The sequence below is a fragment of the Mycobacterium sp. JS623 genome (assembly GCF_000328565.1).
Classification (GTDB): Bacteria; Actinomycetota; Actinomycetes; order Mycobacteriales; family Mycobacteriaceae; genus Mycobacterium.
This window is the reverse complement of the sequence record NC_019966.1, coordinates 5,843,479-5,899,727: the sequence shown is the minus strand read 5'-3', so window position 1 is coordinate 5,899,727 and position 56,249 is coordinate 5,843,479. Positions and strand designations below refer to the sequence as shown.

Here is a 56,249-nt window from a genome sequence, read left to right as displayed (position 1 = left end):
GCGCCCTTACCGGCCGGATCACTGACGCGATCACCGGGGCGCAGCTTTGGGCGCAGGGCGCCGACGTGCCGATGCAGCCCGCGTCGGTGAACAAGACGCTCACCACGGCCGCGGCGTTGTTCGCCCTCGACCGCGACGCCCGGCTGACCACGCGTGTGTTGTCGACCGGGCAGCCCGGTGTCGTCGTGCTCAAGGGCGGCGGCGACCCGACGCTCTCTGCGGCGCCGGCCGGCCAGGACACCTGGTACAAGGGCGCGGCGCGGATCAGCGACCTGGCTGACCAGGTGCGCAACAGCGGCACCGATGTGACGACTGTGCAGGTCGACATCAGCGCATATAGCGGACCGACCATGGCGCCGGGCTGGGATCCGGCCGACATCGACGGCGGCGACATCGCGCCGATGGAAGCAGTGATGCTCGACGCTGGTCGCACCCAGCCGGTGAGCGTCGAGTCGCGGCGGTCGACCACGCCCGCTCTTGACGCCGGCCGCGCGCTGGCCGTCGCGCTGAAAGTCGACCCCGCCAAAGTGACGGTGCTGCCCTCCGGCAGGAGCGGCGGCAAGGAGATCGCGTCTGTGCAGTCGCCGCCGCTGATCGAGCGGCTGCGGCAGATGATGAACGACTCCGACAACGTGATGGCCGAGTCGATCGGCCGCGAGGTCGCCGCCGAACAGAACAAACCGCAGAGTTTCGAGGGCGGCGTGCAGGCGGTGCTCGGTCAGCTGGACAAGGCGAAGATCGACACCGGCAATGCGCATCTGCTGGACTCCAGCGGGCTTTCCGTCGACGACCGGCTGACGGCCGAAACCCTGGACGGGGTGGTGAACGCCGCCGCCGGTAGCGATCAGCCCAAGCTGAGGCCGCTGGTTGATCTGCTGCCGATCGCCGGCGGCAGCGGCACGCTGTCCAACCGCTACCTCGACACTGACGCCGGCCGCGCCGCGGCCGGATACCTGCGGGCCAAGACCGGGTCGCTGACCGGAACGAATTCGTTGGTCGGCATCGTCACCGATGCCAGCGGGCGGGTGCTGACGTTCGCGTTCCTCTCGAACAACGCGGGGCCGACGGGGCGCACCGCGATCGACGCGCTGGCCGCTGCCTTGCGGTCGTGCGGGTGCCGCGCATGAGCCCGTCAACGAGGCCCAAGCTCACCGTCGGCCGCGCCGTCGACTGGCAGTTCGCCGCGACCGTCGGCGCCAAACTGGTCCGGCCCGGGCCCGCCGCCACCGATTACACCCACCGACAGGTCGTCGATCAGCTGGCCGAGGCGTCACGCACGGCCGAGTTGCCGGTGCGCGAGGTGACCGGGCTGATCGAGGGCGGCGAGATTCCCGAGGCTCGCGTCGTTGATCGTGTCGAATGGATCCGCGCCGCAACGCAATCCATGCGGGTGATGACGGGCGGCTTGGAAGATGACGGTGCGTCGCCGCGCCTCATGATGGGCCGCATCACTGGCGCGCAGACCGGTGCGGTGCTGGCGTTCATCTCGTCGGGGATCCTCGGCCAATACGACCCGTTCGGCCTGAACGGCGGTGAGCTGCTGCTGGTGTATCCGAACGTGATCGCCGTCGAGCGTCAACTGCGGGTATTGCCAGCCGATTTCAGGCTGTGGGTGTGTTTGCACGAGGTCACCCACCGGGTTCAGTTCCGGGCCAATCCCTGGCTGGCCAACCACATGTCGCAGTCGCTTGCTGTGCTGACGGAGGACGGCGGTGAGGACATCTCCGAGGTGGTTGGTCGACTGACCGAGATCGTTCGCAACAAGCGCGATGGCGTTGCACCGGAACCGAATTCGGCTGGGGTGCTCGGCTTGCTTCGCGCAGTGCAGTCCGAGCCGCAACGCCAAGCGCTCGATCAGTTGCTGGTGCTCGGCACGCTGCTGGAAGGGCACGCCGATCACGTGATGGACGCGGTGGGCCCCGCGGTGGTGCCGACGGTCAGCACGATTCGGCGTCGGTTCGACGAGCGACGCAAACGCAAGCAGCCGCCGCTGCAGCGCATCGTGCGGGCGCTGCTCGGGTTCGACGCCAAGCTCAGCCAGTACACCCGCGGCAAGGCGTTCGTCGACCATGTCGTCGGCCGGGTCGGGATGGCCGCGTTCAACACCGTCTGGACCAGTCCCGAAACTCTGCCGCTGCCAACCGAAATCGATGTGCCACAGCGATGGATCGACAGGGTGCTGTAGCGACGCTGACCGCGGCCTTGGCCGCGTTCGTCAGCGAGCATGCCGGAGGTGACGAACGCTGGTGTGTGGCCTTGTCCGGCGGTGCGGATTCGCTGGCGCTCACGGCCGTGGCGGCCGCGGCCAAGCCGACCGTCGCGCTGATCGTCGACCACCGGTTGCAGTCCGAGTCCGGTCGGGTGGCCGCGACGGCCCGCGACCAGGCGCTGTCGCTGGGGTGCGTTGATGCACAAGTGCTTTGCGTTGACGTCGGCACTCAAGGTGGACCGGAGGCGGCCGCGCGCACGGCTCGCTATCAAGCGCTCCGGGATGCCCGCGGTGACGCGCCGGTGCTGCTCGCACATACTCTCGACGACCAGGCCGAGACGGTGCTACTCGGGTTGGGCCGTGGTTCGGGCGCGCGGTCCATCGCGGGTATGCGGGCGTGTGATCCGACGTGGTACCGCCCGCTGCTAGGCGTTCGTCGCGCAGTCACGCATGCCGCCTGCGAGGAGCTGGGCCTCACGCCGTGGCAGGACCCGCACAACGCTGATCGCCGGTACACCCGCACGCGGCTGCGCACCGAGGTGCTGCCACTGCTCGAGGAGGTGCTCGGCGGCGGGGTGGCCGAGGCGCTGGCACGGACCGCGACCGCGCTGCGCGAAGATACCGAGACGCTCGATTCTCTGGCCGCCCAAGCGCTGGCCGAGGTCGGCGGGGGCGGGGTTCTCGATACCGCACGGTTGGCGTCGTTGCCGGAGGCGGTCCGACGCAGGGTGATTCGGGGCTGGCTTCTCGCCGGCGGCGCCAGCGGGCTTACGGACAAACAGATCCGCGGGGTGGACACCCTCGTCACCGCGTGGCGCGGTCAGGGCGGCGTTGCCGTCGGTTCGCCGCTGCGAAGCCAGCGTCTGATCGCGGGGCGCCGCGACGGGATGCTGACGCTGCACACCGAGCCGGTGTGAAGATATGGCACGCTGTGGACGTGGCTGAGCAACCTGCCGAGCTGTACCCAGGCGACATCAAGTCGGTGTTGCTCTCATCACAGGCGATCCAGGACAAGGTCGCCGAACTCGGCGCACAGCTGGGCGCGGACTACCGCGACGCGATCGCCGAGAACTCCCAGGATCTGCTCCTCATCACCGTGCTCAAGGGCGCGGTGTTCTTCGTCACCGACCTGGCGCGGGCGATACCCGTGCCAACGCAGCTGGAGTTCATGGCGGTCAGCTCCTACGGCTCGTCGACATCGTCGTCGGGTGTGGTGCGCATCCTCAAGGACCTCGACCGCGACATCAACGACCGCGACGTGCTGATCGTCGAGGATGTCGTCGACTCCGGGCTGACGTTGTCGTGGCTGCTGCGCAACCTGGCGACGCGGCGCCCGCGGTCGCTTCGGGTTTGCACGCTGCTGCGCAAGCCCGACGCGGTGCGCGCCGATGTCGACATCGCGTATGTCGGCTTCGACATTCCCAACGAGTTCGTGGTGGGCTACGGCCTGGACTACGCCGAGCGCTACCGCGACCTGCCGTATATCGGCACGCTCGACCCCAAGGTGTACGAGCAGGAGTAACTCCCTGGCGCCCAAACTCACGTTGGGGCGTGAAAGTGCGAGACGCGTCAACTACCTACCCCGTAATGGCGCGACCGGTGGACCCCGGCGCAAGATGAGGGACATGACCCAGACAGCCCTGCGGATCTGCCCCTTGTGCGAGGCCACTTGCGGCCTGACGCTCACCATCGACGACGGCCGGGTCACCGGCGCCCGCGGCGACCGCGAGGACATCTTCAGCCACGGGTTCATCTGCCCGAAGGGCGCCAGCTTCGCTGAACTCGACAACGACCCCGATCGGCTCACGGGGCCGCTGGTCCGTCGTGACGGCGAACTGACCGAAGCCACCTGGGACGAGGCGTACGCAGTCGTCGCCGAGCGGCTGGGCGGGGTCATCAACGATCACGGCGCAGCGTCGGTCGGCGTGTACCTCGGCAATCCGAACGCCCACACCATCGCGGGCGCCCTGTATGGACCGTTGATCATCCGGGCGCTGAAAACCCGCCACGCGTACAGCGCCAGCACGCTGGACCAGATGCCCAAACATGTCGCTTTGGGCTACATGTTCGGCAGCCCCGTCGCATTCACTGTGCCGGACCTTGACCGCACGGACTATCTGGTGATCATCGGCGCGAATCCCCTTGTGTCCAACGGTAGTTTGGCCACCGCGGCGGACTTCCCGGGCAAGCTGCGGGCGTTGCGCAAGCGCGGCGGCAAGCTCACCGTCATCGATCCGGCCCGCACCCGCACCGCCGCGCTCGCGGATCGTCATATCGCACCGCGGCCTGGCACCGATGCCGCGCTGCTGTTCGGGGTCGTGCACACCTTGTTCGAAGAAGGCCTTTTCGCACCGGATCTCGGCGGAGTCGCCGAGCACGTCAACGGCCTCGAACAACTCCGGGAGCTCGCGGGCGGGTTCTCGCCGGAGAGCGTTGCCGCGCACTGCGGTGTACCGGCTGACGAAATCCGGGCCCTGGCGCGTGAGATCGCTGCTGCGCCTTCGGCGGCGGTGTATGGCCGAATCGGCACGTCCACAGTCGAATTCGGCACCATCGGCAGCTGGCTCGTCGACGTCATCAATATCTTGACCGGGAATCTCGACCGCCCGGGCGGCGCGATGTTCCCGCTTGGCGCGGCGATGCCCGCGCCGCGACCCGCCGGCCCCGGCAAGGGCTTTGTCACGGGCCGCTGGCACAGCCGGGTGTCCGGCTATCCCGAAGTGCTCGCGGAGCTGCCTGCCGCCGCGCTCGCCGAGGAGATCGACACTCCCGGCGAAGGACAGATCAAGGCGATGATCACGATCGCCGGCAACCCCGTGCTGTCGGCGCCCGACGGTGATCGACTCGACCGGGCGCTCGACAGCGTCGATTTCATGGTCAGCATCGACCCGTATCTCAACGAGACGACTCGGCACGCCGACGTGATCCTGCCGCCGCCGCCTCCGTCGCAGGCCGGCCATTTCGACTTCGCGCTGAATAACCTTGCGGTGCGCAACAATGCGCGGTATTCGCCGCCCGCGCTGCCGTCAGACGGCCGACCCGACGAGCCCGAGATCTTGTCGCGTCTCGCGCTGATCCTCTACGGCATCGGCTATCAGGCCGACCCTGCGTTGGTGGACGATCAGGTCATCGCGACGACGCTCCAAAAGGAAACCGCCGACCAGAATTCACCGGTTGCCGGGCGTGCGGTCGACGAACTGACGGCGATGCTGATCGATGGTCCCGGATATGAACGCCGTCTCGACATGATGCTTCGGCTCGGCCCGTACGGAGATGCGTTCGGCACCAACCCCGATGGCCTGACGCTGGAGCAGTTGAAGGCAGCGCCCCACGGCATCGACTTCGGCCCACTGCAACCCAGGATTCCCGAGGTGCTCAAAACACGTTCGGGCCGAATCGAACTCGCGCCCGAGCCGCTGATCGCCGACGCCGCGAGGCTGCAGGATTCGCTCGGCCGCGCCGACGACGGCTTCGTGTTGATCGGTCGCAGACACCTGCGGTCAAACAACAGCTGGATGCACAACGTGCCTGCGCTCGCGGGCGGCACGAACCGCTGCACGCTGCAGATCCATCCCGACGATGCCGCAGCGCTTGGGCTGACGGACAACGCCTCGATCAAGGGTCCTGGCGGTGATCTGGTCGCGCCGATCGAACTGGACCCTGGCATGCGTCGCGGCGTCGTTTCGCTGCCGCACGGCTGGGGCCACGACCGTGGCGGAACCCGGCAGGGTGTGGCCGCCGACCAGCCGGGCGTCAACGTCAACCAGCTCAACGATGGCGGTCAGCTCGACCCGCTGTCGGGCACCGCAGTGCTCAACGGCATCCCGGTCGTCCTCGCACCGGCCTGACCCAACTACCGCGACCGTGCGCGTCTGCACGCCGACACGCCACCGTTAGCGGACATTTTGCGCACGCTCGACGCGGCGCGACGGTGCGCAATGTGCCGACTTTTCCCGGCGTGTCGTATGCAGGCAATGCACGCTCGGCGAAATCTAGGTGAGCTCGAAGATCACCGTCACCGAGAACCCGACCGTCTGCTGGCCGGGCTCCAGCGGCACGGCGGCCATCTCGGCACCCTTGAAGTTGGGCACCGGCGCCGGTGGTGTCGATCCGCCCGACTCCGTGATCGAGAGAACCTTGCCAAGCTTCAGCCCGGACAGCTCCGCGTACTGCTGGGCGCGGTCCTTGGCGTCGTTGAACGCCCGCGCCCGGGCGTCCTTCACAAGCTGCGAGTCGTCCTCGATCGAATAGTTCACCGAGTTGATCCGCGTGGCGTCACCGCCGGTGCTGACGACCAACGACACCGCCTGCGACGCGCTGTCGAGCTTGCGGATCTTCACGTCAATCGAATTGGTCGCGCGGTAGCCGATAATCGTCGTGCTGTCACCGCCCGCGAACTGCGGCTGAAGGCTCACCTGCGAGGTGCTGATGTCCTTGCGGTCGATGCCGGCGCCAACCAACGCATCGATGACGGCCCGCTGGCGGTCACTGGTCTGGTTCATCGCGCCGCTGACGTCGGGTGCGACGAACTCGATCGACGCGTTGACCGTCAGCCTGTCCGGTGTGCCCTGCACCTGACCCGCGCCGACGACCGTAACCTGACGGGTGTCCTTGTCGCCGGTGGCCGTCGGGCCCGACGAAGAGTCGCAGGCCGAGAGACCAACGGCGGCAAGCCCCGCCGCGGCGAGAAGAAGGAAACGGGTGAGCATGCCACGCACCCTACCTTCAGGGAGTCACCAGGATCTTGCAGTGCGCATCGGGGTGGGCCAGCTCTTCAAATGCGGTGCCCACGCCGCTCAGATCAACCTCTCCGGTGATGATCGCTGCCACGTCGATGTCGCCCTCGGCGATCGCCCGCAGGCAATCCGTGAACTCTGTCGGGTCATAGGCCAACACGAACTGCACGTTGATCTGCTTCGCGATCGCGAAATACGGATGGATGGTGTCGGATTGCATGCACACGCCCGCCACCACCACACGAGCGCCGACCGGCGCGCGGCGCAGGATGTCGTTGATGATGCCCGGCACGCCGACCGCTTCGAACACCACCGCAGGGCGGCTGCTGTCGAACGGTGACCCCTCAGCGGGGTCGACTGTCGAAGTCGCCCCCATCGCCAATGCCAGCTCACGACGACGGGCCGAATAGTCGGCCGCCACAATGTTTTCCAGGCCGCGGTGGCGCAACGCTGCGATGATCGCGATACCGATCGGCCCGCAGCCGAGCACCAACGCGGCCTCGGCGCGCTCGATCGCGGACTTGTTCACCGCGTGCAGCCCGACGGCCATCGGCTCGGTCAGCGCGGCGTGCCGCGGGTCCAGCCCATTGGGGATGGGCGTCAGCAGCGGCGCGGACAACAGCATCCTTTCGGCATAGCCGCCAATCGTCTTGTTGGAGTAAACGATCGGTTCGATCCCCGTGGACGACACCAGCACCGGCAGCGACGTGACGAGTGTGCCCGGCGCCAGGGTTTCGGTTTCGGGTCCGGCTTCGAGCACCTCGGCGCTGAATTCGTGACCCATGAACACATCACGGTTCAGATCGATGTTCATCCCGCCGTCGCCGAAGCCCTCGATCTGGTTGTTCAGTTCGAGGACTTCCGCGCCGTGTTTGGCGAAATGCAAGTCGGAGCCGCAGATTCCGCACGCCTTCACGCCGACGAGCACCTGACCGGGGCCGGGCACCGGCTCCGTGACGTCGTCACGCAGCACCATGCGACCCTCGCGAAGTACCGAGGCGCGCATCAGTTCTGTTCCTGCTCTTTGAGTTCGTCGGTGTGCTCGTTGATGGCCTTGACGATGGCCTCGCCGGCGCGGCCAAGGAGCTTGTCGCGCATGCCTTTCGCCCAGTCATGCGACGCGCGCGGCGCAGCGAGCTGACCCCTGAAGTGCGGCATGACCTCGCGCGCGAACAGCTCGTAGGAGTGGTAGGTGGCCGCGGGTGCCGCCCAGTCGTGGCCGAGCAGCAGCAACGTGCCGAAGCCGCCGGACCGGTCGAGCAGATCCTGGATGTAGGTCACTGCATCGCCTGGCGTGCCGATGCAGCAGTTGCCCATGCCCGCATACTCGGCGACGAATTCGCGCGGCGACTGCGTTCCCTCAACGGAATTCGACAGCGGCACAAAGCCGGCTGCGCCGAAATAGTTCGCGAAGTCCTGCAACCCGTAGGTGCAGTCGTCGATGGCCTGATCCCTGGTGTCGGCCAGATGCATGATCGACAGCACCCGCCAGTCGGCACGGTCGGGCGCTTCGCGACCGGACTTCTCGGCCTGGTCGGTGACGACCTCCCAGGTGTTCTCCAGCGCAGCGTATCCTCCTGGCACCGACATCGACAATGACAACAGTGAGGTGCCCAGCGCGCCGGCCAGCCGCGGGCCGGATGGGGAAATCATTGCCGCCGTTGAGATTTCGGGGTATGGCCAGGTGTAGGGGCGGATGTGCAGTTGGGCGTCGCGCAGTGTGAACCAGTCGGAGTGCCTGCTGATCCGCTCCTCGGGCGCCGCGCGGAACAGCGCGAGGATCGCCTCCAGTGACTCCTGCATCATCCGACGCTGCTCGACCGGGTCGATCCCCATCATGTACGCGTCCGACGGCAGTGCCCCCGGTCCGGTACCGAAGATCACGCGTCCGCGGGTGAGGTGATCGAGCAACACCCATCGGTCGGCCACCATCAGCGGATGGTGATACGGCAGCGACACCACACCGGTGCCCAGCCTGATGTGCTTGGTTCGCTCGGCGGCTGCGGCGATGAACACTTCCGGGCACGCGATGAGTTCGTATCCGCCGGAGTGGTGCTCGCCGAACCACACCTCGTCGAACCCGAGTTTGTCGAGTGCCACCGTGCGGTCGAGGTCGTATTCCAGTGCGACCGTGGGGGATTGGCCGACCGGATGGAACGGTGTGATGAAGACGCCGAAGTTCATCGGTTTACCCGTCATGGCTTCTCCACTTCGGTCAGGAATGCCAGCAGGATTCGGTTGACGTCGTCGGCGCGTTCCTGCTGCACCCAATGCCCCGCACCTTCGATCCACTTTTCGGCATAGGGCCCCGTGGCCAGTTCACGTGCGCGAGCGGGATTCATCGTCGGGCCGACGGGGTCGGCAGTGCCGGCGACGAACAGGGCGGGCACCGTGATCTTCGCGTCGGCGAGCTGCGGCGTCGACTCCCAGTTACGGTCGTAGTTGCGGTACCAGTTCAGCGCCCCGGTGAACCCGGTCCTGCTGAACTCGGTGACGTAGTGGTCGAACTCGTCGGCGCTGATCCAGTTCGGCAGCGGGGCGCGTCCCGTCAACACCCCGGCGAACATTCCGCTCATCGTCGCAGCCACGTCGGCTTCCATCTCGGCCTCCGCGACGCCGGGCTCCTGGAACCGCAGCATGTAGAAGTCGTCACCGAACTTCTGCCGCCAGCGTTCGGTGGGACGGGACCGGGCGCGAGGAATGGGCGGAACGGACAGGCCCGCGACCGCCCGCACGCGGTCGGGGTGCAATACCGCGGTGTGCCACACCACCATGGCGCCCCAGTCGTGGCCGATGAATATCGCTCGCTCTGCGCCGACATCGTCGAGCAGGCCGACAAGGTCGCCCGTGAGCGCGTGGATGTCGTAGTCCTCGATAGCCTCCGGCCGGTCCGAGCCGCCGTAGCCGCGCTGATCCGGGGCCAGCACGAGGTAGCCCGCGTCTGCGATCGCCGGTATCTGATGTCGCCACGAGTAGGCCAGTTCGGGGAACCCGTGGGCCAACACCACGACGGGGGAGCCGCGCTCGCCGGCCTCGTACACCCGAAGTGAAACGCCATTTGTCTCAACTAACCGCTCAGTCGAGGTCAGCACGACCAACAGCCAAGCACAGGGCGGTGGTTGCCGGAAGAGTCCGCGAGACAACCGTCGGGAACTGTCGTTCGTTGGTCTAGCGGTAGCCTTGAGGTTTCCAGCTGCGCGTATGGAAGGACACCGGCCGCCGAGCGGTCGCCAACAGATGAACTCGACGGACAATCAATGAACCGCAAAAATGTGATCCGCACGCTCACGGTCATCGCCGTGATCCTGCTGCTGGGCTATTTGTTCTATTACTTCAGCAACGACACGCACGACTTCAAGCGGGTCGACACGTCGGTGGCGATGGCCCAGATCAACAGCGACAACGTCAAGAACGCGCAGATCGACGACCGTGAGCAACAGCTGCGGCTGGAGCTGAAGAACGGCAACGGCGACACCGACAACAACAACAAGGTCATCACGCAGTTCCCGACGGGGTACGGCGTCGACCTGTTCAACGCGTTGACCGCCAAGAACGTCCAGACCAACACCGTCGTCACCCAGAGCAGCTTCTTCACACAGTTATTGATCTATCTGCTGCCGCTGTTGCTGCTCGTCGGGCTGTTCGTGATGTTCTCCCGCATGCAGACCGGTGGCCGGATGGGGTTCGGCTTCGGTAAGTCGCGGGCCAAGCAGCTGTCCAAGGACATGCCGAAGACCACGTTCGCCGACGTCGCGGGTGTCGACGAGGCGGTCGAGGAGCTCTACGAGATCAAGGACTTCCTGCAGAACCCGTCGCGGTATCAGGCGCTCGGCGCCAAGATCCCCAAGGGCGTGCTGCTCTACGGCCCGCCGGGCACCGGCAAGACGCTGTTGGCCCGCGCGGTCGCAGGCGAGGCCGGTGTGCCGTTCTTCACGATCTCGGGCTCGGACTTCGTCGAGATGTTCGTCGGCGTCGGCGCCTCCCGCGTGCGCGATTTGTTCGAGCAGGCCAAGCAGAATGCGCCGTGCATCATCTTTGTCGACGAGATCGACGCGGTCGGACGCCAGCGCGGTGCCGGCCTCGGCGGTGGCCACGACGAGCGTGAGCAGACGTTGAACCAGCTGCTCGTCGAGATGGACGGCTTCGGTGATCGCCAGGGTGTGATCCTGATCGCCGCCACCAACCGGCCCGACATCCTCGATCCCGCACTGCTGCGGCCAGGCCGCTTCGACCGCCAGATCCCGGTGTCCAACCCCGACATCGCCGGTCGGCGCGCGGTGCTGCGGGTGCACTCGCAGGGCAAGCCGATCGCCCCCGACGCCGACCTCGACGGGTTGGCCAAGCGCACGGTCGGCATGTCGGGCGCCGATCTGGCCAACGTCATCAATGAAGCGGCGCTGTTGACCGCGCGCGAGAACGGCACGGTGATCACCGGGGCGGCGCTCGAGGAGGCCGTCGACCGCGTCGTCGGCGGACCGCGTCGCAAGGGCCGGATCATCAGCGAGCTCGAGAAGAAGATCACCGCCTACCACGAAGGCGGCCACACGCTTGCGGCTTGGGCAATGCCCGACATCGAGCCGATCTACAAGGTGACGATCCTGGCGCGCGGGCGCACCGGCGGCCATGCCGTCGCGGTGCCCGAGGACGACAAGGGACTGATGACCCGTTCGGAGATGATCGCCCGGCTGGTGTTCGCGATGGGCGGACGCGCAGCCGAGGAACTGGTGTTCCGCGAGCCGACCACCGGCGCAGTGTCCGATATCGAACAGGCCACCAAAATCGCGCGTGCGATGGTCACCGAGTACGGCATGAGCTCGAAGCTGGGTGCAGTGCGGTACGGCACCGAGCACGGCGACCCGTTCCTCGGCAGGACCATGGGCACGCAGGCCGACTACAGCCATGAGGTCGCGCAGGCCATCGACGACGAGGTGCGCAAGCTCATCGAGGCCGCGCACACCGAGGCATGGGAGATCCTCACCGAATACCGCGACGTGCTCGACACGCTCGCCGGCGAGCTCTTGGAGAAGGAGACGCTGCACCGCGCCGAGCTCGAGGCGATCTTCGGTGACGTCAAGAAGCGGCCCCGGCTCACCATGTTCGACGACTTCGGTGGCCGTGTGCCGTCCGACAAGCCGCCGATCAAGACGCCGGGCGAGCTGGCCATCGAACGCGGCGAGCCGTGGCCCAAGCCGGTTCCCGAGCCGGCATTCAAGGCTGCCATCGCGCAGGCAAGCCAGGAGGCGGCCGCGCGCCAGGCCCACCAAAACGGCACAAATGGCAACGGTGCCAACGGAATTCCCGCGAGTGCGCCGACGCAGCCCGACTACGGCGCCCCCGTGGGATGGCACGCGCCTGGCTGGCCGCCGCAGGGCCAGCCGCAGGGACAGCAGCACCACCCCCAACATCAGGGGTACTGGTACCCGCCACCGCACTGGCAGCAACCGTATCCGTATCAGCCATATCCGCAGCCCGTACAGGATGCACCGCCCTCGCCGGTACAGGATGCTCCGCCCACGCCGGGACCCAATGAGGATCCCGGCCAGGACACCGGCCGGCCCAACGGCTGACAGATAAACGGAGGCTCGATGACCATGACGCGGCCGCACAACAACTCGGCCACGTTCACCAGCCCGGTGTTCGACCAACCGCGTGCCGAGGCCGCGGTTCGCGAACTGCTGATCGCGATCGGGGAGAACCCCGACCGGCACGGGCTGGAGGACACTCCCGCTCGCGTGGCGCGGGCATACAAGGAGCTGTTCGCCGGTCTCTACACCGATCCGGATACCGTGCTGGACACCACCTTTGACGAGCAGCACGACGAATTGGTGTTGGTCAAGCAGATCCCGATGTACTCGACCTGCGAGCACCATCTGGTGTCGTTCCACGGCCTCGCGCACGTCGGCTACATTCCCGGCAAGGACGGCCGCGTCACCGGGCTCTCGAAGATCGCCCGGCTCGTCGACTTGTACGCCAAACGCCCGCAGGTGCAAGAGCGGCTCACTGCACAGATCGCCGATGCGCTGATGCGCAAACTCGATCCGCGCGGTGTGATCGTCGTCATCGAGGCCGAACACCTTTGCATGGCAATGCGCGGCGTGCGTAAACCCGGCGCCATCACCACCACGTCGGCGGTGCGTGGCCAGTTCAAATGCGATGCGGCATCGCGTGCCGAGGCGCTGGATCTGATCCTGCGAAAGTGAGCACGACGCGCGTGCAGGTAATGGGAGTCGTGAACGTCACCGACGATTCCTTCTCCGACGGGGGATTGTTCCTCGACCGTGACCGCGCCGTCGAACACGGGTTGATGTTGGCCGCCGAGGGCGCCGCGATCGTCGACGTCGGCGGCGAATCGACCCGGCCAGGCGCCACCCGCGTCGAGTCGCGAGTCGAGTCCGCACGCGTGCTTCCGGTCATCAAAGAGCTTGCCGGACAAGGCATTACGGTCAGCATAGACACCATGCATGCCGAGGTGGCACAGGCGGCGTTAGAAAACGGCGCTCAGATCGTCAACGACGTTTCTGGTGGACGTGCCGACCCCAACATGGCCCCGCTGCTTGCCGACGCGAAAGTGCCGTGGGTGCTGATGCATTGGCGCTCGGTCGGCGCCGAAGCGCCCCACGAGGTGCCTGATTATCGCGACGTGGTCGCTACGGTGCGTGACGAACTGCTGGCAAGCGTCGACGCGGCCGTGCACGCAGGTGTCGATCCGTCCAGGCTGATCATCGATCCCGGTCTGGGTTTCGCCAAGACCGCAGAACACAATTGGGCGTTGTTGCGCGCGCTGCCAGAGTTCGTCGGCACCGGCATCCCTGTGCTCGTCGGGGCGTCGCGTAAACGTTTCCTCGGAACATTGCTGGCCGACCCAAAGGGTGAACCGCGGCCGCCGGACGGCAGGGAGACCGCGACCGCGGTGATCTCCGCGCTGGCAGCACTGCACGGGGCGTGGGGAGTGCGCGTGCACGACGTGCGGGCCACGGTGGACGCTTTGAAGGTTGTCGAGGTCTGGCATGGCTGATCGAATCGAGTTGCGTGGCTTGACCGTTCGCGGTCGCCACGGCGTGTTGGATCACGAGCGGCGCGACGGCCAGGACTTCGTCGTCGACATCACGGTATGGATCGACCTGGCGACCGCGGCCGCGAGTGACGACCTCGCCGACACTCTCGACTACGGCGTGCTCGCCCAGCGCGCCGCCGACATCGTCGCCGGGCCGCCGCGCGACCTCATCGAGTCGGTGGCCGGCGCGATCGCCGACGATATGATGACCGACGAACGCGTGCACGCCGTCGAGGTCGTCGTGCACAAACCCTCGGCACCCATCCCACTGACCTTCTCCGATGTTGCTGTCACAGCGCGGCGTTCGCGTCGCGGCGGGCGTGGCGGTGCAGCGTGACTCAAATCGTGTTGTCCATCGGATCGAACCTCGGCGATCGGCTGGCTCGGCTGCAGTCGGTGGTCGACGGGCTCGGCGGGGCGGTGCGCGCGGTGTCGCCGGTTTATGAGACGCCCCCGTGGGGGGGTGTGGAGCAGGGCCCGTTTCTCAATGCAGTGCTGATCGCTGATGACCCAGCTATGGACTCCCATGGCTGGCTTCGTCGCGCACACGAACTGGAAGCCGCGGCCGACCGGGTACGCGAAGAGCGGTGGGGCCCGCGCACTCTCGATGTGGATCTCGTCACCTGCCATGACGGCGACCGCGAAGTCACCTCCCGTGACGCCGAGCTCACGCTGCCACACCCGCTGGCTCACATAAGGGCGTTCGTGCTGATCCCGTGGCTGGCGGTCGACCCCGATGCCACGTTGACGGTGGCCGGCGAACCGCGTCGCGTTGCGGGGCTGCTCTCCGAACTGGAAGCTGCCGACCGCGACGGCGTGCGCCTCACCGAGCTGGCGTTGAGCTGATGGGACCAACCCGCAAGCGTGACCTGACGGCCGCGACGGTGCTGGCCGCCGTCGTGGGCTACATGTTCGTCGTGCTGGTGTACCGCTACTTCCCGCCGATCACCGTCTGGACTGGAGTGTCTCTGCTCGCCGTCGCGATCGCTGAGGCCGGTTGGGCGTTCTTCGTACGGGCCAAGATCAACAACAATGAGATCGGTGACGCCCGCGGTTGGCTGCATCCGCTGGCGGTCGCGCGGTCGGTCATGATCGCGAAGGCGTCGGCGTGGGTGGGCGCGCTGGTGTTCGGTTGGTGGATCGCTGTGGTCGTTTATGTTTTGCCGCGCCGCGGCGCACTGCGGGTGGCGGGGGAAGATACCGCCGGAGCGGTCGTGGCGGCGGTCTGCGCGCTCGCGCTGGTGATTGCTGCGCTATGGCTACAGCATTGCTGCAAGTCGCCGGAGGAGCCGCCCGACAGCGCCGACGGGGCGACCGAGTAGCTGACCTGCAGCACCTTCGGCCGAATCGCCGAATGGGTCGACACGCGAGATGACCTGTGGCGGGTACAGTCGCCCCATGGCCGATCTGTCCCGCGGTAGGCGTTCCCGGCGCGCTGCCCGCAGGCCGGGTTGGGTGCTGCTGACGGTGTTGCTGGTGCTCGCCATTGGGGCGAGTTCGGCGCTGGTGTTCACCAACAAGGTGGAGTTGCTGAAGCTGGCCGTCATCCTGGCGTTGTGGGCCGCCGTAGTGGCCGCATTCGTGTCGGTGATCTATCGCAGACAAAGCGATATCGACCAGGCCAAGGTGCGGGACCTGAAGTTGGTCTACGACTTGCAGTTGGACCGCGAGATCTCGGCGCGCCGCGAATACGAGCTGACGGTGGAAACGCAGCTGCGTCGCGAGTTGACCTCGGAAATCCGCGCCCAAGCCGCCGACGAGGTCGCCGGTCTGCGGGCCGAATTGGCAGCGCTGCGTGCCAATCTGGAAATTCTGTTCGACGCCGACCTGTCGCATCGGCCTGCGATCGAAACGGATCGCAGCCGTGAATACGGCGACTGGCCGCGGGTTCCAGAATCCGCAGGCCGGGTCACCGCCAGCCGAATCGACGCCGAAGACCGCGACGACCTCGATGCGAACACCGAGGAAAGCCCGATCATCGATGTGTCCGCCGAACCTCACACCCCCGAGGCGGACTGGGCGCCGATGGCCGGGGGTGCGCACCGCCGACCGTCGGAAACCGAGCAGGAGCGGGCCCGACGCCATCGCGTTGAGGAGCAGCCGCGTGCGTGGTCACCACCGCCATCGGCGACGGAGACCACCACCCAATTCACTTGGGAGCCAACGCAACAGGAACGGCCACCCGCCCCGCCGCCGGAGGCACCCGCCCCGCCGCCGGAACCACCGCCACCGCCGCGCTCCGAGCCAGAGCCGCCCCCGGAGCCCGAGCCGACTCCCGAGCCGCACCCCGTCGCGCAGGAAGAACCGGTCGCAGAGGACCCCAATTGGCAGCCCGCGCCTGCCGACGGTCAGTGGATACCCGCCGGCGCACCGGGCAGCAACTGGGTTGCGCCCGCGGCGACCGATGCACCAGCGGAGAACGGGTCGGCCGCCGAGTATGTCGGCAGGCGGCGGGCACCCGAACCGGCCCCTGCCTATGGGCCTGCTCAGCCCGCCATGCAATCCCCACCCGCCGAGCCTCGCCGCGGCCGCCACTCCGCGCCGCCGGAAACCGGCGATCCCGGGCGCCCGCCCGCGCCGCCGTCCTTGCACGCGGAATCCGCCGGCCCGCCGCCGCACTCAGAGCCCGAGCCAGCGCCGGCGACCGAGCCGCCACCTGCTGAGCCCGAGGGACGGCGTCACCGCAGCGCAGAGGACACCGGCGGGCAGTCGGTTGCCGAGCTGCTGGCGCGGCTACAGGCCACCCCGACCGGGGGCGGCCGTCGCAGGCGCCGCGACGAGTGAGTTAGGCTCGTGGCGACCGTCCGGTACCCGCAACGCAGGACCGGAACGAAGAAACCAGATATTTTGCGAGGTCGTCTGCGATGGAGCAGGTGGACGGACTGCGTCCGGCGCGCCTCACGATCGGCATCATCTCCGCTGGTCGGGTAGGGACTGCGCTCGGCGTGGCGCTGGAGCGCGCCGATCATGTAGTGGTGGCATGCAGCGCGATTTCGCGCGCTTCGCGCCAGCGGGCCGAGCGCTGGCTGCCTGACACCGCGGTCCTGCCACCTGACGACGTCGCCGGTCGGGCCGAACTGCTGTTGCTGGCGGTGCCGGACGCCGAGCTCGCGGGGCTGGTGTCGGGTTTGGCGGCGACGTCCTCGGTGCGGCCGGGCACCATCGTCGCGCACACCTCAGGTGCTAACGGCATCGGCGTGCTCGCACCGCTGACCGACCAGGACTGCATTCCGCTGGCCATCCATCCGGCGATGACGTTCACCGGTTCAGACGAGGACATTGCGCGGTTGTCCGAAACGTGTTTCGGCCTCACCGCCGCCGACGAGGTCGGATATGCGATCGCGCAGGCGCTGGTGCTCGAGATCGGCGGCGAACCGTTCCGCGTCCGCGAGGACGCCCGCGCGCTGTATCACTCGGCGCTGGCCCACGCGAGCAACCACGTCGTCACGGTGCTGCTTGACGCCGTCGAAGCGTTGCGTGCGGCGCTGTGGGGTCAGGAATTGTTGGGGCAGGAACTGGTTGGTGACGCGCCAGGGGGCATCGCCGAACGGGTGATCGGCCCGCTGGCGCGGGCATCGTTGGAGAACGCGCTGCAGCGCGGGCAGGCGGCCCTGACCGGGCCGGTCGCCCGCGGCGACGCGGACGCGGTCGCCGGCCACCTACGGGCGCTCGCAGAAGTGGATCCGCAACTGGCGCAGGCATATCGGGCCAACTCGTTGCGCACGGCGCAGCGTGCGCATGCGCCAAAGGAAGTATTCGCGGTGCTTGCCGAAGCGGGACAATCATGACCATGTCGAAGCCGAAGTTCACCGCCGGTGACCTCAACGTCTACGCCAGCCCGCGCGACGTCTCCTCTGTCGCCGGGGCGCTGCGCGCGACTGGCCGCCGGGTGATGTTGGTGCCCACGATGGGCGCGCTGCACGAGGGCCATCTGACGCTGGTCCGGTCCGCCAAGCGGGTGCAGGGCGCCGTGGTCGTGGTGTCGATCTTCGTCAATCCGTTGCAGTTCGGCGCGGGCGAGGACCTCGATGCCTACCCGCGCACCCTCGACGACGATCTCGCGGCGCTGCGCGCAGAAGGCGTCGAGATCGCGTTCACGCCGACGGCCGCCGACATGTATCCGGATGGCATGCGCACTTCCGTGCATCCTGGGCGGCTGGGCACTGAGCTCGAAGGCGCCGCCCGCCCAACGCATTTCGCGGGTGTACTGACTGTCGTGCTCAAGCTGCTGCAGATCGTGCATCCGGATCGGGCGTTCTTCGGCGAGAAGGATTACCAGCAACTGGTGCTGATCCGGCAGATGGTCGACGACCTCAACATCGACACACAGATCGTCGGGGTGCCGATTGTGCGGGAGGCCGACGGGCTGGCCATGTCGTCGCGCAACCGCTATCTCAGCGACGACGAACGCGAGCAGGCCGGTGCGCTGTCGGCTGCACTGCTCGCAGGCATGTACGCCGCGTCGGGGGGCACTGCATCGGCGCTGGACGCCGCACGCGCTGTGCTTGACGAGGTGCCCGCGATCGACGTCGACTACCTCGAGGTGCGAGACGCGATGCTGGGTCCTGCTCCCGCAGAGGGTGTCGCCCGCATGCTCATCGCCGGCCGGCTCGGCGGTACCAGACTTCTCGACAACATCGCCATCGACATCGGAGCAACCACCGCCACCGACGGACACCCACGAGTGGGGTCTGACGACTCAAGCTCTACCGCCGGCTCGGCTGGCAGTCACGAATTACCTTGGAGGAATTGATGTTACGCACAATGCTCAAGTCGAAGATCCACCGCGCCACGGTCACCAAGGCCGACCTACACTATGTCGGGTCGGTGACCATCGACGCAGACCTGATGGACGCGGCGGACCTGCTCGAGGGTGAGCAGGTCACGATCGTCGACATCGACAACGGCGCACGCCTGGTCACCTACGCGATCACCGGTGAGCGCGGCAGCGGTGTGGTCGGCATCAACGGTGCGGCTGCACATCTCGTGCATCCGGGTGATCTGGTGATCCTGATCGCCTACGGCACGATGGAGGACGCCGAGGCCAGGGCGTATCAGCCCCGCGTGGTGTTCGTCGACGCCGACAACAAGCAGATCGACGTGGGGCATGACCCCGCCTATGTGCCGTCCGACGCGGCCGAGCTGATGTCGCCACGGTGAGCAGGAACGAAGTGACTCGAGAAACGACTAGGTAAGCCCGTGCTTCTCGCTATCGACGTCCGCAACACCCACACCGTCGTCGGCCTGGTCTCCGGTTCGGGTGACCACGCGAAAGTGGTGCAGCACTGGCGGATTCGCACCGAATCGGAGGTGACCTCCGATGAGCTGGCGCTCACCATCGACGGCTTGATCGGCGACGACTCCGAACGCCTGACCGGTGCGGCGGGACTGTCGACGGTGCCGTCTGTGCTGCACGAGGTCCGGCTGATGCTCGAGCAGTATTGGCCGTCAGTGCCGCACGTGTTGATCGAGCCCGGCGTTCGCACAGGCATCCCGCTGTTGGTCGACAACCCGAAAGAGGTTGGTGCAGACCGCATCGTCAACTGCCTGGCAGCCTTTCACAAGTACAATTCCGCAGCGATCGTCGTCGACTTCGGTTCGTCTATCTGTGTGGACGTCGTTTCGGCCAAGGGTGAATTCCTCGGCGGGGCGATCGCTCCCGGCGTGCAGGTATCCTCCGATGCTGCAGCCGCGCGGTCGGCGGCGTTGCGTCGCGTCGAGCTGACCAGGCCCCGTTCGGTCGTCGGCAAGAATACCGTCGAGTGCATGCAGGCCGGTGCCGTGTTCGGATTCGCCGGCCTGGTCGACGGACTAGTCAGCCGCATCCGTGAGGACGTCGACGGCTTCGCCGGCGACGACGTCGCCGTGGTCGCCACCGGACATACCGCTCCGCTGGTGTTGCCCGACCTGCATACCGTCGACAAGTACGATCAGCACCTGACGCTCGACGGCCTGCGACTGGTGTTCGAACGTAACCGCGACAGCAACCGCGGCCGGCTGAAGCAGGCCCGCTGAGCGTGATCCTTGTGCGTCCTTTGCGCTCGGCGCTCCTCAGCGCTCCTCAACGCACAGAGGCCGCTGGAAAACGCGCGGGGGTCGGCGAGGGCGGCTAGCGCCGCCGCGCTGCTCGGAGCGGCCCTGCGTTGATTTAAGCTGGCAGGCCGTGACCTCACCTGATCAGCCCGACTCCGAGTCCGACGTTCCCGAGCAGTTCCGGATCCGTCAGGCCAAGCGGGAGCGGCTGCTCGCCGAAGGCCGTGAGCCCTACCCCGTCGAGGTCGCGCGCACGCACACGTTGGCGGAGATCCGCAAGGCCTATCCCGACCTCGAGGCCAACACCGAAACCGGCCAGCTCGTTGGCGTCGCGGGCAGGGTCATGTTCGCCCGTAATTCCGGAAAGCTCTGCTTCGCGACTCTGCAGGAGGGCGACGGCACCCAACTCCAGGTGATGATCAGCCTCGACCGCGTCGGCCAGGAATCGCTCGACGCCTGGAAGTCGGACGTTGACCTAGGCGACCTCGTTTTCGCGCACGGCGAGGTGATCAGTTCCCGGCGCGGAGAACTTTCTGTGCTTGCTGATTCCTGGCAAATTATTTCTAAGGCCCTAAGACCCCTACCCGTTGCACATAAAGAGATGAGCGAAGAGTCCCGTGTCCGGCAGCGCTATGTCGACTTGATCGTTCGTCCGGAGGCCCGCACCATTGCTCGCCAACGGGTGGCAGTCGTGCGCGCCGTCCGGTCGGCGTTGGAGCGGCGCGGTTTTCTCGAAGTCGAGACGCCAATGCTGCAGACCTTGGCAGGCGGTGCCGCCGCCCGTCCCTTCGTGACACACTCCAATGCGCTCGATGCCGACCTCTACCTTCGGATCGCGCCGGAACTTTTCCTAAAGCGTTGCTTGGTAGGCGGATTCGAGCGCGTCTTCGAGTTGAATCGGGTGTTCCGAAACGAAGGCGCGGATTGGACGCATTCGCCCGAATTCGCGATGCTCGAGACATATCAGGCCTACGGCACCTACGACGATTCCGCCGTCATGACGCGCGAGGTTATTCAGGAGGTCGCTGACGAAGCGATAGGCAGCAGAAAGCTGCCATTGCCCGATGGCACCCTCTATGACATCGACGGGGAATGGCAGACGATACAAATGTATCCGTCTCTGTCTGAGGCGCTCGGTGAGGAGATCACGCCGCAGACTCCAGCGGATCGGTTATGGGAGATCGCGGATCGGCTCGAAGTAGAGATTCCGCGCGATCGCGGTTACGGGCACGGGAAATTGGTCGAGGAGCTTTGGGAACATACTGTCGGTAACAAGCTTTGGGCGCCGACCTTCGTGCGTGATTTTCCTGTCGAGACGACGCCGTTGACCCGCTCACATCGCAGCGTCGAAGGGGTCACGGAAAAGTGGGATCTGTACGTCCGAAGGATCGAACTGGCGACCGGCTACTCCGAGCTGATCGACCCCGTTATCCAACGCGAAAGGTTCGAAGCTCAGGCGCGGGCAGCGGCCGCAGGTGACGACGAGGCAATGGCTCTGGATGAGGATTTTTTGTCCGCATTAGAGTATGCGATGCCGCCTTCTACTGGCACCGGAATGGGTATCGACCGGCTGTTGATGGCATTGACGGGACTGTCGATTCGGGAGACTGTTTTGTTCCCGATTGTTCGTCGGCACAGCAACTGAACTGCTTCGTTTCCGATTTTTTCAGAAGCTGTTGAGTGGTATGCGTTCCTATGGCACATTGGTGCGGAGGTTCGAGGACTAAACTACGATCTAGTGCTCACCGCAGAAGGGCAGTGTGGGGAATGGCGAAGAAAGTGACCGTTACGCTCGTCGATGATTTCGACGGCGAAGGCGCAGCCGATGAGACGGTCGAATTCGGGCTCGACGGGGTGAGCTATGAGATCGACCTTTCTTCAAAAAATGCCGCAAAGCTTCGAAACGACTTGAAGCAATGGGTCGACGCCGGCCGTCGGGTCGGTGGTCGTAGGCGGGGACGTTCAGCAGCATCCGGCCGCGGCCGCGCGGCGATCGACCGTGAACAAAGTGCTGCAATCCGCGAATGGGCCCGCCGCAACGGGCACAACGTTTCCACCCGCGGACGTATCCCCGCCGATGTCATCGACGCATTTCACGCGGCAACGTAATCGAAAGTTGCCAGGTCATCTCGCAAGCGGCCACCGCCGCTGAGTGCTTTCGCTAGCGGCGAACCCGGCGCGGCGCAAGGCTGGAAACGATTTCTCCGGCAGAGGCGTTGCTATGTGCGGCGCCGGGTACAGAGCCTATGGCGCCGAGGACCGTCGCTGCACCGCCTTTTCGGACTGTGCCAGCAGGCAGCGCAGCGGTGGCGGCCGCCCACTAGACTTGGGTGACGGGTACAGCGTGCATGCGCAGTACCTATTTGATGGAGAGCAGGTAACCACCGATGTTTGAGAGATTTACCGACCGTGCCCGCAGGGTCGTCGTCCTGGCGCAAGAAGAAGCCCGGATGCTCAACCACAACTACATCGGCACCGAGCACATCCTGTTGGGACTTATTCACGAGGGTGAGGGCGTAGCGGCCAAGTCGCTAGAGTCGCTGGGCATCTCGCTCGAAGGCGTTCGCAGCCAGGTCGAGGAGATCATCGGCCAGGGCCAGCAGGCGCCGTCCGGTCACATCCCGTTCACGCCGCGCGCCAAGAAGGTGCTCGAGCTGTCCCTGCGCGAGGCGCTGCAGCTGGGCCACAACTACATCGGCACCGAGCACATTCTGCTCGGCCTGATTCGCGAGGGTGAGGGCGTCGCCGCCCAGGTGCTGGTGAAGCTGGGCGCCGAACTGACTCGGGTGCGCCAGCAGGTCATCCAGCTGCTGAGCGGATACCAGGGCAAGGAGACCGCGGAGGCCGGCACCGGCGGCCGCGGCGGCGAGGCGGGCAATCCGTCCACCTCGCTGGTGCTCGACCAGTTCGGCCGCAACCTGACCGCGGCTGCAATGGAGGGCAAGCTCGACCCCGTCATCGGCCGCGAGAAGGAAATCGAGCGGGTGATGCAGGTGCTGAGCCGGCGCACCAAGAACAACCCGGTGCTGATCGGCGAGCCCGGCGTCGGCAAGACCGCCGTCGTCGAGGGCCTCGCGCAGGCCATCGTGCACGGCGAGGTGCCCGAGACGCTGAAGGACAAGCAGCTCTACACGCTTGACCTCGGTTCGCTGGTGGCGGGCAGCCGCTACCGCGGTGACTTCGAGGAACGCCTGAAGAAGGTGCTCAAGGAGATCAACACCCGCGGCGACATCATCCTGTTCATCGACGAGCTGCACACGCTCGTCGGCGCGGGTGCCGCCGAGGGCGCGATCGACGCGGCCAGCATCCTCAAGCCGAAGCTGGCCCGTGGCGAGCTGCAGACCATCGGCGCCACCACCCTCGACGAATACCGCAAGTACATCGAGAAGGACGCCGCGCTGGAGCGCCGGTTCCAGCCGGTGCAGGTGGGTGAGCCGACGGTTGAGCACACCATCGAGATCCTCAAGGGGCTGCGCGACCGCTACGAGGCGCATCACCGCGTCTCGATCACCGACGGCGCGATGGTGGCGGCCGCCACCTTGGCCGACCGGTACATCAATGACCGCTTCCTGCCGGACAAGGCGATCGACCTGATCGACGAGGCCGGTGCCCGGATGCGGATCCGCCGGATGACCGCGCCGCCAGATCTGCGCGACTTCGACGAGAAGATCGCCGAGGCGCGCCGCGAGAAGGAGTCCGCGATCGACGCGCAGGACTTCGAGAAGGCCGCAAGCCTGCGCGACAAGGAGAAGCAACTCGTCGCGCAGCGCGCCGAGCGCGAGAAGCAATGGCGCTCAGGCGATCTCGATGTCGTCGCAGAGGTCGACGACGAGCAGATCGCCGAGGTGCTCGGTAACTGGACCGGTATCCCCGTGTTCAAGCTGACCGAGGCCGAGACCACGCGTCTGCTGCGCATGGAGGACGAGCTGCACAAGCGGATCATCGGCCAGGAGGATGCGGTCAAGGCCGTCTCCAAGGCCATCCGGCGCACCCGTGCCGGGCTGAAGGATCCCAAGCGGCCGTCCGGCTCGTTCATCTTCGCCGGCCCGTCCGGTGTCGGTAAGACCGAGCTGTCCAAGGCGCTCGCTGAGTTCCTGTTCGGCGACGACGACGCGCTCATCCAGATCGACATGGGCGAGTTCCACGACCGCTTCACTGCCTCGCGGCTGTTCGGTGCCCCTCCGGGCTACGTCGGCTACGAGGAGGGCGGTCAGCTCACCGAGAAGGTCCGCCGCAAGCCGTTTTCCGTGGTGTTGTTCGACGAGATCGAGAAGGCCCACCAGGAGATCTACAACAGCCTGTTGCAGGTCCTCGAGGATGGCCGCCTGACCGACGGTCAGGGTCGCACGGTCGACTTCAAGAACACCGTGCTTATCTTCACGTCGAACTTGGGCACATCCGATATCTCGAAGGCTGTCGGCCTGGGCTTCACCCAGGGTGGCGGTGAGAACAACTACGAGCGGATGAAGCAGAAGGTCAACGATGAGCTGAAGAAGCACTTCCGGCCGGAGTTCCTCAACCGCATCGACGACATCATCGTCTTCCACCAGCTGACTCGCGACGAGATCATCACGATGGTCGACCTGATGATCGGCAGGGTGTCAAAGCAGCTCAAGGGCAAGGACATGGCCATGGTCCTCACGGACAAGGCCAAGTCGCTGCTGGCCAAGCGCGGCTTCGATCCGGTGCTCGGTGCCCGGCCGCTGCGCCGCACCATTCAGCGCGAGATCGAGGACGCGCTGTCGGAGAAGATCCTCTTCGAGGAGGTCGGACCCGGCCAGCTGGTCACGGTCGACGTCGACAACTGGGACGGCGAAGGCTCCGGCGAGGACGCGGTGTTCACGTTCACCGGAACCAAGAAGCCGGCCGAGCCGACGGAGCCGGAACTGGAGAAGGCAGGAGCCGCTGGCGCGCCGACGGCGGCAGCTTCCGAGTAGACAGCCATAGCGAAAGCGGGCGGTTACCCTCACCGGGGTAGCCGCCCGTTTCGTGTCTAGAAAGGACCGCGCGTGCTGATAGTCACCACCAACGACCTTCCCGGCTGGGAGATCCAGCGAGTGTGCGGCGAAGTTTTCGGGCTGACCGTCCGATCCCGAAACGCGTTCGCGCAGATCGGCGCCGGGTTCAAGTCGATGTTCGGGGGTGAACTGCAGGGCATGACCAAGAACCTCGCCGACAGCCGCAACGAGGCGATGAACCGGCTGATGGCCGAGGCGCGTGGGCGAGGCGGCAACGCGATTGTCTGTATGCGATTCGACACCACCGAACTCGGCGACGTGTGGACGGAGATCTGCGCCTACGGCACCGCCGTGCAGGCCGTACCCGTCACCGAGGCGGCGAAGTACACCGCCCAGCAGTTGGGATATGGCGCCGGAGGGTAGGCGCTGTGTTTAGGATGCTCATGTAATCGACGGGCGAAGGAATGCTGGTGAAAATCCAGAACGGTCGCGCCACTGTGGACAGTCAGACCCGACGTCCGTCGTCACTTCTGTGAGAGGCACGGCTCGCCGTGCGGAAACTGGGACGCGACATCCCGGAAAGGAAATGACATGACCTACCCCGAGGCCCGCAAGTCTGTAGCGCCGGCGATCGATCTCTCGGTGGCAAAGGCTGCCATGTGGCTGTCGTTGACAGCGTTCCTCGCCTTGGTGGTGCTGTATTTCGTCGGTTTGGATCAGGGCGCAACCTCGGTGTTCGGCGACAACATGTATGTGCACGAGTTCATGCACGACGCGCGCCACCTGCTCGGCTATCCCTGCCACTAAGCAGGCAGCCGAGTATGGAAAAACGAATAATCGCGCGCGGTCTACTGGCCGGCGCAATCGGCGGTGTGCTGGCTTTCCTGTTCGCGCGCACTTTCGTCGAGCCAGTCATCACCCGCGCCTTGGCTTATGAAGAATCGCACGAACACGGCCACGAACATGGCATGGAGCTGTTCAGCAGGGGCGTGCAGGCCAACATCGGGATGGGCTTCGGTGTGCTCGCGTTCAGCGTGGCGATGGGCGCCCTGTTCGCAGTCGTGTACTGCGTGCTCTACGGCCGCATCGGCAACCTGTCGCCGCGCTCGCTGTCGGTCGTGCTTGCCGGCGGAATGTTCTTGTCGCTGTACGTGATTCCGTTCCTGAAGTACCCGCCGAATCCGCCTGCAACGAGTCTCGGGGAGACCATCCGGCAGCGCACCCTGCTGTACCTGCTGATGGTCGTGCTGTCCGCCGCCCTGCTGGTGGCGGCGGTGTACCTGGGCCACCGGCTGGTCGCGCAGTTCGGCCGATGGAGCGCGACGCTTGCCGGGACCGGGGCGTACGTTGTGGCGATTGCGGTCGTCATGCTGGTGCTGCCGGCCATCGATGAGACGCCGGGCGACTTCCCGGCCGACGTTCTCTACGCGTTCCGGTTGTACTCGCTTGGCACGCAATTCGTGATGTGGGTGGTGATCGGGCTGGTGTTCGGGTCGATGGCCGACCGGCTGCTGAGGCAACCCAGGCGGGAAACGGTTACTGCGTGAGGCCCGAAGGCGACCGCGAGTGAGGATCGCAGCGAGGGACGAGCGACGACCGGAGCGAGCGGCAGCCGAAGCATGAGTGAGGTCGTCCGGCTGACCCTCGTGTCGCATGCAATGACCGACGCGATGGCGGCCGGACGATTTCCCACCGACGAACCGCTCAACGCACTCGGGCATCGCCAGGTCGACGCGTCGATCGATCTCGGCGTCAACGACAGCGCGTACTGCGGACCGGAGAAGCGGACGAGACAGACCGCCGAACTGCTCGGGCTGCGCGCGACCGTCGACGACCGGTTGGCGGATCTGGACTGTGGCCGCTGGCGCGGCGATGTGGTGGGCGGAGTGCAGTCCGACGATCTCGCGATCTGGCTCACCGACCCGACGCGGGCGCCGCACGGTGGTGAGACGGTCGTCGAGCTGATCGACCGGGTATCCGGGTGGATGGACTCGCTGACCAGCCGTCGTACCCGGCTGGTCGCTGTCACGCACCCCGCGGTGGTCCGTGCCGCGATCCTGGTGGTGCTGAACGCGCCGCCAAAGTCGTTCTGGCGCATCGACATTGCGCCGGTCAGCCGCACGGTATTGCACTTCCGCGGGCACGCCTGGACGCTACGTTCGAGCCTGTAGGTCAGGCGACGGGAATCAGACCGAATGCCTGCTTGGCGATCGACAATAGCCAGCCCGCCGCGGTATTGCTTCGGAAACTTGGCCAGTTCGCCTGGAAGCTGACCACCCAGGGCTGGCCTGTGCGGTCCACCGCATACCAGCTGAATGTCATGTCACCGGGCAGGTTTCCTGCCTTGGCGCCGATGTACGGCCACTTAGACCTGTCCAAGTCGATGCCGGGGACGTGTGACAGGATGTCCTTCACCGGCGCCGCCGCACCGACCGCGGCGGCCTGCAGCGCGGCGTGTACCCGGCAGATGTCGGCGGCGCTGCCGTACCATTCGGCGCCATAGGCTGAAGCGGGCGAACTGGTGCGTGTCGGATCTGGTTCGTAGGGGCGCGAATTCGTCTGCTCCAGCAGTTGAGCGCGAACCTGCGGGGTAGCTTCCTTCCACTGCTCGCGCAGGTCCGGTTTCCCCCAGCCGATCGAGAACAGTTCGTGCATGGTGGGGAACGGTGTCATGCTGGCCGGGTCGTGGTGGCCCGCGGTCACCAGGGCACGTTCGATGGCCCTAGGGGTCAGTCGCTCGATCAACAGATCGGTGGCCATGTTGTCGCTCGCGGAAATCATCTCCTGGGCTGCCTTGCGCACGGAAACCTGGGTGCCCGAGGGCAGTTCGTTCAGAGTGGCGGATCCGACCTTTTTGGCTTCGTCGGTGATCGTGAGTTGGTCGGTCCATTGCAGGGTTCCGGCCTTGACGGCATCGGCAACCGCAAGCAGCACATACAGTTTGAAGATCGACGCCAGGGGAAGCGACAGTTCGGGGTTGGTACCCGCCAGCGGAACACACTTGCCGTCGTTGACTTTTGAGACTTGATACGAATATCGCGCACCCGAATTCGCCAGCACGGCGTCGATGTCGCGCCAGTTCGTGATCTTCGGCGGTTGCAGCGTCACCGCGAACCGATCGACGAAGCCGTCAGCGTTGGTGCGTAATTCGATATCCTGCGCGGCCCCGTAGGACGTCAGCGTGTGCAGCTTCGCCTGGCCCGCGCCGATCTCGATGCCCGAGACGGTGATCGGCCGATCCAGCCAGAGATTGCCCATCGCCGAGGTGACGCCGTTGACCTGGTCTGCGGCGGCCATGGTGGCAACCCCAACGGTTCCGATCGGCCAGTCGGAGTTGAGCATGTCGATGGTCTGCTTGGCCCGCAGACCCTGGGGCGTGTTGATCTCGATCGGCACGCCGTACGTGACATCCGCTACCGGAGCGGGTGCCGCAGCAGTGGTACAGCCGCACGCCAGCGCGACAACGAGCGCACCCGCGACCGAAACCGTGGCCGCGGCGCGCCCGCTACGACTTGGCGCCCGCAACGTCTAGGACTACCTCGAACTCGAGGAGCGACGCCCCCGTGGCCACCGGGTTCGCGGCCTGACCCTTGTGCGCCTCGATGGCGGGGCCGGTCGCCCACGCCTGGAACGCCTCTTCGGATTCCCACTGCGTGACGACGAAGTAGCGGTCTTCGCCCTTGACCGGGCGCAGCAGTTGGAAGCCGAGGAAACCGGGCTGGTTGTCGACCGCGTGTGCACGGTGTGCGAACCGCTTCTCCAGTTCCGGGCCGGCGTCGGGCGGGACCTCGATTGCGTTGATCTTCACCACGGGCATCTCGCTAGGTTACCGTGCGCACCCATGGCCCCCGACCTGCTGACCCCTCGCGGTGGCGAGGGTGATCCGCTGGTCCTGGTGCATGGGCTGATGGGGCGGGGCAGCACGTGGTCGCGCCAGCTGCCGTGGCTGAGGCGGCTCGGGGCGGTCTACACCTACGACGCACCATGGCACCGCGGCCGCGACGTCGCCGACCCGTATCCGATCAGCACCGAGCGGTTCGTCTCCGACCTCGGTGACGCGGTGGCCGGGCTGGGCGGCCCCGCCGTGCTGGTCGGCCATTCGATGGGGGCGCTGCATTCGTGGTGTCTGGCCGGGCAGCGGCCGGACCTTGTCAGCGCACTGGTGATCGAGGACATGGCACCGGACTTTCGCGGCCGCACCACCGGTCCGTGGGAACCGTGGCTGCACGCGCTCCCGGTCGAATTCGCAACGGCGCAACAGGTTTACGACGAGTTCGGGCCGGTTGCCGGTCAGTACTTCCTCGAGGCGTTCGACAGGACCGCGACGGGCTGGCGGCTGCATGGCCACACCAAGACGTGGATCGAAATCGCTGCCGAGTGGGGCACCCGCGACTACTGGTCGCAGTGGGCGGCGGTGCGGGTTCCTGCTTTGCTTTTGGAGGCGGGCAATTCAGTGACTCCGGGTGGGCAGATGCGCAGAATGGCCGAAACCGGCTACCGGGCAACGTATTTGCACGTGCCCGGCGCCGGTCACCTGATCCACGATGACGCGCCTGCGGTCTATCGGGAGGCTGTCGAGACGTTCCTAGCGACGCTCGCCGGTGGCGCCTGAGGCGGGCCAAAACGGTTGCTTCTCAAACCGAGAGCGGATCGCATCGACGTCGTGTGCGACGCGGAAGCCGTCGCGGTCGTCCTCGAACAGCCGGCCGACCATCGGGGCGGACCACCGGAACTGATCGAAGCGGATACGAAGCGAGTCGGTGCGATGGGCGGCCCAGCTGAGCGCCGCTGCCACCGCGAAGGGGGCGATCAGGATGAGGAATGCGAGTGCAGTGGTCATGGCAGTAATGCTCCGCTGATAAAGATCCCGCCAACAGTGGCAGGAAGGACACCTTGCGATAAAATGCTGCCATGGCATTAAAGAGCGTATCTGCGCTGGTGCTGGACGGTCTAGCGATTTTTGAGTTCGGCGTGATCTGTGAGGTCTTCGGTATCGACCGCTCGGCGGACGGTGTACCGAACTTCGATTTCAAGGTCTGCGGGCCGGAGCCGGGCAAGGCGCTCCGGACGTCCGTCGGCGCCGCTATCACCCCTGATCACGGTCTCGACGACCTCGTGGGCGCTGACCTGGTCGCGATCCCCGCGATCAGCAGTCAATACGGCGGATACCTGCCGGAAGCCCTCGAGGCGGTCCGGAAGGCCGCCGATTCCGGCTCGATCATCCTGACGGTGTGCTCGGGCGCCTTCCTCGCCGGTGCCGCGGGCCTGCTCGACGGCAGACCGTGCACCACGCACTGGATGCACGCCGACGAACTGGCCCAGATGTATCCGACCGCCAAGGTCGACCGCAACGTGCTGTTCGTCGACGACGGCAACTTGATCACCAGCGCGGGCACCGCGGCCGGCATCGACGCCTGCCTGCACCTGGTGCGGCGCGAGCTGGGCAGCGAGGTCACCAACACGATCGCGCGCAGGATGGTGGTGCCTCCGCAGCGCGACGGTGGGCAGCGTCAGTACATCGACCAACCCATCCCGGTGCGATGCTCAGAAGGCTTTGCGCCACACCTGGATTGGGTGCTGAGCAACCTCGACAAGCCGCTCACCGTCGCTACGCTGGCCCGCAGGGTGAACATGTCGGCGCGCACTTTTGCCCGTCGGTTCGTCGAGGAGACCGGTCGCACCCCAATGCAATGGGTCACCGATCAGCGGGTGCTGTATGCGCGTCGACTGCTCGAGGAGACCGACCTCGACATCGACAGGATCGCCGACCGATCCGGCTTCGGCACCGCGACGCTGCTGCGCCATCACTTCCGCAGGGTAATCGGCGTGACACCGTCGGATTACCGCCGCCGGTTCGCCTGCGGTGGCCCGTGCGAGGAGGCGGCTACCGCCTGACGGGCGCGTCCTGGCGGACGAGCGCGTGCACCCGCCAGCGCCCCGGCACCCCCTTGAGGTCGTAGTCGCCGCGGTCCTCGAATTTCCGCCTCGAACCGGTGACGATCTCGCGCACCGTCGATGACACGAGCACCTCGCTCGGTCCCGCCAGCGCCGAGACTCGGGCTCCGATATGCACCGCCATGCCCGCGATGTCGTCGCCGCGCACCTCGACTTCACCCGCGTGGATGCCCACGCGCACCTCGATCCCGAGCGGGCGCACGGCGTCGACGATCGAATCGGCACAGTCGAGCGCAAGGCTGGGGCTGGTGAAGATCGCGACGAATCCATCACCGACCGTGTTGACTTCGCGTCCGCGGAACCGCACGAGTTCATGGCGGATCACAGTGTCGTGATTGTCGAGGAGGGCGTGCCATCGGTCGTCGCCGAGCGCCGCGGCGCGTTCGGTTGACCCGACGATGTCGGTGAAAAGGATTGTGGTGAGTACACGTTCGGTGTCGGCACCGCCCCGCACGCCGGTGATGAATTCCTCGATCTCGTCGAGCATCGGTCCGCTGTCGCCAACCCAGTACAGCGAGTCGGCTCCCGGCAGCTCGACGTAGCGTGCGCCCGCGATGTGCTCGGCGAGATATCGACCGTGCCCTGCCGGGATGAAGATCGCGTCTTCGCGATGCACAATCAGCGTTGGCGCGGAGACGCGCGGTAGCTCGTCGCGGACATCGGCGGCTGCGACGAGCCTCGTCAGCGCACGAGCCATGCTCGGCGACGCCGCCCGGTTGCCTGCCAGATCCCACCACGTGCGAAACGCGTCGTCGTCGGCGACCGTCGGGGCGACAAATCTGAGCGTGTCGAAACCTTGCTCGACCGCATCCGGTTCGAGGGCGACGGTCATGAACGGGTTGGCCGCGCCGAGGTCCGCACCCACTGGGTAGTCGGGCGCGCGCACCAAACGCGGCGTGCCATTGATGATCAGAAGACTGCGTACCCGCTCCGGATAATCGGCGGCCAGCACTACCCCTGTCATGGCGGAGAAGCTCGGTGCCAGGACCGCTGCCTTCTCGCAGCCCACGGCATCCATCACGGCGATCGCATCCTCAGCCCAGAACTTGGGTCCGACTACGTCCATCGATGGCACTCGTGAGGAGAGGCCGATTCCGCGGTGATCGAACCGGATCACCCGGTTGAAGGAGGCAAGCCGCCGGTGAAAGCGGTAGAACGACGGATCGCCATCGATCGAATCGACCGGAATGAACGGCCCCGACAGCACGAGGAGGTCACTCGGGCCGTCCCCGACGACCTGGTAGGCGATGTCGATGTCCCCACAGCTCGCGTAGCGGGTACGCAGCACCTGCGCCACAGCCCCAGGCTAATGCCACTGATGACACAATCGAGCGGTGTCGCGCAATTGCGCTGTGGCTTATGCCCGTTCGGCCATAAACAGTGTCCGGGACGATCCGGCGGCCCGGTTGGCGTTGCTGCGCCGGCTGTATGAAGTGCCCCGTGGTGTGGACCGCGGCTATCTTCCGTATCGGCGGGCGGCGTCGGCGTTCATGGGTTGGCAACTGCGCCGTGGGCTGCTGAACCCGCCTGGCGACCCCCGCCCGGGCAGCCCGTGGTGGCGGACGGTGAACGAAGGTCTGCTGCGCGATACGGCCGAAGCCCGCGCGTTCGCATTCGGTTACACCGGTGAGGCCAGCGGGCCCGGCGTGACGGCGCACCTCGACTTCATCCGTTCGCCAACCGCGCGCAATTGGTATCGGGCCCACAACGTGAGCATCGTCGGTGGTTACTTGGCTCACGAGGAACTCGCGAAAGCGGAACGACGGGTCGAGCGGTTCTTCATCAACGTGGTTCTGGTTCGTGTGCTGTTCGCGCACGCCCTGGTGGCTGCGCCACGCCTGGCCCTGGGTTGGCTTGCGCCGCTTGGTCGTCGGGCAGGCGATCCGCGCGTCGGCATGACGGGCATCTTCATGTCGTTGTCACGAGTGCTCCCCGACAGCTATCCACTCGGTGATGACGTCGACACCTACATCAACGCCGAGCATGGCTTCGGTCGCTTGCTCGACGTCGGGGTCATCCAACCGCGGCTCCGCTTGCTCTACGACTGGTCTGCGACTGAGTTGTGCCTGCCCGGCCTTCGCGCGCTGTTGGATGGTGAAACCCCCACGTATGCATGGGATGTCGCGGATGTAGACACCTGGCGGTTCAAGCCATCGCTGCTGGCGAGGGCGGCCCGACGCTGGGTTCCTGTCGACTAGTCACCCTCGCCCGCCAGTGCGAACCGACCATCGGTGGTCTGCTCGACCAACCCGTCGACGAGCAACGAATCCAACGCCCGGTCGCGTTGCGCGGTATCGGCCAACCACGCCACGTCAAGTTCGGCGCGTGTCACCGGAGAGTCGTTGCCGCGCAACACATCCAGCAGCCGGCCTCGGACCTGACGATCCGTGCCCGCGTACTTCTGTACGCGGCGGGCCTCGGTGCCGGCCGGATAGCCGCGCGAACGCCATGCGCACGCGCTCAACGGGCAGACACCACACTTCGGTGAGCGAGCAGTGCACACCGTCGCACCCAGTTCCATCAGCGCCGCCGAAAACTGCGGTGCGCCGGCATTGTTCGGCAACAGCGCGGCGACGTCGTCGAGGTCGCGCGGTGACGAAGAGGCGGCCGCGTCGGCCCTTCCATGCACCGCCCGCGCGACCACCCGGCGCACATTCGTGTCGACGACCGGCACCCGCTGTTGATAAGCGAAACAAGCGACGGCGCGTGCGGTGTAGGCGCCGATCCCCGGCAGCGTCAACAGCGTCTCGACATCGGAGGGCACCCGACCGTCAAACTGCTCGGCAATCACCGTCGCGCATTCGTGGAGCCGCTTGGCCCGTCGCGGGTAACCGAGCTTGCCCCAGGCCCGCAGCACATCGGCCGCACTGGCCGTCGCGGTCGCCGAAGGCGTCGGCCAGCGATCCACCCAGGCCAGCCAGATCGGCTCGACTCGCGAAACCGGCGTCTGCTGCAGCATGAACTCGCTGACCAGGATCTGCCACGGGGTCACGCCTGGTCGACGCCACGGCAGCTCGCGCTGTGCGTGCGCGTACCAGCGTGATAACTCACGCGAATCGATCACAGCCTGATATTCCTGCACAATGTCGGCCATGCCCAACACGAATCCAGTGACCGCGTGGAAAGCACTCAAGGAGGGTAACGAGCGATTCGTCGCCGGCAAGCCCGAACACCCCAGCCAGAGCATCGACCACCGCGCCAGCCTCGCCGAGGGACAAAAGCCAACCGCGGTGGTGTTCGGCTGCGCCGACAGCCGAGTGGCCGCCGAGATCATCTTCGACCAGGGTCTCGGCGACATGTTCGTGGTGCGCACCGCCGGCCACGTCATCGATTCCGCGGTGCTTGGATCCGTGGAGTACGCGGTGACGGTGCTGAATGTGCCGCTGATCGTCGTGCTGGGCCATGACAGCTGCGGCGCGGTGAAGGCGACGTTGTCCGTGCTCGACGACGGCGAGGTGCCTGACGGGTATGTGCGCGACATCGTGGAACGCATCACGCCCACCGTCTTGCAGGGCCGCCACGCCGGCTTGACGCGGGTCGATGAGTTCGAAACACGGCACGTCAACGACACCGTCAGCCAACTGCGGATTCGGTCGGCAGCCATCGCCGAACGGCTCGCGGCGGGGACAGTGGCGATCGTCGGCCTCACCTACCACTTGGCCGACGGCAAGGTGGTGCTGCGCGATCATCTGGGCGACATCGGCGAAGCCTGAACCCGCGGATTTCTGCTCTTCGCGCAAGCGCTCATCGCGGATTTCTGCTCTTCGCGCAAGCGCTCATCGCCGACACGCCGAGTCACCTCGGACGAGGCAGCATGACCTGCCCTTACCGTGAAGTTGTGCTGGATCTAGAACCGCATGGCCCGCTACCGACGCAGATTTACTGGCGCCGCAGGGCACTCGCGCTGGGCATAGCGGTCCTCGTCGTCGGCGTCGTCGCCGCGGTCGTGGTGATGATCGTGATGAACAGCACGACCAGCCCAAGCAAGCCCGCCGAGAAGCCGACGCCCGCTCAGGCGGCCGCGCCGACCCCGCTTCCCGGGGAGAATCCCGAGGTCAAGACCCCGGTGATGCCGCCGGCCCAACAGGCCCCGCCACCGACACCAACACCGACGGCTGCCGTAGTGCCGCCGCCGGTGCTCAAGGAAGGCGACGACTGCCCCGACTCCACGCTCGCAGTCAAGGGCATCACCAACCAGCCGCAGTACGTCGTGGGCGATCAGCCGAAGTTCACCATGGTCGTCACGAACATCGGACTTGTCGCGTGCCGGCGCGACGTTGGTGCCGCGGTGCTGGCCGCCTACGTCTATTCGCTGGACAACCAGCGGCTGTGGTCGAACCTCGACTGTGCGCCGTCAAACGAGACGCTGGTCAAGACGTTCCAACCCGGTGAGCAGGTGACGACCGAGGTGACCTGGACGGGGATGGGCTCAGCTCCGCAGTGCCCCTTGCCGCGTCAGCCGATCGGGCCTGGCACGTACAACCTCGTCGTGCAGCTGGGCAACCTGCGGTCGGCGACCGTGCCGTTCATGCTCGCGCCTGCTGCGGCCGCGCCCCCACCGGGCGAGCAGATGCCGCAAAACCAGCCGGCTCCGGCACCGCCGCAGGGTGGCTAGCCAGCGTTTTCGACGAGTTCTTCGTTCCAGCCGTTGACGTGTGACTCCTCGGGCTCGTCAGCCGTGGTCTCAGGCGCCGGCACGTGCGGTCGCAGGTGCTCGGTTCCGGGCACACCGCCGAGAGCGGCGATCGCCTCGGTGATCCTCTCCGCTTCCTCTTCGGTGGGAGTTGCCCCGGCCTCAAGCTCGTCGAGCAGACCGGTGCGAAGTCCCGCCCCGTTTTCGACTTCGGTGGCAGAGAGCTTGGCGTGGATGCGGGTGGCATACATCTGAAGGCCAAGGCGCGATCCCGGCGCCGCCGCGGCGTGCTCGACCAGAGACTCGTAGCGCCGCCGCACATTGCTCAGCGCGACGATGACCGCGGATGAGGGCCTGGGTGTACTTGCCGCATCGGTCAGCGCCGCCCGCAACTTTCGCAGGCCCTCCAAGACCACCTCGGCGCGTTTGTGGAATTTCCTGTCCTCTTGGAAGGGCAACGCGTCGATGGCTGCCGTGTACATGTGCATCGCCGCCTCGGAGAGGTCGACGATGATCGCCGAATCACCTTCCTGTGAAACGGGTAGTGCCATGGGCCCTCAATTCTCTAGCGGGTCAATCCGATAGCAGTGAGTACGGGTTGACCCTAGCGGTCCCGGGCAGACGGCTCGACCGGTGCGGCCCTAGTCTGAACGGGCATGGCCGCAGGCTCGCGTGAACGGAGGTCGCCAATGACCGGTCTGGTGCAATCCGGTAGGGCCACCGAAGATTCGGCGCTTCAAGGGGTGGACGCACTCGCGGCCCTGACGCCACCTCCTCCCGCGCCGGTTAGCCCTGAACCCCGTCGGCAGGGTTGGCACACCATCGGTTGGTTTGCTTGCGGCGCCGCGAGCTTTCTCGCGATCGCGTGGTTCATCTTCTTCAGCCGCGGCGAACTCGGGGCCAAGGCGGAGTGGTTCTTCGGTGCGGCCGTATTCTGTGTCGCGCTTGTGACCATGTGGCAGACGCTCACCGTTCAGCGCCAGGCCAATCAGCACGCCGCGGCGGCGGCCGAACGACTGCGCATCGAACTGGTAGCCGCCGAGGAGCGGACAGCACGCGAGATCGCGATGACGCAGGCGTTGCACAGGGTCGAGATGGAAGCCCGCGAAAAGGTGTTCCGCGCGGAGGTGGAGGCGCAGCGGGAGCTGGCCCGTGTCGAGCGCATGCATCTGCTCAATCAGCTTCAGAAGCAGGCGATGGTCGAGGTGTCGCGAGCCGTCAACGGGCACACCCAGATGCTCGCCACGCTGTGGAACGAGGGCGCCCGCATCCTGCGCATCGAGGACCGCGACGAGCGCGAGCAGGCGATGAACCCGATCTTCGAGCAGATCAGTCGGGTGGTGAACGACTTTTCCGTCGAGGTCAGCAACGCCAACGTCCTCATCGAAGATGACCGCCTGCATCGTTCGCTGAACCAAGTGAACGAGGCCGCGGTGATGGCGATCCGGGTCGCAGAGGACGTCCACGACGCCGTGGTCGACGGCCGCACGCCGAAGGCGGATTCGATCAGGACCGTGCAGCGGATCATGCAGACCAGGGCCGCCGAAGCTCGCCGCCTCGCGTGGGAGTTGCTCCGAAACGGCCTCGAGTAGAGGTTCGATGATCCCGTCAGTGCTCGATGGGCGGTGACGATCCAGGCTTGTTCTCCGGCTCGTCGAATGTGACTCGGACGTGCTGAAATCCCTTGGCCCGCTCTGCTTTTGCCCGACCGGTGTACGTCCGGCGGTCCGCGCGGGTGAGCTCGACGTTGTCGGTGAACGGGGTCAGCAGCGACCTCGGATAGAGCCGTTTCGCGCGAACCACGTTGACTTGCGCGCACAGCACCAGGCTGATCGAGACCAGATACAGAAACGCCAGCAGACCGAGTACCAGCGCGAAGATGCTGTTGGTGGCGCTGGCGGTCTTCACGGTGTGGGAGACGTAGCCGGCTCCGAACCACTGCAACAGTTGCCAGATGACAGCAGCGATGAGTGCACCGGGCAAGACGTCGCCCCACGTCAGCTCGTGGGCGGTGGTCACCTTGAACAGCACCACGCAGACCGCCGCGTTGATCGCCACGGCCGCCAGCACAAGCCCCGCCTTGCTGAGGATCCCGAACGAGTCGGTGACATGCCCGATCGACGAGATCACCGTGGACGCGATCGCCGCGGAGCCCAGCACGATGAGCATCACCAGACTACGCAGACGCGATCGCAGCGGATCTGGTCGGATGTTGCGCGGCACGGCCCACACGGAGTCCATCGCGTTCTGGATCGCCTGCCCGATTCCCAAACCGCCGTATAAGGCAACGGCAATGCCGACGGCGACCCCGCCCGGCCCACCGCTGAGCCTGCGGGGTTCGCTGAGCTGATCGCCGATCACCGGGAATTGGCGCAGCGTGGACGTCAGCACCTGTTGTTGCAAGTCGGGATGTCCGGCAAGTACGACGCCCAACGTCGTGGTCAGCAGCAAGAGCAGGGGAAACAGCGACAGGAACGCGTAGTAGGTGATCAGCGCTGCCAGGTAGCTGCCTTGATCGTCGACGTACTTGTAGATCACCGCGATGACGAATCCCGCCGCGCGGCTTCGTCGCTGCAGCCGATCAAGCCAGCGCACCATCACGATCACCCCGTTGCCCTACATCCGCGTGGGTGATACCCCGGTGCGGGGACACTGAATCGGCGCTCGACGACCCCGAACATCTCATCGAGCTGGAAGCGACGGCGGTCTTGGACTAAGCCAGCCGATCGGCGATCGTCGACTCGGCAAGCTGCGACAGGCCTTCCCGGATGTGGCGTGCCCACATCGAACCAATGCCTTCCACCGATTGCAGGTCGTCAGACGTTGCGGCCAGCAGTCCTTGTAGCGAGCCAAATGACCGCACCAGCAGGTCGACGTGAGCGAACTGCAATCGCGGGATGCCCGCCATCGCGCGGTAGCCGCGCGAGCTCATCGCGGAGTCCTGCGCTTCTGCCGTCGACGGATAGCCGAAAACCCTTGCCAGCGTGGTGAAGTCGAGAAGTTCGTTGTCCGAAAGCGAGTCGAGCTCCTCGAGCGTGGCACTGACTTGAGCGGCGGTCGGGGGATCGGGGTTGGCGTGGTAGTCGCGCACGATCAGCTCGCGGGCGGTGTCGTTGTCGCCGACGAGTTCCTCCAGCTGCAGCTTGAGCTGACGTCCGTCGGTGCCTAATTCGACCACGTCCGAGTCGATTTCGAGGCTGATGCGGCGCACCATCTCCAGGCGCTGCACGACGGTCATCACGTCGCGCAGGGTCACGAAGTCTTCGATCTCGGCGGTGGACAGCTGACGGCTGACTTCGTCGAGCCGGGTCTTGTAGCGCTCCAGCGTGTCGATGGTCTGGTTGGCGCGCGACAAGATGGCCGCCGAATCCGGGATCACGTGACGCTCGCCTGCGACGTACACCGTGACGATGCTCATCGAGTGGCTGACCGAGATGACCGGATAGCCGGTCTGGATTGCGGTGCGCTCGGCCGACCGGTGCCGGGTACCGGACTCCTCGGTGGGGATCGACGGGTCGGGCACCAGCTGCACGTTGGCCCGGACGATGCGGCCGCCGTCGGTGGACAAGATGACAGCGCCGTCCATCTTGGACAGCTCGCGCAGTCGGGTCGGCGCGTAGCGGACGTCGAGCTCGAAGCCGCCGTCGCAGATGCCCTCGACGCTGTCGTCGTAGCCGATCACGATCAGCGCGCCGGTGCGCCCGCGAAGGATGCGCTCGAGCCCGTCGCGCAGCGCGGTCCCTGGCGCCAGCCGCGCGATGGTCTCCCGCAGGGTGGGCCGCGCCAGCTGCACCACGGTGCGGCTCGACCTGCCGCTCGCCTTGACGGCCATCGCGCCTCCCTAGGAATGGGCCGGCGTCAAGTCTGACTGATCTCCCTGAGCACCCGCAACGCCGTCTGAATGTTGTCGGCGGGCAGGGCCCGCAATCCCGTAGGCACCGACGTGACGCCGGCGGGCACGATGGCGCAGCCGAAGCCCAGCCTGGCCGCCTCCGAGAGCCTGCGTTCCATGCCGCTGACCCGGCGCAAATCGCCTGCCAGCCCGACCTCTCCGATCGCCACGGCGTTGGCGGGCATCGCAAGGTCGGTATAGGCGGACGCGATCGCAAGTGCCACCGCCAGATCCGAGGACGGGTCGGTCAGCCGCATGCCGCCGACCGTCGACAGATAGATGTCGTTGGTACCGACGGGCAGCCGGGCGCGCTTCTCCAGCACCGCGGTGATCATCGCTGCGCGCGAGGAATCGATGCCGCTGACCGCCCGGCGCGGCGAACCGCTGGCAGGCGAGCCGATCAGTGCCTGCACTTCGCCGATCAGCGGTCGTTTGCCGTCGAGCGTGACCGTCACCGCGGTGCCCGACACTGGCTTGGGCCGCTGGTCCAGGAACAGGCCCGACGGGTCGGCGACGCACTCAATTCCGTTGTCGTGCAACAGGAAACAGCCGACCTCGTCGGCGGCGCCGAAGCGGTTCTTCACGCCGCGCACCATTCGCAGGGCCGACGTGCGGTCGCCCTCGAAGTGCAGCACCACGTCGACGAGATGCTCAAGGGAGCGCGGCCCGGCGATCGCGCCGTCCTTGGTGACGTGGCCGACGAGAAGCATTGCCACGCCGGATGTCTTGGCGGTCATGGTCAGTGCCGTCGTGACCGCCCGCACCTGGGTGACTCCGCCGGTGACGCCGTCGGCCTCCGTGGTGGACATGGTCTGCACCGAGTCGACGACCACCAGGCTGGGCTGCACCTGGTCGATGTGGCCGAGCGCCATCTGCAGATCCGATTCGGCGGCCAGGTAGACCTCGTCGTGGGTGCAGCGCGTACGTTCGGCGCGCAGCCGGATCTGGCCCGCGGACTCCTCGCCGGAGAGGTACAGCGCGCGCCTGCCTGCCTGTGCCCAGCGGTGGGCGACCTCGAGCAGCAGTGTCGACTTGCCGACGCCCGGGTCACCCGCGAGCAGAGTCACCGAGCCGGGGACCAGACCGCCGCCGAGCACACGGTCCAATTCACTGACGCCAGTGTGGAAGTGGCGGGTGTTGCCCGGGTCGATCGAGCTGATCGGCACCGCGGGAGAGGTCGGCGCGACCGCGCGACGGGCTGCCGAGCCGTTGACCGCGGCCAGCACCGCGACTTCATCGACGGTGCCCCAGGTGCCGCAATCAGGACACCGGCCAACCCATTTCGGGGTGACGTGGTGGCATTCCGAGCAGCGGTACTGCGAACGCGCTTTAGCCACGCCGTGACCGTAACCGGTCGGACCGACAGATCCTTAGTGGTGACCGCCCGTGTCGCCGGCTTCCGCGGCGGCCTCGCGCCGTGGCTGTTCACCGGCCGAGATCGGCACCTGAACAGAGGTCTCGCCCGCCTTCTCGAAGGTGAACGTGAGCTTGTAGGTCAGGCCGTTGGTGATCGGCTTCGACAGCGCGACCTTCGCCGTGACGGCCTCGGCCTTCTCGGCAGCCTCCAGTGGCGCGATCTGACCGTCGGGCTCGCCGACGACGAGAACGCCGTTGGCGGGTACGGAGGTGTCGCCGGACAGGCTGACCGTGCCGATGTCGGTGCTCACCGAGAGCAGTTTGTCGTTGACGTCCGGTGAGTTGTTGGCAGCAACGAACAACAGCTCTGCGTCGCTGCCCGGTTCGACGTAGTCGGTCCTCTGCGCGGCGCGCAGGTGGATGTTGCGCAGCGCGATCGGCCCCACGGTGGCGAGCGTGCCGTTGACGGCAGGCTCCTGCGTCGCGGTCTGGGACACCTGACCGGCGCCGCAACCGGAAAGGGCGACGGCGGCGGCGACCCCGCACGCGGCCAGTATGAAGCGGTTCACGCGCAACCTCCTGCTGGGCCGACTACGCGACCGTGGCGCGGCCGCTCTCGATTCGACTATGCACAGTAGTAGGTGGCGGTTGGTGGCGGTAGCTGAGGGCGCGGGGGCGCGCGGCAGCTACCTCGAAGGGGTCGCCGAGCCGCAAGAAATGGCTCGCCATGCAGCCCTGCTCTTGCACGGTTTCGTCACCCTGTCAACCCCTGCTCTTCACCTTCGGTGCCCCTGACCTGCATAGTTGATCGGCACCTGTCTGAGCCCCGTGTTAGCATTGAAGGGTGAAAGGGGCTCGTATCTGATGATTTTTAAGGTCGGAGACACCGTTGTCTATCCACACCACGGTGCTGCGTTGATCGAGGCGATCGAAACCCGAACCATCAAAGGCGAACAAAAGGAATACCTCGTCTTGAAGGTTGCCCAGGGAGACCTCACCGTTCGAGTGCCCGCAGAGAATGCAGAGTATGTCGGGGTGCGGGACGTTGTCGGGCAGGAGGGCCTCGACAAGGTTTTCCAGGTGCTTCGCGCCCCGCACACCGAAGAGCCGACGAACTGGTCGCGCCGGTACAAGGCCAACCTCGAGAAGCTGGCGTCCGGCGACGTGAACAAGGTCGCCGAGGTTGTTCGTGACCTGTGGCGCCGTGACCAGGAGCGTGGCCTGTCTGCCGGCGAGAAGCGGATGCTGGCCAAGGCGCGTCAGATCCTGGTCGGCGAGCTCGCGCTTGCCGAGAACACGGATGACGCCAAGGCGGCAATCATCCTCGACGAGGTCCTGGCCGCCGCCTCCTGAAGGCCCGTGACGGGGGCGATGAGCCGCTTGCGCGAAGAGCCGTGATCCTGCCAAGGGTCGGCCTCGGCACCGACGTACACCCAATCGAAGCCGGTCGGCCGTGCTGGCTGTTGTGCCTGTTGTTCGAAGAGGCTGACGGCTGTGCAGGCCATTCCGACGGCGACGTCGCGTCGCACGCGTTATGTGATGCGATGTTGTCCGCCGCGGGCCTCGGTGACCTCGGCGAAGTGTTCGGCACCGGCCGCCCGCAATGGCGCGACGCCAGCGGTGCGGACATGCTGCGGCACGTGCGGGAGCTGCTGACTGCGGAGGGCTATCGCGTCGGCAACGCCGCCGTCCAGGTGATCGGCAATCGGCCCAAGATCGGCCCGCGACGCACCGAGGCGCAAAAAATTCTTTCCGAATTACTGGACGCCCCGGTTTCGGTGTCCGCGACGACCACCGACGGCCTCGGACTGACCGGCCGCGGCGAAGGTTTGGCGGCCATCGCGACGGCACTGGTAATTCGCGCCGAATAGTGCCGGTAAGCTGGCCCGTCGTGAGCGGAGCGATCGGCAAGTCGGGGTGACCGACGGCTTGCGGCTTTACGACACCATGGCGGGTGCCGTGCGCGATTTTGTGCCGCTGCGGCCCGGCCATGCCTCGATTTATCTGTGCGGCGCCACCGTGCAGGGGTTGCCGCACATCGGCCATGTCCGTAGCGGCGTCGCGTTCGACGTGTTGCGACGCTGGCTGATGGCCAAGGGCTACGACGTCGCGTTCATCCGCAACGTCACCGACATCGACGACAAGATCCTCAACAAGGCCGCCGACGCAGGCAGGCCGTGGTGGGAGTGGGCGGCGACCTACGAGCGGGCGTTTTCTGCCGCCTACGACGCGCTTGGCGTGCTGGCGCCGTCGGCTGAGCCCCGCGCCACCGGCCACATCACCCAGATGGTCGAGCTGATCGAGCGGCTGATTGAACGCGGCCACGCTTACGCAGGTTCCGGGGATGGTGCTGGCGACGTCTACTTCGACGTGTTGAGCCTGCCGGACTACGGCAAACTGTCCGGCCACAGGATCGACGACGTGCACCAGGGCGAGGGCGTCGCCAAGGGCAAACGAGACGAGCGCGACTTCACGCTGTGGAAGGGCGCCAAGCCCGGTGAGCCCTCGTGGCCGACGCCGTGGGGACCGGGCAGGCCCGGCTGGCACACCGAATGCGTGGCGATGTGTGAGGCGTACCTCGGCCCCGAGTTCGACATCCACGCCGGCGGCATGGATTTGGTGTTCCCGCACCACGAGAACGAGATCGCCCAGGCCGAGGCAGCTGGCGACCCGTTCGCCCGGTTCTGGCTGCACAACGGCTGGGTCACCATGGGCGGGGAGAAGATGAGTAAGTCGCTGGGCAATGTGCTCGCGATTCCCGCTGTGCTGCAACGAGTTCGGGCCGCCGAGCTGCGCTACTACCTTGGTAGTGCGCACTACCGCTCGATGCTCGAGTTCTCCGAGAATGCGTTGCAGGATGCGGCCAAGGCCTACACCGGAATCGAGGACTTTCTGCACCGCGTGCGCAATCGGGTCGGCGCGGTGGTGCCGGGGGAGTGGACGCCGAAGTTCGCCGCGGCGCTCGACGATGACCTGTCGGTGCCGATCGCATTGGCCGAGGTGCATGCGGCCCGCGCCGAGGGAAACCGGGCTTTGGATGCTGGCGACCACGACACAGCATTGGCGCAGGCGATGTCGATCCGCGCGATGATGGGCATCCTTGGCGCCGACCCGCTCGACGAGCGGTGGGAATCCCACGACGAGACGTCCGCCGCTCTGGCCGCCGTCGATGTCCTTGTGCAGGCCGAGGTCCAGCGACGCGAGAACGCCAGGGCGCGGCGTGATTGGGCGGAGGCCGACGCGATCCGCGATCGGCTCAAGGAAGCGGGCATCGAGGTCACCGACACCGCTGACGGCCCGCAGTGGTCGCTACTCGACGGGTACACGAAGTAGATGGCTGGCAATTCTCGTCGGCGGGGCGCGGTGCGCAAAGCCGGTACCAAGAAGGGGCCGACGGTCGGCTCCGGCGGTGTGCGCCGCCGCGGGCTCGAGGGCCGTGGTGCGACGCCACCCGCGCACCAGCGGCCCAACCACCCGGCCGCCAAGCGCGCGGCCAAGGCGCAGCGACAGCAGCAGAGGCCGGGCCGTAAGACCGACGACACCGAGATCGTGCTGGGCCGCAATCCCGTGCTCGAGTGTCTGCGGGCCGCGGTGCCCGCCACCGCGCTGTACGTCGTACTCGGCGCGGAGGCCGACGAGCGGCTCACCGAGTCGGTGAAACTGGCTGCGGATTCCGGCATCTCGATTCTGGAAGTGCCGCGACACGACCTGGATCGCATCGCCGCCAACGGCCTGCATCAGGGCATCGCGCTGCAGGTGCCGCCATACCAGTACGCACATCCCGACGATCTGCTGGCCCAGGCGACCACGGACGGTGCGCCCGCGCTGATGGTGGCGCTGGACAACATCTCCGACCCTCGCAACCTCGGCGCGATCGTGCGCTCAGTTGCCGCGTTCGGCGGCCATGGGGTGGTGATCCCGCAGCGCCGGTCGGCGTCTGTCACCGCGGTGGCGTGGCGCACCAGTGCGGGTGCAGCTGCCCGCCTTCCGGTGGCCAGGGCGACGAATCTCACTCGGACACTGAAGAATTGGGCCGACGCCGGGTTGCAGGTCGTTGGTCTCGACGCGGACGGCGACACCACCATCGACGAGCTCGACTGCACTGGCCCCATGGTCGTGGTGGTCGGATCCGAGGGCAAGGGACTGTCGCGGCTGGTGCGTGAGAACTGTGACGCGGTGGTGTCCATCCCGATGGCGGGGCCGACGGAATCGCTCAATGCTTCGGTAGCCGCGGGCGTCGTGCTGGCCGAAATCGCCCGCCAGCGCCGTCACCTCTGACCGCGAGCAGACAGAGAATCGCATTACCACAGCAGGTTTCATGCGATTCTGCGCCTGCTCAGCGGTAGAACCTCAGCCGCGTCGCGGACGCTTCAACGTGAACTTGTCGACCGGCGTCGCCGCTCCGAAGGGTCCGTTGACCGCGTAGTACATGGCGGCCATGGTCGTGTTGCCGCCGGGTTGCCCCGGGTCGACGTCGAAAGCGACGAAGCCGCAAGGATTGTCGCGGCCTCGGAACACCGACCAGGGCGCGGCCTCCTGGATGTATCGCGGTGTCCGGCGTCCGGCACCCCGAAGTAGGCATGATAGGCGCCGTAGCCGATTGGGCCGTTGCCCAACTCGTTCTCGTGGTTACCCGCCGCGGGCATCCACGGCCGGTAGCGGGCAGACCTGGAATTGTTCTCGAACCAGTCAGACCACGTCCTGACTCGGTCATGGGACAGGTTGGCGTAGCACAGGTCGCCGTTGACGAGATGGAACAACGGCGCCACGCGTTCGGCAGCCGACGTGATGTCGCCCGCCGAAGGCGACCCGAGGTTATCGCTGCCGTATGCCTTGGCGACCATAGCGTCCAGCGTCGGGGTGGATTGGTCGCCGAAGCTGGTGAAGCGCACCGGTGCGCGACCACGCGGTGCCGTCCGCAGGGTACCTAGTTCGGGTCTCACGCCGTCGTGTATCGCGGCGTAGACATAGTCGGTGTCTGGTGTGAGGCCCGTGAGCCTGGCATGGTGCACGCGAACGTCGGTGCCTGATGCCGCGTCGCGGTAGGTCACCGTGCCCGCGGCGACGATCGTGCCGAGGCCGTCGTCGGGTGTGCCGATCACAACGCGGGGACTGTTGACCGGCTCGACCGTGTGCCATGACACCACCGCTTCGGACGCGGCATCGTCGCCGAACTGAAGGTGTAGGCCACCTACCCGGGAGCATCGCTGCGATCGGCGCGCTGCCACAGCGTCGGTCGGGTCCGATCGTTGGTGAGGAAACGTGTGACAGCCGCCCCTGCGCCCGCGCCGAGGAGCGCCGACGTGCCGCCGACGATCAGGGTCCTGCGGTTCACATCTACCAGCCGGGTCGTCATACGATCTTGGTCAACGTCGGATACTTCGGCTCGACACCGTCTCCTGGGGTCGCACGGCGTATGCGCTTGGCCACCCACGGCGCCGCGAACGCGAACGTCCACTGCAGATTGGCCCAGAAGTTTCGTACGGGCGGCGCATCGTTGAGCAGCGCGGCCGAACGCGTGGTGAGGCCGTGTGGAACAGTAAGCGTGTCAAGGACTTTCGCGGCCATTCGCTCGTGGCCAAGCGGCGAGAGATGAATGCGGTCGCAAGCCCACAGCCGCGGATCGCGAAACTCCGTGAACCGCCAGAAGTCCACCAGCTGCAGACTGAGGTCTTCGGCGATGCCGCGCAACAACTCGTTGTACACCGCGGCCCGGCCGCGCAGTCGCCGAAATAGCGGCACCGTGCCGAGATCGCCTGCGGTGAACGCCAATACATGGGCGCCGGTTTGCTGCAAGGTCTTCAATGCGTCGGCGTATCGGGCCATCATCGCGTCGATGTCGTTGCGTACCAACAGCAGATCGTTCATGCCGGCGTAGACGATGACGAGGTCGGGTTCGAGCATGACGGCGGTCTGCAGCTGATCGGCGAGGATCTCGTCCATCCTGCGACCGCGCACCGCGAGGTTGGCGTAGCGAAGTTCAGGGTTGGTCTGGGCCAGCGCGGCGGCGACGTGATCCGCCCATCCGCGCAATCCGTTGGGGCTACCGGGCTGTGGGTCGCCGACACCCTCGGTGAACGAGTCGCCGAGCGCCACGAATCTGCTGAACACTGCCGACGGCGGCGGCGATCCAGTCCTGGCCACGAGACCAATCTTGCCGATGCTACGGCGGATTTCGCGCCCGCAGCGCCGGGTATCGGCGAACTGACGTCAGCCGTCCTACCGCTGTTCGCGTCGGTGTAACCGTCGCGTAGGGCTACGCCGTCGATGATGTCGCTGAACCGCACGAGGAGACGTCATGACGGCCCTGAAGTCGGACCGCCGCGTCGAGCTCTCAGTCCGTGGCAGATTCAAGTTCGGCATCGACCAATGGGCGTATGTGCCGTTCGACGTGCCTGCGGGAACGCAGCGGATCGACGTCAGCACGTCGCATGACCAGTTCTCGCTGCTCGGCATCGGCCGCAACGTATTGGACCTGGGCATCTTCGGCCCGGCAGGGCATGAGCTCGGCAATTCCGAGGGCTTCCGGGGCTGGTCGGGCGGCGCCCGCGCCGGGTTCATGCTCTCCGCGATCAATGCCACGCCCGGCTACCCGCAGGGCCAATCGAGCCGGGCAGGTGGGCGCTGGCGCTCGGGCCCGTGGTGCTCAACCCACTGGGCATCGACTGGCAGGCCGATATCACGCTGACGCGGGGAGTGCAGCCGTCGTTGCGGCGGACTCGGGGCGTTCACGCGGCTGCCAGACGGGAGAGTCGACCAGGCTGGTACCGTGGCGACTTACACACGCACACAGTGCATTCCGACGGTCGACGGCGAATCGCCCAAATGGCTGCGGCTGCGAAGTCGGCCGAACTGGACTTCATCGTCTCGACCGATCACAACACGAGTTCGGCCAATCGTGACTGGGCGGCAACGGAATACGGGGAGCTGCAGGTCATCGCCGGTGAGGAAGTCACCACCCGGCGCGGAGACTGGCTCACGGTCGGGTTGCCGCCAGGCGGCTGGATCGACTGGCGGTACGCACCGCGCGACGGTGTGTTCGCCGACCACGCCGCGCAGGTGCGCGCCGACGGCGGCCTCGTGGGGGCCGCAAATCCATCGGTGCCGTTGCCGGGCTGCGCCTGGGAATTCGGCTATGGCGATGTCGATGCGATGGAAGTCTGGAACGGGCTGTGGAACGTCGACGATGAATTGTCGCTGCGCATCTGGCAACAGTTGCTGCGCCAGGGCAGGCGAATTTCCGCGGTGGGCGGTAGCGACTCGCGCACCTGCGCCCAGCCGGTCGGCCGGCCCCAGACAGTTGTGTACGCGCGGGGGTTGGCCATGCCTCACGTTGTCGATGGCCTGCGTCGCGGTCGTTGCTATGTCACCGAGTCGAGTGCGGTGTCGTTGCAGCTCAGTGCATCTCGGGGCGGCGGTGCCGCGACGCCAGGTCCGGGTGAAACGCTGACCGTGCCGCGCGGTTTCGCGGCGAAGGTGACCGCCAGCGTCAGCGGCGCCCCCGATGCACCGTCGCCCTGATCACCGACGGTGGTTGCGTGGCCCGCACGAAGACCGAGGCATCCGGTGATGGACACCTGACATGGACCTGCATCGGCGGCCAGGCCAAGTTCGCCCGAGTCGAGGTCCGTCGCCGCGCGCGGTTTCCGTCGATGGTGGCACTATTCAGTCCGGTTTGGTTGCAACCGCACTAGACGCCGAACAGCCGAATGCCCGCCCACAGGCCAAGCACGCTGGCAACGACAGTGGCCGGCGTGGTGAGCAACCCGATGCGGCTGAACTCCACGAAGCCGGCGGGCATGTCGCGGCGCACCACGCTGCGCCACAGCAGATTCGCCAGCGACCCGACGTAGGTCAGGTTCGGCCCGACGTTGACGCCGATGAGCACCGCGAGCACCGCTGCGGGACCGGATACCAGCGGCAGCAGTACCAGCACCGCGGGCAGGTTGTTGACGACATTGGACAGCACCGCCGCGACGGCGGCTATGCCGAGCAGCGCGGGCAGAGTGTCGCCGGCAGGCAGCACGTGACGCATGGCTCCGTCGAGGCCATTGAGCATGACTGCGGCCACGACCACGCCAAGGCAGAGCACGAACGCCAGAAACGGCACGTCCGCGGCGGCCACGATCTTCGCGGCGGTGGTCTCGCGGCGGGCCAGCGCGCGCCCGCCAAGAACAACCGCACCCGCCAGCGCGGCCCATGCAGGCGACCAGCCGAACATCGAGGTGACGGCGAAACCCGCAAGCGTGAACCCCAACACTACGAGCACGAACATCGGCAACTGCACGTCCTCGTTGGCGGCGTCGTGCGCGGGCTCGACTGACAGCTCGCGTGCGAAAAACCAACGCAGCAACACGAATTCGACACCGACAGCGGCGAACCACGGCAATGTCATGACCGCGGTGAAGTGGACGAACGACAGCCCGGCCGCGCCGAAGGCCAACAGGTTTGTCAGGTTGGACACCGGCAGCAGCAGCGATGCGCTGTTGGCCAGATGCGCTGTCGCGTACGCATGCGTCCGTGCAGGCACCCGCAACGTACGGGCGGTAGCGAGCACCACCGGAGTCAGTAGTACGACGGTCGCATCCAGGCTAAGTATCGCTGTGGTGGCAGCGGCGATCACGAAAACCGTTGCAAACAACCGTCGTTGGTCGCCTGAGTTCGACCGCGCCATGGCCGCCCCTGCTGCGCGGAACAGTCCTTCGTCGTCACACAGTCGCGCCAACACCAGCACCGCGGCCAGAAAGCCGACGACGGGTAGCAGCCGGCCCACCTCCGCGGCGGCGTCGTGCCAGGAGATCACGCCGAACGCGATCAGCAGACCGGCCGCGGGCACCGCGGCGACGGCCTCGGGCCAGCCACGCGGACGGACCATCGCGAATCCGAGCACCACGGCCAGCGCCACCAGCGCCAGCGTCAACTCCACGGGTCGCAGCGCTGCCAGAGCGTGGGTAGGTGCAGCGGAACGCCGTCCTCCTCGGCCAACCGGGACAACACCCGAATCGACACGTCGAGATCGTCACCGGCGTATGGCAGCGCCCGCAGCGGCTTGTGCAGCGGGCGGAAAAAGTCGTCCCAGTGTATGAGCACCACTCGGCGGGCGCCGACGGTGCGCACGGTCTCCGTCCAGTAATCAGTCAAGTATTGCTCAGGTTGCAGTCCGAGTTGGCCCACCCCCAGATACACGACCTCGGCCCGCTTGCCGTCAAGCGCGTGAGCGACGAAGCCCGCGCTGCCGACGATCAGCAGTCGACGGTCCGACGGTCGGTGATGCACCAGGGTCGACCACGCCTCACCGCATTTGTAGGCAGAGACCTTGACCGGCGGGACGACCGGTTCACGAATGATCCCGGGGAAGCGGTCGGGCGGGCAGTGATGGCCCTCGATCAGCGTGATGTCGTATGCGCCAAGAGATATCGGCTGGCCCGGTGTGGCGGCGGTGAGTCGGTCGTCGGGCAGGCCCGCCCCTCGCCCCACTTGTATCGCTGACGTCCCGCCCACCACTTGCGCGCCGGTTCGTTCGGCGACCATCGCCGAGTCCATCGCGTGGTCGAAGTGCGTATGCACCGGCAGCACCGCTTCCAACCGGTGGACGCCGAGGCGAGCCAGGCAGCCGTCGATCCGCGGGGCCGACGGTGACAGTCGCCGAAACCCGACCTCGAGCAGGCCGGGACGTGAGAAGAAGCCGTCCGTCATCACCGCGGAGGCGCCGTCGTCGATCAGCAGCGTGGTGACACCGGCCCATGTCACCGTGACCACAGATTGATCGGTCGCCGTCGGGGCGTCGAAATAGTGTGAGTAACGGCTGAGGTCGGGCCGGCCAAGTTTGGCGCGCATCCCGACAGACTACGAGTCGGCTACGCCTCTAACCTTCGGGGTAGAACAGGAACAACACGCAACCATGAGTCGACTGCGGGATGTGCCATGAGCCCGCCGGTGCGTGCAGAAAAGTCCCCGCCGGGTAGTCGTTGACGCCGTCATTGAACACGCCGGACACCAGGTAGACCTCCTCGGGGCCGGGCTGTGGTGATCTTCTTTACCCCAGATGGCGCCCTGTGCGATCTCGGCGAGGACGGCCTTGGCCCCGTTGTCGCCTTTCCACAGGAGTCTGACGGCAACGCCGGGATAGGGGTGCGTGGGCTTGACATCGTCGGTGCACACCCAGGTGTAGCCGGAAGCCTTCGGCCCGAACTGTGACGTGTCGCCTTTCGAGTTGCTCACATTGGTGCGAAACTCGATCTGCGCGACGTCTATTTCACTGTCGCTCTCCGTCATGGATGTCGCGACGTCGGCCGGCGGGTCAAGGGATGGCTGGCTGGCCAGCAGCGCTACGACCGATCCGCATCCAGCCGGAATCGGTTGGCCTGTGCCTTATTTCGGGTGCCGAAATGGGTGAATCGTGGTACCAACGAGGTGCTGGCGCGCTCGATCGTGGATCCGGCTCGTCGGCGCCGCTATGTCTGGGGGTGCCGGATGGCCGGAAGTAGGCCGAAGCTCTACATCTTTCCGCATGCCGGTGGATCGGCGCAGTACTACGTCCCGTTCGCGAATGCGTTCTCCAAGGACGTCCAACGCACAGCGGTGCAGTATCCAGGACAGCGTGGGTCGCACGATGTTGCATCCTTGACCAGCATCGAGAATCTTGCCAGCCAGGTGTGCCAGATGCTTTCGGCGGCGCATCGTTCAGACGACACCGTCGCGTTCTTTGGCCATAGCATGGGCGCCCTGTTGGCCTTCGAGGTCGCGCGCCGATTCGAAGCGGCGGGGACACCGATTTCCGCACTGTTCGTGTCGGCGTGTGCTGCACCTGGACGCAGCGGCTATGAGTACATTCCGGAGTCTGATCGCGGCCTGCTCGATGTGGTGAACGAGATGACCGGTGCGAATCGCGAGTTCCTCGAGAACGAGGAATTCGCCGCGAAAATCTTGCCCACACTGCGAGGTTTCCGGGCCATCGTCAACTATCAGTGCCCGCCGGAGTCGAGGCTGTCATGTCCGATCTTTGCGTATCTGGGCGACAACGATGTCGTCGCCACCTACGACAAGGTTGTGCTATGGGCAGATCGCACGACGGCAGAGTTCAGCGCGCGGGTATTTACCGGACATCACTTCTACCTCGAAGATCATGTGTCAGAGCTCGTCGCCGACATCGAAGCGAAGGTCATGTCGCGGCGCGCTGACCGATAGCTGAACGCGTTCGAGGGTCAATTCGGACCCATTCGGAATAGCTTGCCCCGCTCAGCGGGCAAATGTGCCACCCGGTGTGGCACGGCGCTGCTGCCTCAGATACCGAATGTCAGACGTAGTGGATCGGCGAGCGAGCCTTGCGCCAGGCACCGGTGACGACAACGCGAACCTGTGGCCCCAACTACTCCAGCATCCGAGAACGCCGATTCAGTTCGATGCGTTTAACCCTGATCCTCAGCTATCTGGTGATCTGTCCGGGTGCGGCTGCCGCGCCGGAATCACGGATGCCATTGTAAAAACCCCAATAAGTGTCCGCGCAACGAATTTAGCGTGGCGGCAATAAGCAATAACATCGGGAATTCACGTTGCTATGATAGCAGGAATAAACGCTCACGTTAATAACAAAACTCGGAATATGCGATTGCGACTCGATCTGCATATGGCCGGCGTTTAAAGAGCGGCGCCGGACTACCAGGTGACAATCCACAACTCGCGGAGGTGCCCTCTCGGGTGTCAATCTACGTCGGCGTGCCAATTTAGCAAAGATTGGCCCCGTCCCAGGCTTGGGACGAATGACGTGAAAATGACAGGGGGCCATTGGGCGTACAGCGGCCCCGTCAATAATTGGGACGGGCGGCGGAGGGAAGGCCGGTCTCTGTGGACGAGCTCCCGGACGGGGTCTGGAACAACCAAGAAACAGTCGATGAGCGATGTGCTACCGCATCGGTACGGTTGCCCAATTGCTAGCAAGGGTGCACCCATCTGCGCAGATGTGTGACGTGTCGTCGAAGTAGGACTGGTTCGAGTGCCCCTGCGGCACACCGATGCGCCGGTGTGACCCGGCGCCGGGCGGGCCTGCTTAGCCGGTGCAACCGATTGTCGTTGCCCTCGGCGCACCTGATCCCGCGCATGAGGTCGTAGGGACGCGACGCGGCGCTGGGCGCTAGAGGCCAGAGTTAGCAAAGAATCGACGCACGCGTCAGAGGATCGCCCTTCGCTGTTCCGGCGGTTACCACCTGCAGCAACGTCAGCTTTTCATGATCAAATGAAACTTGAGGCCGCAAAGGCGATCTGCTACTAGCTGTTCAGGTTGCAGACAATTGCTGTGCATGCATCCACTGCCGATTTAGAAAATGGCGACAAATCTTCGCCAGCGCGTTGTAACGTGCGTTTCTCATAGCGACCATTCAGGACGGAAAGGTGTTGCCATGCCGATGGTCGAAGCGTCTATCCCGGCTGCTCTGCGCGAGCGAGCCCGGCAACGACCGGACACGCCTGCCTTCACGTTCGTCGACTACGAGACCGACCCGGCGGGCTTCACCACAACCCTCACCTGGTCTCAGCTCTACCTGCGTGTGCAGGCGCTGGCAGCAGAAATGGAGTCGTGCGGCGAACCCGGTGACCGCGTCGCGATCCTGGCTCCGCAGGGCCTCGACTACGTCGTCGGTTTCCTCGGCGCAATGGACGCCGGGTACATCGCGGTACCGCTGCCCGTGCCGCTGATGGGCACACATGACGAACGCGTATCCGCGGCCCTGCGCGACAGTTCGCCCGTCGCCATCCTGACGACAACGGGTGTGGTCGATGACGTCGTTACCTCCACTCGGGATGCGCAAGGCTGGCCTACACCAGCGCTGGTCGAGGTCGACGCCCTCGACCTCGATGCTCGACCCGCGATGCACGCAAACAGAAGTGCGGAAGCCAAAGTTGCCCTGCTGCAATACACCTCGGGCTCGACTCGTAAGCCGGCCGGTGTCGTGGTGACGCACAGCAATATCGTGGCGAATCTCAACCAGGTGTTCTCCGACTACTTCGAGCAGTTCGGTAAGGCCGCGCCGCCAGACACCACGCCCGTTTCGTGGCTGCCGTTCTACCACGACATGGGCCTGCTTCTCGGGATATTCGCGCCAGTCGCCGCCGGGATTCACGCCGTGGTCACGACTCCTATGGCGTTCCTGCAGAAACCCGCCCGATGGATGCAGCTGCTGGCCGACAACACGCGATCTTTGACGGCTGCACCTAATTTCGCGTTCGAACTGGCGGCGCGGCGCACATCCGACGAAGACATGGCCGGACGCGACTTGGGCGACGTAATGGGCCTCATCAGTGGCAGTGAGCGGATCCACACCACGACGATCCGACGCTTCACTGAGAGGTTCTCGCACTTCAACCTTCCTGATTCCGCTTTGCTACCGTCCTACGGCTTGGCTGAAGCGACGTTGTACGTCACATCGTCGCCGCCCGGGCGCCGCCCAGAGACGGCTTGGTTTGACTACGAGAAGTTGTCGGCCGGGCATGCCAAGCGCTGCCACGCAGACAGCGGTGTGGAGTTGGTGAGCTACGGCGCGCCGCGAGCCACTACATTGCGGATCGTCGATCCCGAGACATGCGTGGAGAATCCGGCTGGGAAAGTCGGCGAAATCTGGATACACGGCGACAACGTCGCCGCCGGCTACTGGGGAAACCCACAAGCCACGCAGAGCACCTTCGGCGGTCACTTGGTGGAGCCGTCGCCCGGTACGCCGCTGGCACCGTGGCTGCGAACCGGGGACTTGGGTGTCATCTCCGAAGGTGAGTTGTTCATCGTTGGCCGAATCAAGGATTTGGTGATCGTCGACGGACGCAACCACTATCCAGATGACATCGAAGCGACCATTCAGGAGATCACCGGAGGCCGTGTCGCGGCGATTTCGCTGCCCGGCGAACAAGGTGAGCGTCTGGTCGCGATCGTTGAGATCAAGCAGCGTGCACACTCCGATGAGGACGCTCTGGAAAAGCTCCGCAGAATGAAACGGTCAGTGACATCGGCGGTTTCGAAGGCGCACGGCGTGCGGATCGCAGATCTGGTCCTGGTGTCGCGCGGGTCGATTCCCATTACGACGAGCGGTAAGGTGCGTCGATCCGCTTGCGTGGAGCGCTACGGCGAGCACCGATTCACACGACTGGATGTCGGCGCATGACGGTGATTCCCGACGAGGCCGCCGCCCGGCATTGGCTGGTCGATTACTTGGTGACGAAGGTGGGTTGCAGTCCCGATGAAATCGACTGCGATGCTCCTTTGACCGATCTAGGCGTGGGATCGCGCGACGCCGTGACGCTCTCGGGTGAAGTATCGGAACTTCTAGGGCGACCAGTGTCCCCGGTGGAGTTCTGGCAGTACCCGACGATCAGTGCGCTGGCCAAGTTCATGAGTGGTGCTGCACCGGAATCGCAGGCCGAGACGACGGCTGGCCGTGCTGGCGCAATGCTTGATGAACCGATCGCCGTAATTGGTTTGGGCTGCCGGTTTCCCGGTGACATCAGTGGCCCAGAATCGTTGTGGCAGTTCCTTTGTGACGGCCGGTCGGCTGTGGGGAAGGTGCCAGGGGATCGGTGGGCATCGTTTGACGACGGCTCGGTCCAAGTGGCGGCGGTGCTGTCGCACACCACGCGATGGGGTTCGTTCTTGAGTGACGTCGATCTGTTCGACGCGGAGTTCTTCGAGATCCTGCCGAGGGAGGCGGCCAAGATGGATCCCCAACAGCGCTTGTTGTTGGAGGTGGCGTGGGAGGCCTTGGAAAACGCCGGGACGCCGCCGAATTCCCTGCGGCATTCCCACACTGGAGTCTTCGTCGGGGCATGCGTGAGTGAGTACGGGTTCTTGGCGTCGACTGATTTGCCCGGCGTCGATGCCTGGAACAACACGGGTGGCGCGCTGAGCATCATCGCCAATCGGCTCTCGTATTTCCTTGATCTGCGGGGACCGTCCTTCGCGGTGGACACGGCTTGTTCGTCGTCGCTCGTCGCGGTGCATCTGGCATGTCAGAGCCTGCGAAGCGGTGACGCGAATCTGGCGATCGCCGCCGGCGTGAACCTGCTGCTGTCCCCGGCGGTCTTCCATGGTTTCGACCAGGCCGGTGCGTTGTCGCCGACTGGCCGCTGTCACGCTTTTGACGCCGGCGCGGACGGTTTCGTGCGTGGGGAAGGTTGCGGTGTCGCGATCCTCAAGCGGCTCAAAGATGCGCAGCGTGACGGCGACCGGGTGCTGGCGGTGGTGCGGGGGTCGGCGGTCAATCAAGATGGCCGGTCCAACGGGCTGATGGCACCGAACCCGGCGGCTCAGATGGCAGTACTGCGCACGGCGTACGCCAACGCGGGCGCTTCGCCGCAAGAAGTGGACTATGTCGAGGCGCATGGCACAGGGACGTTGCTCGGGGATCCGATCGAGGCGCGCGCCCTGGGAACCGTACTGGGCCC

Annotated in this window: 55 protein-coding genes and 3 pseudogenes (2 of these 58 only partly in view); 39 read left to right on the top strand and 19 right to left on the bottom strand. The window is 66.0% G+C overall.

Annotated elements, in window-relative coordinates; translation table 11 throughout:
* The 5 genes from dacB to MYCSM_RS28620 form a co-directional block, all read left to right on the top strand.
* Nucleotides 1-1,127, top strand: partial view of a D-alanyl-D-alanine carboxypeptidase/D-alanyl-D-alanine endopeptidase gene (dacB, locus tag MYCSM_RS28640; protein ID WP_015309676.1) — the 3' portion only. Its footprint begins 256 nt before the window's first position; 1,127 of the gene's 1,383 nt are visible here — the last part of the coding sequence; its start codon lies beyond the left edge, outside the window; its stop codon occupies nucleotides 1,125-1,127.
* Nucleotides 1,124-2,185 (top strand): zinc-dependent metalloprotease, encoded by a 1,062-nt coding sequence (locus MYCSM_RS28635; protein WP_015309675.1) that lies wholly within the window; start codon nucleotides 1,124-1,126, stop codon nucleotides 2,183-2,185. Before dacB ends, MYCSM_RS28635 begins: the two co-directional genes overlap by 4 nt.
* Nucleotides 2,164-3,126 (top strand): tRNA lysidine(34) synthetase TilS, encoded by a 963-nt coding sequence (tilS, locus tag MYCSM_RS28630; RefSeq protein ID WP_015309674.1) that lies wholly within the window; start codon nucleotides 2,164-2,166, stop codon nucleotides 3,124-3,126. Before MYCSM_RS28635 ends, tilS begins: the two co-directional genes overlap by 22 nt.
* On the top strand, nucleotides 3,123-3,731 hold the full coding sequence (gene hpt / locus MYCSM_RS28625; RefSeq protein ID WP_015309673.1) for a hypoxanthine phosphoribosyltransferase: 609 nt from the start codon (nucleotides 3,123-3,125) through the stop codon (nucleotides 3,729-3,731). The genes tilS and hpt overlap by 4 nt, the downstream gene beginning before the upstream one ends.
* 103 nt (nucleotides 3,732-3,834) lie before the next feature.
* Nucleotides 3,835-6,057, top strand: a complete 2,223-nt coding sequence (locus MYCSM_RS28620) for a molybdopterin-dependent oxidoreductase (protein ID WP_041312804.1) — start codon at nucleotides 3,835-3,837, stop codon at nucleotides 6,055-6,057.
* Between the two features lie 144 nt (nucleotides 6,058-6,201).
* Here the strand turns inward: MYCSM_RS28620 and MYCSM_RS28615 are convergent, their stop codons facing one another.
* Genes MYCSM_RS28615 through MYCSM_RS28600 form a run of 4 tightly spaced genes read right to left on the bottom strand, consistent with a single transcriptional unit; the run spans nucleotide 6,202 to nucleotide 10,037 of the window.
* Nucleotides 6,202-6,918 carry an SIMPL domain-containing protein gene (locus MYCSM_RS28615; protein WP_015309671.1) on the bottom strand — a complete coding sequence of 239 codons (717 nt, stop codon included), beginning with the start codon at nucleotides 6,916-6,918 and terminating at the stop codon, nucleotides 6,202-6,204.
* A 16-nt stretch (nucleotides 6,919-6,934) separates the two neighbouring features.
* The gene (locus MYCSM_RS28610; RefSeq protein WP_015309670.1) at nucleotides 6,935-7,951 is read right to left on the bottom strand and encodes a zinc-binding dehydrogenase; all 1,017 of its coding nucleotides are present in this window, start codon (nucleotides 7,949-7,951) and stop codon (nucleotides 6,935-6,937) included.
* Nucleotides 7,951-9,144 (bottom strand): LLM class flavin-dependent oxidoreductase, encoded by a 1,194-nt coding sequence (locus tag MYCSM_RS28605; protein WP_015309669.1) that lies wholly within the window; start codon nucleotides 9,142-9,144, stop codon nucleotides 7,951-7,953. The genes MYCSM_RS28610 and MYCSM_RS28605 overlap by 1 nt, the downstream gene beginning before the upstream one ends.
* Nucleotides 9,141-10,037 (bottom strand): alpha/beta fold hydrolase, encoded by an 897-nt coding sequence (locus MYCSM_RS28600; protein ID WP_015309668.1) that lies wholly within the window; start codon nucleotides 10,035-10,037, stop codon nucleotides 9,141-9,143. The genes MYCSM_RS28605 and MYCSM_RS28600 overlap by 4 nt, the downstream gene beginning before the upstream one ends.
* Before the next feature lie 165 nt (nucleotides 10,038-10,202).
* On the opposite strand from MYCSM_RS28600, the gene ftsH reads away from it, so the two are divergent.
* The 18 genes from ftsH (at nucleotide 10,203) to MYCSM_RS28510 (ending at nucleotide 27,161) form a co-directional block, all read left to right on the top strand.
* The gene (ftsH, locus tag MYCSM_RS28595) at nucleotides 10,203-12,512 is read left to right on the top strand and encodes an ATP-dependent zinc metalloprotease FtsH (protein ID WP_015309667.1); all 2,310 of its coding nucleotides are present in this window, start codon (nucleotides 10,203-10,205) and stop codon (nucleotides 12,510-12,512) included.
* Nucleotides 12,513-12,536: 24 nt separating this feature from the next.
* Nucleotides 12,537-13,145, top strand: coding sequence for a GTP cyclohydrolase I FolE (folE, locus tag MYCSM_RS28590; RefSeq protein WP_041315202.1), 609 nt, complete (start codon nucleotides 12,537-12,539; stop codon nucleotides 13,143-13,145).
* On the top strand, nucleotides 13,142-13,960 hold the full coding sequence (gene folP, locus MYCSM_RS28585; protein WP_198344974.1) for a dihydropteroate synthase: 819 nt from the start codon (nucleotides 13,142-13,144) through the stop codon (nucleotides 13,958-13,960). Before folE ends, folP begins: the two co-directional genes overlap by 4 nt.
* Entirely contained in the window at nucleotides 13,953-14,336 is a 384-nt protein-coding gene (folB, locus tag MYCSM_RS28580; RefSeq protein ID WP_015309664.1) for a dihydroneopterin aldolase, read from the top strand. Before folP ends, folB begins: the two co-directional genes overlap by 8 nt.
* The gene (gene folK, locus MYCSM_RS28575) at nucleotides 14,333-14,845 is read left to right on the top strand and encodes a 2-amino-4-hydroxy-6-hydroxymethyldihydropteridine diphosphokinase (protein WP_015309663.1); all 513 of its coding nucleotides are present in this window, start codon (nucleotides 14,333-14,335) and stop codon (nucleotides 14,843-14,845) included. Before folB ends, folK begins: the two co-directional genes overlap by 4 nt.
* A complete protein-coding gene (locus MYCSM_RS28570; protein ID WP_015309662.1) occupies nucleotides 14,845-15,321 on the top strand; it encodes a DUF3180 domain-containing protein in 477 nt (158 codons plus the stop codon). Before folK ends, MYCSM_RS28570 begins: the two co-directional genes overlap by 1 nt.
* 76 nt (nucleotides 15,322-15,397) lie before the next feature.
* On the top strand, nucleotides 15,398-16,783 hold the full coding sequence (locus MYCSM_RS28565; RefSeq protein WP_015309661.1) for a DUF6779 domain-containing protein: 1,386 nt from the start codon (nucleotides 15,398-15,400) through the stop codon (nucleotides 16,781-16,783).
* A gap of 80 nt (nucleotides 16,784-16,863) precedes the next feature.
* Nucleotides 16,864-17,787 (top strand): Rossmann-like and DUF2520 domain-containing protein, encoded by a 924-nt coding sequence (locus tag MYCSM_RS28560; protein ID WP_015309660.1) that lies wholly within the window; start codon nucleotides 16,864-16,866, stop codon nucleotides 17,785-17,787.
* Nucleotides 17,784-18,752, top strand: coding sequence for a pantoate--beta-alanine ligase (gene panC, locus MYCSM_RS28555; protein WP_015309659.1), 969 nt, complete (start codon nucleotides 17,784-17,786; stop codon nucleotides 18,750-18,752). The genes MYCSM_RS28560 and panC overlap by 4 nt, the downstream gene beginning before the upstream one ends.
* Nucleotides 18,752-19,159 carry an aspartate 1-decarboxylase gene (gene panD / locus MYCSM_RS28550; protein ID WP_015309658.1) on the top strand — a complete coding sequence of 136 codons (408 nt, stop codon included), beginning with the start codon at nucleotides 18,752-18,754 and terminating at the stop codon, nucleotides 19,157-19,159. Before panC ends, panD begins: the two co-directional genes overlap by 1 nt.
* 39 nt (nucleotides 19,160-19,198) lie before the next feature.
* Nucleotides 19,199-20,014: a type III pantothenate kinase gene (locus MYCSM_RS28545; RefSeq protein WP_015309657.1), complete on the top strand. Its 816-nt coding sequence runs from the start codon at nucleotides 19,199-19,201 to the stop codon at nucleotides 20,012-20,014.
* A 148-nt stretch (nucleotides 20,015-20,162) separates the two neighbouring features.
* Nucleotides 20,163-21,677 carry a lysine--tRNA ligase gene (gene lysS, locus MYCSM_RS28540; protein WP_015309656.1) on the top strand — a complete coding sequence of 505 codons (1,515 nt, stop codon included), beginning with the start codon at nucleotides 20,163-20,165 and terminating at the stop codon, nucleotides 21,675-21,677.
* 122 nt (nucleotides 21,678-21,799) lie between these two features.
* Complete coding sequence (lsr2, locus tag MYCSM_RS28535; protein WP_015309655.1) at nucleotides 21,800-22,141, top strand: histone-like nucleoid-structuring protein Lsr2; 342 nt, start codon at nucleotides 21,800-21,802, stop codon at nucleotides 22,139-22,141.
* Between the two features lie 278 nt (nucleotides 22,142-22,419).
* Entirely contained in the window at nucleotides 22,420-24,969 is a 2,550-nt protein-coding gene (gene clpC1, locus MYCSM_RS28530; RefSeq protein ID WP_015309653.1) for an ATP-dependent protease ATP-binding subunit ClpC, read from the top strand.
* Nucleotides 24,970-25,041: 72 nt separating this feature from the next.
* Nucleotides 25,042-25,413 (top strand): YbjQ family protein, encoded by a 372-nt coding sequence (locus tag MYCSM_RS28525; RefSeq protein ID WP_015309652.1) that lies wholly within the window; start codon nucleotides 25,042-25,044, stop codon nucleotides 25,411-25,413.
* A 168-nt stretch (nucleotides 25,414-25,581) separates the two neighbouring features.
* Nucleotides 25,582-25,797 (top strand): CbtB domain-containing protein, encoded by a 216-nt coding sequence (locus MYCSM_RS28520; protein ID WP_015309651.1) that lies wholly within the window; start codon nucleotides 25,582-25,584, stop codon nucleotides 25,795-25,797.
* A 14-nt stretch (nucleotides 25,798-25,811) separates the two neighbouring features.
* Complete coding sequence (locus MYCSM_RS28515) at nucleotides 25,812-26,537, top strand: CbtA family protein (protein WP_015309650.1); 726 nt, start codon at nucleotides 25,812-25,814, stop codon at nucleotides 26,535-26,537.
* A gap of 72 nt (nucleotides 26,538-26,609) precedes the next feature.
* Nucleotides 26,610-27,161: a histidine phosphatase family protein gene (locus MYCSM_RS28510; RefSeq protein ID WP_015309649.1), complete on the top strand. Its 552-nt coding sequence runs from the start codon at nucleotides 26,610-26,612 to the stop codon at nucleotides 27,159-27,161.
* A 1-nt stretch (nucleotide 27,162) separates the two neighbouring features.
* On the opposite strand, the gene MYCSM_RS28505 is transcribed toward MYCSM_RS28510, so the two are convergent.
* Entirely contained in the window at nucleotides 27,163-28,515 is a 1,353-nt protein-coding gene (locus tag MYCSM_RS28505; protein ID WP_015309648.1) for a serine hydrolase, read from the bottom strand.
* The gene (mhuD, locus tag MYCSM_RS28500; RefSeq protein WP_015309647.1) at nucleotides 28,496-28,807 is read right to left on the bottom strand and encodes a mycobilin-forming heme oxygenase MhuD; all 312 of its coding nucleotides are present in this window, start codon (nucleotides 28,805-28,807) and stop codon (nucleotides 28,496-28,498) included. The genes MYCSM_RS28505 and mhuD overlap by 20 nt, the downstream gene beginning before the upstream one ends.
* A gap of 24 nt (nucleotides 28,808-28,831) precedes the next feature.
* On the opposite strand from mhuD, the gene MYCSM_RS28495 reads away from it, so the two are divergent.
* Nucleotides 28,832-29,602, top strand: a complete 771-nt coding sequence (locus MYCSM_RS28495; protein WP_015309646.1) for an alpha/beta fold hydrolase — start codon at nucleotides 28,832-28,834, stop codon at nucleotides 29,600-29,602.
* Here MYCSM_RS28495 and MYCSM_RS28490 read toward each other — a convergent pair.
* The gene (locus MYCSM_RS28490) at nucleotides 29,576-29,830 is read right to left on the bottom strand and encodes a hypothetical protein (protein ID WP_015309645.1); all 255 of its coding nucleotides are present in this window, start codon (nucleotides 29,828-29,830) and stop codon (nucleotides 29,576-29,578) included. The genes MYCSM_RS28495 and MYCSM_RS28490 overlap by 27 nt on opposite strands.
* Nucleotides 29,831-29,901: 71 nt before the next feature.
* Between MYCSM_RS28490 and MYCSM_RS28485 the strand changes: the two genes are divergently transcribed.
* Nucleotides 29,902-30,885, top strand: coding sequence for a GlxA family transcriptional regulator (locus MYCSM_RS28485; protein WP_015309644.1), 984 nt, complete (start codon nucleotides 29,902-29,904; stop codon nucleotides 30,883-30,885).
* On the opposite strand, the gene MYCSM_RS28480 is transcribed toward MYCSM_RS28485, so the two are convergent.
* Nucleotides 30,875-32,242, bottom strand: a complete 1,368-nt coding sequence (locus tag MYCSM_RS28480) for an adenylate/guanylate cyclase domain-containing protein (protein ID WP_015309643.1) — start codon at nucleotides 32,240-32,242, stop codon at nucleotides 30,875-30,877. The two genes, MYCSM_RS28485 and MYCSM_RS28480, sit on opposite strands and share 11 nt — an antisense overlap.
* A 37-nt stretch (nucleotides 32,243-32,279) precedes the next feature.
* On the opposite strand from MYCSM_RS28480, the gene MYCSM_RS28475 reads away from it, so the two are divergent.
* Nucleotides 32,280-33,143 carry a hypothetical protein gene (locus tag MYCSM_RS28475; protein WP_157681417.1) on the top strand — a complete coding sequence of 288 codons (864 nt, stop codon included), beginning with the start codon at nucleotides 32,280-32,282 and terminating at the stop codon, nucleotides 33,141-33,143.
* Here MYCSM_RS28475 and MYCSM_RS28470 read toward each other — a convergent pair.
* Nucleotides 33,140-34,039 (bottom strand): A/G-specific adenine glycosylase, encoded by a 900-nt coding sequence (locus MYCSM_RS28470; protein ID WP_085976585.1) that lies wholly within the window; start codon nucleotides 34,037-34,039, stop codon nucleotides 33,140-33,142. The genes MYCSM_RS28475 and MYCSM_RS28470 overlap by 4 nt on opposite strands.
* Between MYCSM_RS28470 and MYCSM_RS28465 the strand changes: the two genes are divergently transcribed.
* The gene (locus tag MYCSM_RS28465; RefSeq protein WP_041312799.1) at nucleotides 34,038-34,658 is read left to right on the top strand and encodes a carbonic anhydrase; all 621 of its coding nucleotides are present in this window, start codon (nucleotides 34,038-34,040) and stop codon (nucleotides 34,656-34,658) included. The genes MYCSM_RS28470 and MYCSM_RS28465 overlap by 2 nt on opposite strands.
* 125 nt (nucleotides 34,659-34,783) lie before the next feature.
* A complete protein-coding gene (locus tag MYCSM_RS28460) occupies nucleotides 34,784-35,560 on the top strand; it encodes a hypothetical protein (protein ID WP_198344973.1) in 777 nt (258 codons plus the stop codon).
* Here MYCSM_RS28460 and MYCSM_RS28455 read toward each other — a convergent pair.
* Nucleotides 35,557-36,129, bottom strand: coding sequence for a hypothetical protein (locus MYCSM_RS28455; RefSeq protein ID WP_015309638.1), 573 nt, complete (start codon nucleotides 36,127-36,129; stop codon nucleotides 35,557-35,559). The two genes, MYCSM_RS28460 and MYCSM_RS28455, sit on opposite strands and share 4 nt — an antisense overlap.
* Before the next feature lie 138 nt (nucleotides 36,130-36,267).
* Between MYCSM_RS28455 and MYCSM_RS28450 the strand changes: the two genes are divergently transcribed.
* On the top strand, nucleotides 36,268-37,170 hold the full coding sequence (locus MYCSM_RS28450; RefSeq protein WP_015309637.1) for a hypothetical protein: 903 nt from the start codon (nucleotides 36,268-36,270) through the stop codon (nucleotides 37,168-37,170).
* Nucleotides 37,171-37,186: 16 nt separating this feature from the next.
* Here the strand turns inward: MYCSM_RS28450 and MYCSM_RS28445 are convergent, their stop codons facing one another.
* The 4 genes from MYCSM_RS28445 to MYCSM_RS28430 form a co-directional block, all read right to left on the bottom strand.
* Nucleotides 37,187-38,176: a YihY/virulence factor BrkB family protein gene (locus MYCSM_RS28445; protein WP_015309636.1), complete on the bottom strand. Its 990-nt coding sequence runs from the start codon at nucleotides 38,174-38,176 to the stop codon at nucleotides 37,187-37,189.
* A gap of 115 nt (nucleotides 38,177-38,291) precedes the next feature.
* Complete coding sequence (disA, locus tag MYCSM_RS28440; RefSeq protein ID WP_015309635.1) at nucleotides 38,292-39,410, bottom strand: DNA integrity scanning diadenylate cyclase DisA; 1,119 nt, start codon at nucleotides 39,408-39,410, stop codon at nucleotides 38,292-38,294.
* Between the two features lie 26 nt (nucleotides 39,411-39,436).
* Entirely contained in the window at nucleotides 39,437-40,807 is a 1,371-nt protein-coding gene (gene radA, locus MYCSM_RS28435) for a DNA repair protein RadA (RefSeq protein ID WP_015309634.1), read from the bottom strand.
* Between the two features lie 33 nt (nucleotides 40,808-40,840).
* Nucleotides 40,841-41,395 carry a hypothetical protein gene (locus tag MYCSM_RS28430; protein ID WP_015309633.1) on the bottom strand — a complete coding sequence of 185 codons (555 nt, stop codon included), beginning with the start codon at nucleotides 41,393-41,395 and terminating at the stop codon, nucleotides 40,841-40,843.
* A gap of 295 nt (nucleotides 41,396-41,690) precedes the next feature.
* On the opposite strand from MYCSM_RS28430, the gene carD reads away from it, so the two are divergent.
* From carD to rlmB, 4 genes and pseudogenes are all read left to right on the top strand, one after another.
* Nucleotides 41,691-42,179, top strand: a complete 489-nt coding sequence (gene carD, locus MYCSM_RS28425) for an RNA polymerase-binding transcription factor CarD (RefSeq protein ID WP_015309632.1) — start codon at nucleotides 41,691-41,693, stop codon at nucleotides 42,177-42,179.
* A gap of 41 nt (nucleotides 42,180-42,220) precedes the next feature.
* Nucleotides 42,221-42,697, top strand: coding sequence for a 2-C-methyl-D-erythritol 2,4-cyclodiphosphate synthase (gene ispF / locus MYCSM_RS28420; RefSeq protein WP_015309631.1), 477 nt, complete (start codon nucleotides 42,221-42,223; stop codon nucleotides 42,695-42,697).
* Between the two features lie 46 nt (nucleotides 42,698-42,743).
* Nucleotides 42,744-44,159 (top strand): cysteine--tRNA ligase, encoded by a 1,416-nt coding sequence (gene cysS, locus MYCSM_RS28415; RefSeq protein WP_015309630.1) that lies wholly within the window; start codon nucleotides 42,744-42,746, stop codon nucleotides 44,157-44,159.
* Nucleotides 44,160-45,132, top strand: a pseudogene (gene rlmB, locus MYCSM_RS28410) (23S rRNA (guanosine(2251)-2'-O)-methyltransferase RlmB); the annotation flags it as partial.
* Nucleotides 45,133-45,176: 44 nt separating this feature from the next.
* Here the strand turns inward: rlmB and MYCSM_RS28405 are convergent.
* Nucleotides 45,177-46,182: pseudogene (locus MYCSM_RS28405) on the bottom strand (purple acid phosphatase family protein).
* Nucleotides 46,179-46,970, bottom strand: coding sequence for an SGNH/GDSL hydrolase family protein (locus MYCSM_RS28400; protein ID WP_157681416.1), 792 nt, complete (start codon nucleotides 46,968-46,970; stop codon nucleotides 46,179-46,181). The pseudogene MYCSM_RS28405 and the gene MYCSM_RS28400 overlap by 4 nt, the downstream one beginning before the upstream one ends.
* A gap of 154 nt (nucleotides 46,971-47,124) precedes the next feature.
* Here MYCSM_RS28400 and MYCSM_RS35395 point away from each other — a divergent pair, with 154 nt between their 5' ends.
* From MYCSM_RS35395 to MYCSM_RS37390, 3 genes are read left to right on the top strand one after another with little or no spacing between them, the layout of a single operon-like run.
* Nucleotides 47,125-47,514, top strand: a complete 390-nt coding sequence (locus MYCSM_RS35395) for a hypothetical protein (protein ID WP_051073831.1) — start codon at nucleotides 47,125-47,127, stop codon at nucleotides 47,512-47,514.
* On the top strand, nucleotides 47,466-48,347 hold the full coding sequence (locus MYCSM_RS35390; RefSeq protein WP_335337501.1) for a CehA/McbA family metallohydrolase: 882 nt from the start codon (nucleotides 47,466-47,468) through the stop codon (nucleotides 48,345-48,347). Before MYCSM_RS35395 ends, MYCSM_RS35390 begins: the two co-directional genes overlap by 49 nt.
* A gap of 17 nt (nucleotides 48,348-48,364) precedes the next feature.
* Nucleotides 48,365-48,520, top strand: coding sequence for a hypothetical protein (locus tag MYCSM_RS37390; RefSeq protein ID WP_157681415.1), 156 nt, complete (start codon nucleotides 48,365-48,367; stop codon nucleotides 48,518-48,520).
* On the opposite strand, the gene MYCSM_RS28390 is transcribed toward MYCSM_RS37390, so the two are convergent.
* From MYCSM_RS28390 to MYCSM_RS28380, 3 genes and pseudogenes are all read right to left on the bottom strand, one after another.
* Nucleotides 48,517-49,752 (bottom strand): SLC13 family permease, encoded by a 1,236-nt coding sequence (locus MYCSM_RS28390; protein WP_015309627.1) that lies wholly within the window; start codon nucleotides 49,750-49,752, stop codon nucleotides 48,517-48,519. The genes MYCSM_RS37390 and MYCSM_RS28390 overlap by 4 nt on opposite strands.
* Nucleotides 49,743-50,663 (bottom strand): MBL fold metallo-hydrolase, encoded by a 921-nt coding sequence (locus tag MYCSM_RS28385; RefSeq protein WP_015309626.1) that lies wholly within the window; start codon nucleotides 50,661-50,663, stop codon nucleotides 49,743-49,745. The genes MYCSM_RS28390 and MYCSM_RS28385 overlap by 10 nt, the downstream gene beginning before the upstream one ends.
* Nucleotides 50,664-50,691: 28 nt before the next feature.
* Nucleotides 50,692-51,047, bottom strand: a pseudogene (locus tag MYCSM_RS28380) (cupin domain-containing protein).
* 252 nt (nucleotides 51,048-51,299) lie between these two features.
* Here MYCSM_RS28380 and MYCSM_RS28375 point away from each other — a divergent pair.
* From MYCSM_RS28375 to MYCSM_RS28365, 3 genes are all read left to right on the top strand, one after another.
* Nucleotides 51,300-52,013, top strand: coding sequence for a thioesterase II family protein (locus MYCSM_RS28375; protein WP_015309625.1), 714 nt, complete (start codon nucleotides 51,300-51,302; stop codon nucleotides 52,011-52,013).
* 1,208 nt (nucleotides 52,014-53,221) lie between these two features.
* Nucleotides 53,222-54,973 (top strand): AMP-binding protein, encoded by a 1,752-nt coding sequence (locus tag MYCSM_RS28370; RefSeq protein WP_015309624.1) that lies wholly within the window; start codon nucleotides 53,222-53,224, stop codon nucleotides 54,971-54,973.
* A protein-coding gene (locus MYCSM_RS28365) for an SDR family NAD(P)-dependent oxidoreductase (protein WP_015309623.1) crosses the window boundary here: on the top strand, nucleotides 54,970-56,249 show its 5' end (the start). 3,496 nt of this gene lie beyond the right edge of the window; only the first 1,280 of its 4,776 coding nucleotides appear in the window; it begins with the start codon at nucleotides 54,970-54,972; its stop codon lies off the right edge, out of view. The genes MYCSM_RS28370 and MYCSM_RS28365 overlap by 4 nt, the downstream gene beginning before the upstream one ends.

Coding starts and splice junctions, on each gene's coding strand:
- panC (WP_015309659.1), top strand. CDS start 17,784: ATGACCATGTCGAAGCCGAAGTTCACCGCCGGTGACCTCAACGTCTAC.
- MYCSM_RS28570 (WP_015309662.1), top strand. CDS start 14,845: ATGGGACCAACCCGCAAGCGTGACCTGACGGCCGCGACGGTGCTGGCC.
- MYCSM_RS28615 (WP_015309671.1), bottom strand. CDS start 6,918: ATGCTCACCCGTTTCCTTCTTCTCGCCGCGGCGGGGCTTGCCGCCGTT.
- MYCSM_RS28605 (WP_015309669.1), bottom strand. CDS start 9,144: ATGACGGGTAAACCGATGAACTTCGGCGTCTTCATCACACCGTTCCAT.
- MYCSM_RS28635 (WP_015309675.1), top strand. CDS start 1,124: ATGAGCCCGTCAACGAGGCCCAAGCTCACCGTCGGCCGCGCCGTCGAC.
- MYCSM_RS28455 (WP_015309638.1), bottom strand. CDS start 36,129: ATGGCACTACCCGTTTCACAGGAAGGTGATTCGGCGATCATCGTCGAC.
- MYCSM_RS28445 (WP_015309636.1), bottom strand. CDS start 38,176: ATGGTGCGCTGGCTTGATCGGCTGCAGCGACGAAGCCGCGCGGCGGGA.
- MYCSM_RS28385 (WP_015309626.1), bottom strand. CDS start 50,663: ATGCGCGCCAAACTTGGCCGGCCCGACCTCAGCCGTTACTCACACTAT.
- MYCSM_RS28370 (WP_015309624.1), top strand. CDS start 53,222: ATGCCGATGGTCGAAGCGTCTATCCCGGCTGCTCTGCGCGAGCGAGCC.
- MYCSM_RS28610 (WP_015309670.1), bottom strand. CDS start 7,951: ATGCGCGCCTCGGTACTTCGCGAGGGTCGCATGGTGCTGCGTGACGAC.
- MYCSM_RS28465 (WP_041312799.1), top strand. CDS start 34,038: ATGCCCAACACGAATCCAGTGACCGCGTGGAAAGCACTCAAGGAGGGT.
- MYCSM_RS28620 (WP_041312804.1), top strand. CDS start 3,835: ATGACCCAGACAGCCCTGCGGATCTGCCCCTTGTGCGAGGCCACTTGC.
- panD (WP_015309658.1), top strand. CDS start 18,752: ATGTTACGCACAATGCTCAAGTCGAAGATCCACCGCGCCACGGTCACC.
- MYCSM_RS28515 (WP_015309650.1), top strand. CDS start 25,812: ATGGAAAAACGAATAATCGCGCGCGGTCTACTGGCCGGCGCAATCGGC.
- MYCSM_RS28450 (WP_015309637.1), top strand. CDS start 36,268: ATGACCGGTCTGGTGCAATCCGGTAGGGCCACCGAAGATTCGGCGCTT.
- folB (WP_015309664.1), top strand. CDS start 13,953: ATGGCTGATCGAATCGAGTTGCGTGGCTTGACCGTTCGCGGTCGCCAC.
- lsr2 (WP_015309655.1), top strand. CDS start 21,800: ATGGCGAAGAAAGTGACCGTTACGCTCGTCGATGATTTCGACGGCGAA.
- MYCSM_RS28510 (WP_015309649.1), top strand. CDS start 26,610: ATGAGTGAGGTCGTCCGGCTGACCCTCGTGTCGCATGCAATGACCGAC.
- disA (WP_015309635.1), bottom strand. CDS start 39,410: ATGGCCGTCAAGGCGAGCGGCAGGTCGAGCCGCACCGTGGTGCAGCTG.
- MYCSM_RS28485 (WP_015309644.1), top strand. CDS start 29,902: ATGGCATTAAAGAGCGTATCTGCGCTGGTGCTGGACGGTCTAGCGATT.
- ftsH (WP_015309667.1), top strand. CDS start 10,203: ATGAACCGCAAAAATGTGATCCGCACGCTCACGGTCATCGCCGTGATC.
- folE (WP_041315202.1), top strand. CDS start 12,537: ATGACGCGGCCGCACAACAACTCGGCCACGTTCACCAGCCCGGTGTTC.
- clpC1 (WP_015309653.1), top strand. CDS start 22,420: ATGTTTGAGAGATTTACCGACCGTGCCCGCAGGGTCGTCGTCCTGGCG.
- tilS (WP_015309674.1), top strand. CDS start 2,164: ATGGATCGACAGGGTGCTGTAGCGACGCTGACCGCGGCCTTGGCCGCG.
- MYCSM_RS35395 (WP_051073831.1), top strand. CDS start 47,125: ATGACGGCCCTGAAGTCGGACCGCCGCGTCGAGCTCTCAGTCCGTGGC.
- MYCSM_RS28375 (WP_015309625.1), top strand. CDS start 51,300: ATGGCCGGAAGTAGGCCGAAGCTCTACATCTTTCCGCATGCCGGTGGA.
- MYCSM_RS28470 (WP_085976585.1), bottom strand. CDS start 34,039: ATGGCCGACATTGTGCAGGAATATCAGGCTGTGATCGATTCGCGTGAG.
- MYCSM_RS28490 (WP_015309645.1), bottom strand. CDS start 29,830: ATGACCACTGCACTCGCATTCCTCATCCTGATCGCCCCCTTCGCGGTG.
- mhuD (WP_015309647.1), bottom strand. CDS start 28,807: ATGCCCGTGGTGAAGATCAACGCAATCGAGGTCCCGCCCGACGCCGGC.
- MYCSM_RS28520 (WP_015309651.1), top strand. CDS start 25,582: ATGACCTACCCCGAGGCCCGCAAGTCTGTAGCGCCGGCGATCGATCTC.
- MYCSM_RS28495 (WP_015309646.1), top strand. CDS start 28,832: ATGGCCCCCGACCTGCTGACCCCTCGCGGTGGCGAGGGTGATCCGCTG.
- MYCSM_RS28565 (WP_015309661.1), top strand. CDS start 15,398: ATGGCCGATCTGTCCCGCGGTAGGCGTTCCCGGCGCGCTGCCCGCAGG.
- carD (WP_015309632.1), top strand. CDS start 41,691: ATGATTTTTAAGGTCGGAGACACCGTTGTCTATCCACACCACGGTGCT.
- MYCSM_RS28560 (WP_015309660.1), top strand. CDS start 16,864: ATGGAGCAGGTGGACGGACTGCGTCCGGCGCGCCTCACGATCGGCATC.